The following is a 57,050-nucleotide window of genomic DNA, read 5'->3' as shown; positions in this document are numbered from 1 at the left end:
CCAGATTCCCGGGACAACGCCTCGCTCGGCACTGCCGCCAGATACGACGGCGCAGGGCAGTGTTCCAGATTCACGACACGACACACCGCATCGCGTAACCACGCGCGACGGATGGGGGGGCGTGTCGGCCCGAGCCGGAGTGCCCCCCCGACGTAGTAAGGGAAACCACCATGAGGAAGCTGATCAAGGGAGAGAAGCTGGCTGCGTTGCCATTGAGCATCTCTCAGATTCGCAATCTGGTTTATGTCTTTGTCACCTGCCTGCTGGTGCTGATTGGGCTGTCGTGGTTCGTGCTGCTCAAGTACCGCATGGAAGAAGCCGTGGACCGGCACAAGATCCTGTTCCAGGCCCGCGCGGGACAGGTGGAGGCGAATCTGAATGCGGTGGGGAGGATGACGCTGCGTGCGCAAGGCACGCTCGAACGGCTGATCGAGGTCGGCGTCGGTAAGCCTATGGCGCAGACCGTCAGCCGCGACTGGATCGACCATCTGCAGAAGCGCGGGGAGCGCCCGTATGTGGCGCTGCCCGTTGCCGCCGGACGGGAGGCGATTCCGGCCGATGCCAGTATTGCGCAGCTGGAGAACGTGTTGGCGTTCATGCTGCGCGTGAGTAGTGTCCAATATCAGGGCCTGCAGAACGTCTGGCTCGTCGACCTCAACGCCGATCGTTTTTATGTCACGCCACGCAATCTGCCGCAAGCCAGGGAGACGCTGCGGAACGACGCGACGTACCAGGCCTTCGTCGAAGGGAGTATTTCGCGATTGCGCAGCCGGAAGCTGCTGGAACAGTTGCGGGCAACCCCCGGCCGTGTCGTGATGCTGGAACCGGGCTACGACTGGGTGTCTCGCGCGCCGGTCGTTACGGTGGCTACCCTGATCCATGTGGATGGCGAACCGTGCGCCGTGTTTGCGATGGATTTTCCGTTGAGCGCGATCTTTCCCGAGGATGACGACCTCGAGGAGGGCTTCTTCGTGCAGACCGTGGAAGGGGCGGTCCTCCGGCCGGATTCCATGTCCCGGGATCCGCTGCCGCCGGTAGTAAGCCGGGCGCTTATGGAGCGAACCCATGCCGCGACGAACTTGCAGACGTTCGTGGGCAACGGACTGCTACCCAGTGCCATGGTGCTGGACGGTCCGGTGGGTCGCTCCGGATGGCGAGCCGTGGAGGTGGTGGAGACCGGCACGCTGTGGGAGCGCCTGCGGCGGAACACGCTTTGGCTGTTCGCGTTGACTGGGCTGACCTGCACTTTGATGCTGGCATGGGTCCGTCTGGTGGACAGGCGCATCATGCGGCCCACGCAAATGCAGTCGTTGCGCCTGCAGGAGAGCGAAGTCCTCGGTCGTACCATCATCGAGTCGACCGGCGTCGGGCTCGTGATCCTCGACAGTACGAACGCCGCGGTGCTGATGGAGAACGATGTCTCCGATCGGATCACGGCTCACGCAGAGCCCGGAGAACTGGCGCGCTTTCACCGCGCGGCCTGCAATGCGCTGGTGGGTTGCGAGCACGGTAATGCGGATGCCCGGCATGGGAAGTTCAACTTCGAGCTGGCGCATATCGATGACACGGTCAGCCATCTTAGCGTCCGCGTGGCCGAGTCGACATACCAGGGCAATCCGGCGACGCTCTGCGCCATCGACGACGTGACCGCAGCCCGGCAGAGCGAAGCGACGCTGCTACAGGCTATCCACGACGCGGATGCGGCGAATCGGGCAAAGTCCGCCTTTCTCGCGACGATGAGCCACGAGATTCGCACGCCGTTAAACGGCATGCTCGGCAGCATCGAACTGCTGGAGGTGAGCGCGCTCGACGCGGCCCAGCGCGACCAGTTGGAGGTCATGCAGCAATCGGCGCAGTCGCTCATCCAGATCATCAACGACGTGCTCGACTTCAGCAAGATCGAGGCCGGGCAGATGGCATTGCAGGCGCGCCCTTGCCAGATCGATAGCCTTGTCGAGGACGTTTGCCGTCGGTTTGCCCCGGATGCGGAGCGCAGGTCGTTGCAGCTACCTTGCGTGATCGATCCTGCGTTGCACAGCCCGATCCTGCTTGACCCACTCAAGACGGAACAGGTGCTGGGCAATCTCGTCAGCAACGCGATCAAGTTCACGGAGCAGGGAAAGGTTGTGGTCGAGGCTACCACCATGACGGAAGGTGGCAGGGACTGGCTCAAGCTGCGCGTGATCGACACCGGCATCGGTATCGCCATCGGGGATCAGCAACGCCTGTTCGCGCCGTTCGTGCAGGCCGAGCAGTCGGACTCCCGCCGTTTTGGCGGCACGGGGCTGGGGCTCTCCATCTGCAATCGGCTTGTCGAGCTCATGGAGGGTTCCATTCGCCTGGTGAGTGAGCCGGGGCTCGGCAGTTGTTTCGAGGTGCGCATTCCGATGGAGCCGGTGACGGCCGCGCAGCCGGCCGACGTCGTGCAGACCCGTCTATTGAAGGATCTGCACATCGCGGGCGGCCTGAGCGATCTGACCGTTGGACTGTGCAGTCCCTCGCGCGAGACATACCACGGGATCGAGCACCTGTTGCAGCACTATGGCGCGGTGGTGGTCAGGTTCGATCCCTCACAGCCGCCCGCCACGCCCGTGGACGTGGTGGTCTGCGAGCACGCGGATATCGATGACTGTCCCGATGCCGACGTCGTGATCGAGAGCAACGCGTCCCTGGTACCAGACACCAGTCAGACGCCGATTCGCGCCTCGCGGTACTCGTGGCGCGGCCTGGTTCAGGCGATTCTGATCGCCGCAGGGCTCGAACTCCCGATGCCCGCGCAGCGGCGTGCCGATTCTGCCCTCGGGCATCTCGCGCTCAAGTCGCTGCGCATCCTGCTGGTGGAAGATCATCGCGTCAACCAAGTTGTCATGCGTCGACTGCTCGAATGGCTTGGGCAGTGGGTGGATGTTGCCGGCGATGGACGGGAAGCATTGGCGCTGACTGCGAGCCAGTCCTACGACCTGATCCTCACCGACCTCCAGATGCCATCCATGGATGGATACGAACTTGCGCGGACGATGCGCGAACGTGGAATCACCGCTCCCATCATTGCTGTGACCGCCAGCGTTGGCCCCGACCTGCAGAGCGCGTGTCAGCAGGCCGGCATCAACCGCTGCCTGACCAAGCCGGTACGGCTCGCGGCGCTTCGGGAACTGATCGAGTCCATGGATGTTTCACCACCCTTGCCGGGTACGGAACCGTCGCTAATCCCGAAGGAAGCCATGCTGTCCCTGGGCGAGTACCTCGGCGAGGATCTGGCGGAACTGTCGGAGGCGGCGGCCGCAGGTGATGTCGTCCGCCTGATGCGCAAGCTTCATGCCCTGGCCGGCGCGCTGGCCACGCTTGGTCATGCGTCGGAGTCGCAGGCATGTCGGTGGCTCGAGCGAACCATCGAGGAGTCTGGTCTTGCGGGCATGGAGGAGCAATGGATCGCCCTGCGCACGGCCCTGGAAACGCTGATCGCGCAGTACGCGGCCGTGGAACCCGTGCAGCCCGACCGCCTTGCGTTCGCTCCCGGGCTGCTCTTGTCTGATCGTTAATATTTGATTGTGACAAATGGCATCCAGATTTGGGATTTTCAATAGCGGTAGGGAATTATCGAGATGAGTATTGGGGAAGGTACGGGAGGATTTTGCGAATCGATGGAATCTCCTCAATTCATGTGACGGCATTCATTCGGGCGAGATGCATCGGCCGTCGTGAATGCACTAGCAAGGGCAAACGTTCGTTCAAGAGGTAATAGCAGCATGTCATGGATGCGAGAGATGCACGCCAAATCCCGCGAGTCTGGTAAATCGGGCAATCCTCAAATGCAGGTCGACAAGGACACCATGGAATCCTGGTGGACGCCGGAATTGCGACAGGTGGAAGTGCTACGCAACGCGATCGATTGTGGCGAATTCGTGGCCTGCTATCAGCCGCAGTTCGATCTGGATGGGGGGCACCTGCGCGGGGTAGAAGCGCTCGCACGCTGGGCGCGTCCCGGCTTCGGCATGATTCCGCCCGCGGCATTCCTGGGGGCGTTGCGTGAGCACGATCTGTTGTCCGAACTGACCATTGTGATGATCTGGCACGCAGCCGCGGCGGTGCGCCGTTGGGAAGAGGGCGGACTCGCGCTTCCGATCTCGATCAATGCGGAGTGGCGCTGCCTGGAAACCGGCAGGCTGCACGTCGCGCTGCGATCCGCCTGCCAGCATTTCGGAATCTCCATGCGTAGCCTGCATATCGAAGTGTCCGAGCAAACGGCGGTCAATGACCTGGCGGTGGCGCGGGACGCCATTCGGGCGCTCAGGGCAGAAGGCGTGCGTATCGCGCTGGACGACTTTGGGACGGGCGCGACTTCACTGCGGTTGCTTCGCCATATCGAGTGTGATTCGATCAAGCTTGACCAGTCGCTGGTGGAGAACATCGGACGTGACCCGCGCGCCGCATCGCTGCTGGGCAGCGTTATCGGCATGGTGCGCGCAATGGGCCTCAAGGCCATCGCCGAAGGGGTGGAAAACTTTGATGACCTGGAGTGCCTGATCAGACTTGGCTGCCATCAGGCCCAGGGATTTCTGCTGGGAGCGCCGATGCCGGAGGCACGCCTGGTCCATCAGTTTTTTAAGCGCCGGGCGCAGGCGTGGTGGAAACCGGAAATGTGAGATTTCCATCGGGTCACGAATGTTTGATTCTCATTAATCGAATCTTTTCTATTTGAGTGGGAAATTTCAGAAAATTGAGTTGATGGATTGTCCGTATCGGGACTTGGTGATGTTGCGACGAAATTTAAGGCTTGTCCTATTTGGGCGCAATGTGAGCTAAACCAATAATGTAGTTGGAGGCCGGCGGAGGATGGGGGATTGAAATGCAGTGCATTCTCCGATCTGCGGCAGCATTTTAATTTTGTTGTCTGGCTGGACCCTCCGGTTATATTTTTGATTCCTGTATCTTGATAATTCTGATATGAAAACCAAGCTCATTTCCGCCACAATCGTAGCCATTGCCGCCATGGGTACCCAACTCGCCCATGCCGCGCCGGACGGCACCATCACGTTCACCGGCAACATCACCGCCACGACCTGCAAGATCAACGGTGGCACTGCACCCGCGAACTTCACGGTCACGATGCCGACCGTTTCGACGGCCACGCTGAACGCCCTGGACGCGACCGCCGGCCGCACGGGCTTCCGCATCGCCCTGACCGGGTGCACGCCGTCCACGGGCAACGTCCACACGTTCTTCGAGGGAGGCTCCACCGTCAATCTGGGCACTGGCCGACTGATCAACGCCGGCACGGCCACGGCAGTTGAAATCGAACTGCTGAACAAGGACACGTCAGTCATCACCGTGGGCGCCTCGGATGGCGTTGGGGCCGGTCTGCAGAACTCGAAATCGGTGGCGATCACGGCCGGCGCCGCCAATCTGGACTACTACGCCCAGTATCACTCGACCTCGGCCGCCGGCTCGGGTGCGGGCGCCGTCAGCTCGACGGTGACGTACGACATTTCCTACAACTAAGCAGTCTGCCGGGATGGCCCCAGACGTCCATCAGGGCGCCATCCGGCTTCAGCACACCGCATTTGCATTGGCTGTCATGAAAACCAGGTCAACGATTCAATCCGCGTTGGCCGCCGGGATGCTTGTATTAGGCCTTACGGGCTCTGCAGCGCATGCTTCGGTGGTCCTTGGCGGCACGCGCGTCATACTCGACGCGAAAGACAAGGAAGCCACGATCCGGGCATCCAATGAAGGCAAGACGCCGGCATTGGTCCAGACGTGGGTGGACAATGGCAATTCCAAGGCTTCGCCGACAGCCATTGAGGTGCCGTTCACGGTGATGCCTCCGGTGGCGCGTATCGATCCGAGCAAGGGGCAGACACTGCGCGTGCTCTACACCGGCGAGCCACTGCCAATGGACAAGGAGTCCGTGTTCTGGCTGAACGTGCTGGAGATCCCCCCGAAAGCCACGGGTGACCTCGCGGAATCCAATCGCCTGCAACTGGCGTTCCGCACCCGCGTCAAGCTCTTCTACCGGCCCGCCGGCCTGGTGGGCACGGCTTCGGAAGCGCCGTCACGCGTGACTTGGCGCATCAAGCCTGCGGGCAAGACACTGGCTCTCGAAGCGACCAATCCAACGTCTTATTACGTCTCGTACGCCGGCATCGATGTGTCCGCGGGAGGCAAGACGATTCGCAATCAGGAGGGCGGCATGGTCGGCCCTGGTGAAACGAAGACGTTTCCCCTCGACGGCGAAGCGAGCGTGGGTGCCGATGGCACCGTGCACTATCGCGCGATCAACGACTGGGGCGGCCCGATAGAGGGCGATGCTCCGGTAGTCCCGGGTAACTGATCCATCAGCGCCGGCGCAGGCAGCCGGTGTCCGGGATCTCCTTTCAAGGCAGTCCACCGATGCGGGCCTCGTGCTCTGCAGGGGCGGCCGTTTGTCCAAATTTTCCGAGTGGCCATGAAGCCGGTATCAAGAATCCCTCATTCGATCCCAAGTCGCCTCTGCCCAAGTCACCTCTGTCAGGTGAGCGCAGTCGCGCTCTCGATGTTCGCGGGGGTGGCGGTCACGCCTGCAATGGGCGCTTCCGTGGACGCGCCAGCGGGCGCGACGATCGCTGCCGTGGAATTCAACGATAGCTTTCTTTACAACCCGGACGGGAAGCGGCTGGATATCTCCCGATTCAATCAGGGCAACTTCGCGACGCCAGGCAACTACCGTGCCGATCTGTACGTCAACGATGTCTGGCTGGGCCGCGCCGAAGTCAACCTTCGCGCGATTGGGGATGACGCACGCAACGTGCAACCGTGCTTCGACCACGACATGCTCGATCGCATGGGCGTCGACCTCGCCAAGCTGGCGCCAGAGGCCAGCGCGCGGCTGCAGGAAGGTTCGGACTGCGAGCAGATCCCCGGGCTGATTCCCGCAGCCACCGCGACCTTCGATACCGGAGAGCAACGTCTTGACGTGAGCATCCCGCAGCTCTATATGAGGCGTTCCGCGCGCGGTTATGTCGACCCGAAATACTGGGATAACGGCATTCCCGCAGCGCGGTTGCAGTACAACGCCAATGCCTACCGCTCGGATAGCGCCGGGGTCTCGTACACGCAGGGCTTCGTGGGGCTCGACGCAGGTTTGAACCTGGGACCATGGCGGTTCCACCACAACGGCAACCTGTCGTATAGCAATGGCGGAGGGCAGCCGGGCGGCACGCACTATCAGGCGGTGCAGACCAACCTGCAACGGTCGATCAACGAGATCAAGAGCCAGCTTACGCTGGGCGATGCCTTCACCGATGGGCGGATGTTCGACAGTTTCGGCTTTCGTGGCGTCCAGCTGGCGACGGATGACCGCATGTATCCGGATTCGCAACGCGGATACGCGCCGACGATCCATGGCATCGCCAACAGCAACGCGCGGGTACAGATTCGCCAGAACGGCAACATCATTTACGAAACCACGGTTGCCCCGGGCGCGTTCGAGATCAACGATCTGTATCCGACCGGCTACGGCGGCGACATCGACGTGGTGGTGACCGAAGCAGATGGGTCGCAGCATGTCTCCCGCGTGCCGTTCGCGCCGATGGCCAATGCGCTGCGCCCGGGCGTAACGCGTTATGGCGTGACGGCTGGTCAGTTCCGCAATACCAGCATTTCAAGCAAGCCCGGCGTGTTCCAGGCCACGATCCAGCGCGGCCTGTCGAACATGTTCACCGCCTACGGTGGCGCGCTGGTGTCCGAGGGCTACTGGTCCGCGCTGGCGGGTCTGGCCATGAGCACGGACTTTGGCGCGATCGGCCTCGATGTCACGCAAGCGTCGACACACCTGACTTCGGAGCCGGATCGTAGCGGGCAAAGCATCCGGCTGTCGTACAGCAAGCTGGTTGCCCCGACCAATACCAACCTGACGCTGGCGGCCTATCGTTACTCGACGCACGGCTATCTGGGCTTTTCCGACGCGGTGATACTGCGCGATCTCGATTCTCGTGGGCTCGGCTTTTCCGCGGTGGGCACGGTGCGTGGCAGGCTGCAGGTGATGGTCAATCAGATGCTATCGATGGGATACGGCAGCTTCTATCTGTCGGGATCGACCCAGGATTATTGGAACCGGGATGGCCGGGACACGCAGTTCCAGGCCGGTTACAGCAATATCTACAGGGATGTCAGTTACGGGATTTCGGCGGCCAGGCAGCTCAGCCTCAATACCGGGAAATGGGACAACCGCGTGATGCTGACCCTGACGCTGCCGCTCGGCAAGACACCGTTCGCGCCGTACTCGACGACCAGCCTCCAGAAGGACTCGCAGGGCGCAACCACGTTGCAGGAGACCATTTCCGGGACGGCCGGCGTCGACAATGCGCTGTCGTACTCGGTCTCCGCGAATCATGCCAGCGGTGGTGACGCGCCTACCAACAACAGCGCCAGCCTGAACGCATCCTACATATCGAGGATGGCGACGCTATCGGGCAACGTGAGCAAGGGCACGAACTACACGCAGGCGGGCGTGGGTATCTCAGGCGGTGTCGTGGCTTACCAGGGTGGCGTCACGTTCGCCCCGCGCTTCGGCGATACCGTCGCGGTCATTGAGGCCAAGGATGCGGTGGGCGCGCAGGTGCTCAACGATACGGGGTTGCGTATCGATCGATGGGGGCACGCGGTGGTCTCGAATCTGACCCCGTTCTCGCGCAACGAGATCAACCTCGATCCGAAGGGATTACCGCTGAACGTCGAACTGAAGTCGACCATGCAGAACGTTGCCCCAACGGCCGGCGCTGTGGTGAAGGTTCTGTTCGAAACCGATAACCCGGGTCGTGCCGTGGCGCTGCGCATCAAGCTACCAGACGGCAGCCCGTTGCCGTTCGGCGCGGAAGTGCTGGACGACACGGGCCGGTCCTTCGGCACCGTGGCGCAGGGTGGCCTGGCGATCCTGCGTGGCGTGAAGGACGACAGCGGAACGTTGCTGGCCAAGTGGGGCGCAGGCCCGAAGGATTCGTGCTCGCTGTCCTATGCATTGCCCGGCGCCGACGCCACCCCTGCCGGGTTGGTACAGGCGGGCGCGGAGTGCCGGCCGAACCCGTGATCGTTACGGGTCAGGGGCATGGTGAATGAGGTGTGGAACGACGTTAGATCGTCTCCTGCTGCTACGGCGGTGGCACCGAGGTCATGCCGGGCGCTTATTCCACTGGCGTGGCAGGTATTGGCATTCGCCTGAGACATTCGGGCGGACAAGCGATGACGAATGCTGCGGTGAATACTAGGATTGAAAATGATTGGTGAAATCTTAAAGAATGTTCCCAGAAACCTGCCGGTTGGCGAGAGCGGTTCCTGTCGGGTGCCAGAGTATCGGCACAAGATAACCCGCACCACTTACTGCCTTCTTGTAAGGATGCTTGCCGTTCTGACTTTCGCAATGGGAATTCAATCCTCGGCATACGCCGCCGCCTGTACGAATATCAGCGGCTTACCGAACGCGATCAGCTATCCAGGCACTGTTGCTGTACCGTCCAGCTTGCTGCCCGGAGATACCATCCCAGGTACGGTGCGGGCATTCTCAATGTCGGGAACCTGTACCATTGGCTGGGGTGGACCCCAGACGATCCAGGTAGGCAGCAACATCGTTGCGTGCACCCCTTTTGGTGGCGCGACGGAAGTCATGCCAGGTGTGTATACGACTGGCGTTAGTGGAGTCGGAATGCGGCTACGAAATGGCTCTGGAACCCCTATCGTCAACGGTTCCGGACTGAACTGCTTCTCGGTCATTGCGCAGATTGGCGCGGGAGGCAGTTACAACTTCTCCGGTACGTTGGAGTTAGTCAGGATCGCGGGCACTATTGTCTCCGGATCGGTTATGAACAACGCAGCCTGGCTGTTTGGTGTTTTTAGCACCGGCGGTGTGCTCAAGAATGACGACTTCTACGCCAGCCGGATTTATCCGGCTGGCGCCATTACGCTGAAGAGCATTGCCTGCACACCCACTTTCCCGGCGGTGGTGCGGCTCCCGACGGTCAATCAGAGGGCGCTCTCTGCCGGAACCGCGGGGGCCACGTCATTCGCCATCGGGCTCAGATGCGACGCTAGCGCCCAGGTCGGTATTTCGCTTGATGCCGCTGCCGGATTGAGTGTGATTGATGCGAACAACGGCATATTGAGCGTGCAGACCGGCGGTGCAGGGGGCGTGGGCGTGCAGATCGTCGACCAACACCAGGCTCCTGTGCGGTTGCAGTCGCGCGTCAATATGGGCACGATCAGTGCCAATGTTCAGAACAGCTTTCCTTTTATGGCGCGCTACATGCGGGTCGGGACCGTAACGGCAGGTACCGTGACTTCTGCAATGACCTTCACGTTTGACTACCAGTAGGCCCTGGCGGGGTTGAGTCTTGTCATGACAGGGCTCCGCCCCTCAGCATTCCCACGTACACGCTGAAGCCTGTTCGAACTTGGCCTCATATCGCCAGTTAGCGTTGGCGGCCGGCGGGTGATCGACCAGTGTGGCCAGCTGCGGGGGCCGTCGCGTGAGCGACGCGCCCCCTTGGCATGACGAGGCGTTAGCCCTGGCTCGCCGTGGCAGCGGCCTCGTCAATGAACGCTGCGATTTCCGCGGGCCGGGAGGCCAGCGATGCATGACTGGCGTCCAGCGTGATGACCTTCCTGGCATTGAGCCGGGAGGACATCATGGTCTGGTTGGCCGGCGCAATCATTCTGTCTTCGCTGGAGATCTGGTACCACGATGGCTTGGTCTTCCAAGCCGGGACGGCGATGGTGTCGCCGAAGGTGCTGGCAACGGGCGCCTTCTGGGTGACGGCCATGACCAGGGCCTCGTCGGCGGACAGATCCTGGCAGAAGCTCTCATGAAACTTGTCGGCCTTCAGCCACAGATACCCGTCGCTGTCGGGCGCAAGGTTGGGCGCTGCGGCCGGCAGGCATTGCTGTGTGATACCGCCGGGACTTTCTCCGGCATCCGGGGCGAATGCCGCGATATAGACGAGCCCCACCACATTCGGCTGATTGCCCGCCTGTGTGATCACGGCGCCACCGTACGAGTGGCCCACGAGCAGCACGGGGCCCGCCTGCTGCGCAATCATCTTTCGGGTACGTTCGGCATCGTCGGCCAGCGAGGTCAGCGGCACTTCGACGGCGTGAAGGGACGTATGCCCTTTGCGCGCAAGCTCGACGATGACTTTGCCCCAGTGGGCGGCGCCTCCCCAGAACCCATGTACCAGAATGATGGTGGGCTTGTTGCTCATGATGCGACTCCTGTCTGTCTACGGTCTTGCTGGTCACCGAGGTCTTCGACGCGCGCGGCCCTTCGGCGGGGGCGAACCGCGCTCGCATCCGGTCCGCGAATTCGGATCCTGAATGCCGGAACAACTATAGAAGCCGGTTACCGATGCATGCCAGCCATCTGCATGAGCAGGCGGAGCACCAGGGCTGCCACGCCCAGCCCGGCCACGCTGCAGGTCCAGATGAGCAGAAGCCAGCCAGTCCGGCGCGCCCAGTCAGGTAAGTGCGACATGTCGGGTCTCCTAGTGGTAGCCATCGCCGACGCGGACCTTGCCGCGGAACACGTAGTAGGACCACACCGTGTACATCAGGATGAACGGAATCACGAACAGCGCGCCGACCAGCGCGAAGCCCTGGCTTTGCGGCGGCGCGGCGGCGGCCCAGATCGAGATCGATGGCGGCACGATGTTGGGCCACACGCTGATGGCCAGGCCGCTGTATCCCAGGAAAACCAGCCCGAGCGTGAAGAGGAACGGTTGCGCATGGGTGTCTCGGCGCAACGCACGCAGCAGGAGCACGGCGCACAGCAGCACAAGCAGGGGGACCGGCGCGAACCAGAAGAGGTTGGGCAGGCTGAACCAGCGTTCGGCGATGCGTGGCTGGGCAATCGGCGTCCAGATGCTGATGAGCGCGATGATCGCGAGCAGCGCCCACACCAGCCGGGACGTCAGGGCTTTCATCCGGTCGTGCAGCAGGCCCTCGGTCTTCAGGATCAGCCACGTGCCACCCAGCAGCGTGTAGGCGACGACCACGCCGACGCCGCAGAACAGCGGGAACGGGGCGAGCCAGCCCATGGAACTGCCCACGAAGGCGCCGTCCTTGACGGGCAGGCCATCGACGTAGGCCCCCAGCGCCACCCCCTGGAAGAACGCGGCCACCAGTGATCCGCCCATGAACGACAGATCCCATACCGGGCGTTCGCGGTCGTTGGCCTTGAAGCGGAATTCGAACGCCACACCACGAAAGATCAGCCCCAGCAGCATCAGGACGATCGGCAGGTAGAGCGCGGACAGGACCACGGAATAGGCCAGCGGGAACGCCGCCAGCAGGCCCGCGCCGCCCAGCACCAGCCAGGTCTCGTTGCCGTCCCAGACGGGCGCCACCGTGTTCATCATCACATCGCGGTCATGCCGGGCGGGCACGAACGGAAACAGGATGCCGATGCCGAGATCGAAGCCGTCCATCACGACGTACATCATCACGCCGAAGAAGATGATCAGAATCCAGAGCAGAGAGAGATCGATACCCATGATGTCAGCTCCTTGCTTCCGCGGGGTTCAGGCGCGTGTCGTCGTCGATGGCCGATAGCGGCCGCGCGGGTTTGTGGTCCGTTGGCGGTTCGGCATCGGATTCGAACACGTCGCCCTCGGACGGCTTCGGCCCCTTGCGTACCAGCCGCAACATGTAGGCAATGCCCACGCCGAAGACGAAGAAGTACGTAATGACGAACAGCGCCAGCGAGATCGTCAACTGCGTGACGCTGTGAGGTGTCGCGGCGTCGGCCGTTCGCATCAGGCCATACACCACCCAGGGCTGGCGGCCGATCTCCGTGGTGAACCACCCCGCGAGCAGGGCGACCAATCCTGTGGGGCCCATCCAGAGCGCCATGCGCAGGAAGCCGCGATGTTCATACAGCCGCCCGCGCCAGCGTAGCCATTGGCTCCAGAGGCCGAGCAGGATCATCAGCAGACCCAGGCCAACCATCACGCGGAAGCTCCAGAACAGGATCGCGGCATTGGGTCGGTCTTGCGGCGGGAAGGACTTCAGGCCCTTGATCTGCCCGTCCAGCGTGTGCGTCAGGATCAGGCTGCCCAGGCGAGGGATGCCGACTGCGAAGCGTGTTTCCTCGCGCTCCATATCTGGCCAGCCGAATATCAGCAACGGCAGCGGTTCGTCGCCGTGCGATTCCCAATGGCCTTCCAGCGCGGCGATCTTCGCGGGCTGATGTTCGAGCGTGTTCAGGCCGTGCATGTCACCCACCACGGCCTGGATGGGGGCGACGATCAGCAGCATTCCGACCGCCATCGACAGCATCTTGCGGATGGCTGGATTGTCGTTACCGCGCAGCAGATGCCATGCCGCCGATGCAGCGACGAACAGCGCGGTGGCAAGGAAGGCCGCGATGCTCATATGCACCAGGCGATAGGGGAACGACGGATTGAAGATCACGGCGAGCCAGTCGGTCGGCACCACGCGGCCATCGATGATCTCGAATCCCTGCGGGGTCTGCATCCAGCTATTGGACGCCAGAATCCACGTGGCCGAGATCAGCGTGCCCAGTGCCACCATCAGCGTGGCGAAGAAGTGCAGCCCCGGGCCGACCCGCTTCCAGCCGAACAGCATGACGCCGAGGAAGCCCGCTTCGAGGAAGAAGGCCGTCAGCACCTCGTACGCCAGCAGGGGCCCGGTAATGCTGCCCGCGAATTCGGAGAAGAAACTCCAGTTGGTACCGAACTGGTAGGCCATCACCAGTCCGGAGACCACGCCCATGCCGAAGTTCAGCGCGAAGATCTTGGACCAGAAATGGTAGAGGTCGCGATAGACGGTGTTCCCGGTGCGTAGCCAGCACCCTTCCAGCACGGCCAGGTAGGACGCCATCCCGATCGTGATGGCCGGAAAAATGATGTGGAACGAGACGGTGAAGGCAAACTGAAACCGCGCCAGATCAAGGGCTTCGAATGCAGACATGGACAAATTCTCCTGGGCTCATCCCGATCCGCGCCTCGCCTGTCTGGCGGCTTGCGACACCGTGAGCCCGTGGCAAATACTCCATACAGTGATAAACTGTATGTGTTTGTGTATGGACTGTATGCGTATACTATGCCTCAGGTTCCGGGTTTGCAATGGACGATTGAAGGATGTCGACGATGAGTGACACGAAAGCCGAACGCCATGTGGAATGGCTGCGCCCGCTGACGCCGGGCGCCGGGCCGCGCTACGTGCAGATCGCGGACCTGATTGCGCGGGCGGTGCAGACGGGCGAACTCGCCGTGGGCGACCAGATCCCGTCGCAGCGGTGGCTGGCGACGCAGCTCGGGGTGGATCTCACCACGGTGACGCGTGCCTATACGGAGGCACGCAATCGCGGCCTGATCTCGTCGTTCAGCGGGCGTGGCTCGTTCGTCGCGGGCGTTGGCGAGGCGGGCGATGAGATGCGTATCGACCTGTCGATGAACACCCCACCGCAGCCGGCTAGTGGAAACATGGGTGACGCGCTCAAGTTGGCCATTGACGAAGTGCTGGCACGGCAAGGCATCGAGGCGATGTCCGCCTACCAGGACACGTGGTCCGGCGCCTCGATCGTCCAGGCGGGCAGGGCGTGGCTGCGGCCCGCGGTTGGTGCGATGGCCGGGCAGCAGGAACTGATTGTCTGCGCGGGTACCCAGGCCGCGATCTTCAGCCTGTTGCAGTCGCGCACGCAGCGTGGGGATGCCGTCCTTGCCGAGCCGCTGACCTATCCCGGCTTTCTGCTTACCGCGCAGCAGCTCGGTTTGCGTGTCGTCGCGCTCGAAGTCGACCAGGATGGGGTGTTGCCGGACGCGATCGAACGAAGCCATCGCGAAACCGGCGCGCAGGTGATCTATCTGAATCCGACGCTCCAGAACCCGACGGCGAGCACCATGCCAGAGCCCCGGCGCAAGGCCATCGGGGCCATGCTGCGCAAGCTCGGCATGACGCTGATCGAGGACGATCCCTACCGCTACCTGCTCAACGACGCGCCGCCGCCGATCGTCACCTACGAAGGGGGCGAGCGTGCGTACTATCTGACCTCGCTGTCGAAATGCCTCTGGCCGAGCTTGCGCACGTCGTTCGTCCTGTTGCCGCGCCAGCACGATGCCTCAATGCTGCAGGATGCGTTGCGCGCCTCCAGCATGGGGTGTTCGCTATTGCTGACCGCGGTGGCCGAGCACTGGATGCGCAGTGGCCAGGCCAGGCACCTGATGCTCGACATCCAGCGCGAGGTACGCGCGCGGCAGACGCTGGCGCGCAGCCTGTTGCCGAAGGACGTCAACGCACATCCCACCGGCCTGCACTTGTGGATGACGCTGCCGCCCCACTGGAATCGCCAGTTGTTCGCGCTCGCGCTCGAGCAGCAGGGTGTGCTGGTGGCCTGCTCGGATGCGTTCAGCGTGGATGCGAATCCCGTGGATGCGGTGCGTCTGTCGGTCGGTGGCGCGCGTAGCCAGACGGATCTGGCTCAAGCGCTGCAGCGGATCGCCACATTGCTGCGGGAGGATCGCCGTCGCGGCGTGCGGGCCATTGTCTAGTTGTCATCCATACGGATCCTGGGTGTATGGATGGAACCGGCGGTCGCTGATCGGGCGCGTGGCAGGGCTCGTGGCCCACGTGATCGAGGAGCGCGAGCATCCGATCGCGCAGGACATCTGGGATATGGCCACGGCGCAAAGCCATCGGTGAGGCCAGGTGGGATGCCTTCGCGGGCCGCCGCCGACGCCGGGGCCGACATTTTTGTCAGCGCTATGGCAACATGGGGCGTCCTGTGTCAGCGTGCGGCAGCTCTCGATTGCACTGCAACATGACTTGAAAGACGTCCGCGCGCGCGCCTACGATCAAGTCAGGACAGTTCGGCGTTGGTAGGTTTCAGCTCGCATGTGGCGCCGGAGATACGTCTCGCTTGTCAGTCCAACCCTTTGGTCAGGAGGAGTTGCCCATGAGTCCCATGGACCAGCAGACACCGCCCGCGGGCGCATCCGAACGCAGGGCCGCCATCATCGGCAATGTGAACCAGAAGCCCGGCAAGTGCGGGCCGTTCGTGATGGCCGCCGACACCCTGGAAGGCAACAAGGTCGTGGACCCTGCCGGCGACGAGCTCGGCACGATCGACCACATCATGCTGGACATCGTTGGCGGACGGATTGCCTATGCGGTGCTGGCGATGGGCGGGTTCCTTGGCATCGGGGAAAAGCTGCACGCGCTGCCTTGGTCAGCGCTGACCCTCGATACGCGCCGCAAGTGCTTCGTGCTGGGCGTCGAAAAGGAACGTCTCAAGGCGTCGCCGGGTTTCGACAAGGAACACTGGCCCACCATGGCCAACTCCGAGTGGGCCACCAGCATTCACGAGTACTACGGGATCTCTCCGTACTGGGAGAAGGACGGCTACGATCCCTGGGCCTGAGATGGCACCCGCGTGACGAGCAGGTTGGTGACGCCGAGAATGCCCGGCGGCGTTGCCGCAGCCTGCGCGATGCGGCGGGACAGGTCCGAGTCTTCCACGCGCCCGGTGATGGTCACCTGGCGGTCTACCACGTGCACGGCAACGCCATCAGGCATATCGCCGCCGCACGCCTCGGCAATACACGTGCCGATACGCTCACGTAGCAGTTCATCTTCCTCGTCGGGGCTGGTCCAGGTGGATGCCTGGATTTCGGTCTGCATCATGGCAGTTCCTTGCAGGTGGTGAGGTACGCGTTGCTGGTATTAACGACGTGTCACGGGCCGGCGGCATCCTTGTAGGACACCGCCAGCGGGTAGCGCCCTGTTAGCGCTTTAGAGGCGCTATCAAAATGATTCTGGCGTCGTTGCGCGGCCTTGCCGTACTACTTGTACTGTCTGCGGCCGCGCGTCTAGCCAGAACCGCTTCGCTTCATTTTGATAGCGCCTCTTACACTGTAGTCCTAATGCGGTTCCACGGCGGTTTCATGGTGGTCGCATCGTGGGCCCGTTGCCGGGGCGCGTCAGAATGCCGCGCTGTAGATCGCGAATGCGTCGGCCTCGGTGACCTCGCGCGGATTGTTGACCAGCAGGCGTGTCTGCAGCATGGCATCGCGGGCCAGACGGCCTAGATCATTTTCCTTGACGCCAACCTCGCGCAAGGTGCGCGGGATGCCCGTGGCCAGCACCAGTCCCTCGATATGGGCGATCAGCGCGGCTGTCTTGGTTTCGCAGCTACCGGTGGTGCCCGGCAGTATCACGTCGGCCAGTTCCGCATACAGCTTGCTGGCCGCCGGTGCGTTGAACTTCATGACGTGCGGCAGCACGAGCGCGTTGGAGAGCCCGTGCGCGACATGGAAGATGCCACCGATCGGATAGGCCAGCGCGTGCACGGCCGCCACCGGCGAGTTGGCAAAGGCCTGGCCGGCGAACATCGCGCCGAGCAGCATGGCTTCGCGCGCGCCGTGGTCGTGGCCATTGTCACAGGCAAGCATCAGGTTCTGCGATAGCAGTTCCAGCGCGCGCACGGCCAGCATGTCCGAGATCGGGTTCTTCAGATGCGCGCTCGTATAGGCCTCGATCGCGTGCACCATCGCGTCGATACCGGTGGCTGCGGTAGCGGCGCGTGGCAGGCCCAGCGTGAGTTCGGCGTCGAGAATGGCCAGGTCGGCCAGAAGCTGCGGCGCCACCACTCCCATCTTGGTGGTCTCTCCCGTGGTGACGATCGACACTGCAGTCACTTCGGAGCCGGTGCCGGCGGTGGTCGGCATTTGCACGAGTGGCAGCCGCGTGCCCGTGACCTTCTTCACGCCGTACATGTCCTTGAGCGACTGCGCGGCAGGAAGCAGCACGGCAATCAGCTTGGCGACGTCCATCGACGATCCGCCGCCGAGCCCGAGTACGACTTCCGCATCGGCTTGCCGCGCGCGCTCGGTGGCTTCGAGCACGATGTGCTCGGGCGGGTCGGCGATCACGTCGTCGATCAGGGTCACCTGCCAGCCGTGCTTGCCCAGGTCATCGAGGGCCGGGGTCAGCAGGCCGCTCTTCGAGAGAAAGCCGTCGGTCACCACGCAGAGGCGTTGCGCTTGCGGAAAGGCCTCGCGCAGCAACGCTCCCAGCCGGCGCGCGGCGCCAAGCTCGACGATGACCGTCGGCACGGTCTGGAAACGGAACGGGTTCATGGGGTCTCCGGTGTGTGGTTTTCTGGGTTGTCTTCCCTCTCCCCTGTGAGCGAGCGGGAGAGGGAGACGCAATCACATCTGCAGGCAAAGATACTTGATCTCGAGGTATTCCTCGATGCCGTGGCGCGAGCCTTCGCGGCCGACGCCGGATTGCTTGATGCCGCCGAACGGTGCCACCTCGTTGGAGATCAGGCCCGTGTTCAGGCCGACCATGCCGTACTCCAGTGCCTCGGCGGTGCGCCATGCGCGCGAGATATCGCGGGTGTAGAGATAGGCGGCCAGGCCATACTCGGTGGCGTTCGCGGCGGCAACGGCTTCGTCGTCCAGCCTGAAGCGGAACAGCGGTGCCACCGGCCCGAAGATTTCCTCGCGCGCCATGCGCATGTCAGCGGTGGCATTGCCGATCACGGTCGGCGTGTAATACGTGCCGCCGAGCGGGTGCTTGCCGCCACCGACCAGTACCTTGCCGCCCTTGGACGTGGCATCCTCGACCAGCGAATTCACCTTCTCGATCGCGGCGTCCTCGATCAGCGGGCCGATCACCACGCCTGCCTCGAGCCCGTTGCCGACACGCAGTTGAGCGGTGCGCTCGGCAAACTTGGCGGCGAACGCATCGTAAATACCGTCCTGGATGTAGAAGCGGTTCGCGCATACGCAGGTCTGGCCGCCGTTGCGGTACTTGGCGACGATCGCGCCTTCCACGGCCGCATCGACGTCGGCATCGTCGAAGACGATGAACGGCGCATTGCCGCCGAGTTCGAGCGACAGGCGCTTGATGGTCGGCGCCGACTGAGCCATCAGGATGCGGCCCACTTCCGTCGAGCCCGTGAACGACAGCTTGCGCACGATCGGGCTGGCCGTCAGCACGCCGCCAATGTTCCGGGCGTCGCCGGTGACAACTTGCAGCACGCCTGCCGGCACGCCGGCGCGATGCGCGAGTTCGGCCAGCGCGAATGCGGACAGCGGCGTCAGTTCGGCCGGCTTGATCACGATCGCGCAGCCCGCGGCCAGCGCTGGCGCCACCTTGCGCGTGATCATCGCAGCCGGAAAGTTCCACGGGGTGATGGCGGCGCACACGCCCACCGGCTGGCGCAGCGTGACCAGCCGTTTGTCGGCGGCAGGCGTGGCCAGCACTTCACCGTCCACGCGCTTGGCTTCCTCGGCGAACCATTCGATGAAACTGGCGGCGTAGGCGATTTCGCCCTTGGCTTCGGCCAGCGGCTTGCCCTGCTCGCGCGTCATCAGGTAGGCCAGGTCGTCGGTATTGGCCAGCATCAGGTCGAACCAGCGGCGCAGGATATTGGCGCGCTCCTTGCCGGTCTTTGCCGCCCAGGCTTTCTGGGCGACTTCCGCGGCAGCAACGGCGCGCGTGGTCTCGGCGGCACCCAGGTCGGCCACCCGGGCGATGACCTCGCCAGTGGCCGGGTCCGTGACGTCAAACGTGGCGCCCGAATCGGCGCCGATCCATTGACCGTCGACATAGGCCAGTTGCTTGAACAGCGAAGGGTCCTTGAGTTGCATGGCGAAATCCTCGGGTTGCATTCGTCGGGTTTGCGGTGTTTAATATCGTTCAATAGATTGAACGATATTCGATATGCGGAACGATGGAATATCTTACGCCCTCGTCGGAAAGACCGCCAGAGGGCAAGAACCGTTCCGATAGCAGCCAGCCGATGCCAAAGACAGCCTATGCCATTCCCGCCGCAGATGCGGCGGACGCCGCGCCAGCGCTCAAGTCCACTTCGCCTGCCGTGGTGCGCGCGGTCCAGGTGATGGATGCCGTGGCGGCAGCGCCGGAGCCGCTGACGCTGGCCGACCTGACCCGGCTGACCGGCGCGCCCAAGAGTTCGCTGCACGGCATGTGCGACACGCTCGTCCAGCTTCAATTGCTCAAGCGCCTGCCGGGCGGAGCGATGGCGCTGGGGCCACATGTGATGAGCTGGGCCAATGCCTTCCTGTCGCAGACGCAGATCACGGAAGAATTCCGGGCGCTGTGGGACGAGACCGATGCCTTTCACGACGCCACGGTCACGCTGTCGATGCTCGATGGCGCCGAGGTTGTGTACCTGGCCTGCCAGAATGGCGACCGCCCGTTGGGCGTGACCTTCCGCATCGGCATGCGGCTGCCCGCGCCATACACGGCCACGGGCAAGGCCATGCTCAGCACCGTACCGGCGGCGGAAGTCAGGCATCTGTTCGATGGGGGGATGCCCGTGCCGCTGACGCGCGCGAGCGTGGCCACGGTCGCGGCGCTGGTGGATGAACTCGAACAGGTTCGTGCACTCGGGTACTCGATCGACAACGGCCAGATGCGCGATGGCATGACCTGCTTTGGCGCACCCGTGTTCGACGCCACGCGCTCGCGTGCGGTGGGTGCCATCGCTGTCAGCTACCTGACCAGCGAGATCGATGCGCCGACCGGCGAGCAAATCGGCGGACAGGTCCGTGCGTTGGCCGATCAGCTTTCCGCGCGGCTCGGCGCGGTTCGCATGTCGCGCGCAGTGGGCTGATACAGCGGCCAACGCAGCAGCCAACACTACGACCAACGCCGGCAAACGACGGCAAACGCCGGCAAACGCGGCGCGACGCTTTCGTTTCGTTTGCGCCGAGTCAAAGGCCCACTATCAGCGTATCGCTAGCATCCGGGAACTCCCTTTCCGGACCCGATGCGATGAATCCACCCTTGGCGGCGCCCGTGCGCCGCCCTCAACTTGTCGCACCCGCAGGCTCGCTAGCAGCGCTGCGCATGGCGCTGCAGCACGGCGCAGACGCGGTGTATCTGGGCCTGCGAGATGCCACCAACGCCCGTAACTTCGGCGGTCTGAATTTCAGCGAGGACGATATCCGCACCGGTGTGGCCGAGGCCCATGCACGCGGTGCCGAAGTGCTGTTCGCGATCAACACGTTCGCGCAGATGGGCCACGTCGAGCAATGGCACCACGCCGTCGACGCGGCGGCCGCGCTCGGCGCGGATGCGGTCATCATGGCCGACCCCGGTCTGATTGCCTATGCCGCGAAACGCCATCCGTCCCTGCGCATCCACCTTTCCGTCCAGGGCTCCGCCACGCACGCCGACGCCATCGAGCTGATGCGCGAGCAGTTCGGCATCCGGCGGGTCGTGCTGCCGCGAGTGCTCACGGTCACGCAGATTGCGAAGCTTGCCTGCCAGACCGATATCGAACTCGAAGTCTTTGGATTCGGCAGTCTCTGCGTGATGGCGGAGGGCCGGTGCCTGCTGTCGTCCTACGCTACCGGCGACTCGCCCAATAACAAGGGCGTCTGCTCTCCGGCTCATGCGGTGCGCTGGGATGAGCAGGACGGCACGATGCAGGCGCGACTGTCCGGCATCCTGATCGACAGCTACGCCCCTGGCGAGCCGGCAGGCTATCCGACCCTGTGCAAGGGACGTTTCACCGTCGAAGGCGAACGCGGCTACGTGCTGGAGGAACCGACCAGTCTCAATGCGGTATCGCTGCTGCCCACGCTGATCGATATTGGCATTGCCGCGATCAAGATCGAAGGCCGGCAGCGCAGCCCGCGCTACGTGGCTGACGTGGTGGGTGTGCTGCGCGCGGCCATCGACGATGCATGCCGCGACCCGAAGCGGTTCGCGCCGCGGCAGGAATGGCAGGCCACGCTGGGACGCCACGCCGAAGGCGACCAGGTCACGCAAGGTGCGTACGAGCGGCCCTGGCGCTGAGCGGCGTCCAACCATCACAAGCCAGGATTCCATATGGCAATGCCCACACAGCAATCTCCCTTGTTTCGAATTTCCCTCGGCCCCTTGCTTTACTACTGGCCGCGCGCGACGGTGCTGCAGTTCTACGCGTCGGTCGCGGACAGCCCCGTCGACCGTGTCCATCTCGGCGAAGCCGTCTGCACGCGGCGGCACGAACTACGTCATGCGGACTGGCTCGAAATCGCGCAGATGTTGCGCGAGGCAGGCAAGCAGGTGGTGCTGTCGACGCCGGTGCTGGTCGAATCCGACAGCGATATCGCAGTCATGCGCCGGGTTTGCGGGCAGGACGACTACCTGGTCGAAGCCAACGACCTTGGCGCGGTGCGCTGCATGGGCGGGCGTCCGTTCGTGGGCGGCCCACACCTGAACGTCTATCAGGGCGACACGCTGGCATGGCTGGCATCGCTTGGCGCGGTAGGTTGCACGGTGCCGGTCGAAATGGATGGCCGCACCATGGCCGCGCTGGCCGCGGCGCGCCCGGCTGGTCTCGATCTGGAAGCGCTGGTCTGGGGGCGTATGCCGTTGGCGTTTTCCGCGCGCTGCTTTACCGCACGCCATCACCGTCTGCGCAAGGACGCCTGCGAATTCCGCTGCCTGGACTATCCGGACGGGCTGGTGGCGGACACGGGCGAGGGGCAGGCGTTCTTCACGCTCAACGGCATCCAGACGCAGTCTGCTACTTGCCTCGACCTCTGCGCTGAAGTGTCGCGGATGGCGGAGGCCGGTGTTGGTCTGATGCGTGTCAGCCCCCATTCCACAGGCACTTTCGAAGCGATTGCCCATCTCGATGGCATTCGCCACGGAATGCCGGCGGCGCCGAGTCCGGTCATGCCTGCGGACGCGGCACCCAGTAACGGGTATTGGACAGGCAAGCCGGGCATTCGATGGATTGAGAGCGAGGAGGCTACGGCATGACGATGCTGACCGGATTGATGTCGCGGGTGCACCGGCACATGCCGGCGCCCGCGCGCGCGTTGCCCTTCGTGTTGGCCGTGGAGGCCATGCGCCGCTCGGGATGGCTGGAGCCGCCGGCCGCGCTGAATGGCCATACGTTTCGGCTGACGGTCGAGGATATCGGCTTGGAAGTGCGCTTTCGATGTGTCGATGGCCGGTTTGCGCCGGGGCCGTTCGATGGTTCCGCATCGGACCTGACCTTGCGTGCCAAGGTGGCGGACTACCTGCGCCTGATCAGCGGCGATGCCGACACGGACACGCTGTTTTTCCAGCGCCGCCTGTCGATCAGCGGCGACACCGAACTGGGGCTGGAAGTCAAATACTGGCTGGATGCCGCGCCACGCCCGACGTGGGTGGGGCCATTCGCCGCGCGGTTGTCCGTGCTGTTTCCCGCGCCGGCCTCGGCGTCCTGAATGGAAACCTGAATGGAAGATTAAGGCCCGCGCAAGCGGGCGGGCGAGGGCTCAGACCCTCGCCGGAATATTGCCGTAGCGCGTGCCGCGCTGCTTGAAGCAATGGCTGGCACGTAGTACAGCGTGCGGCATGGCGGTTAACCCGCCAATCGCATCGAAGCGCGACAGCGTCGTCTCGAGTTCGTGCATCCCGCGTGCGTGCACCATGGCAAAGAGGTTGTATTGCCAGTTTGGCAGGCGTCGGGGGCGTCGGTAGCACAGCGTGACATGCGGTAGGCTGGCGATGCGCATCCCGATGGCATCGACGCGCGCATCGGGCACATTCCACACGCACATCGCATTGTGCGAATACCCAAATGGCCGATGGTGCAGGATGACACCAAAGCGGCGGATCACACCGTTCTTGCGCCACTGCTGCAGGCGCTGCAGCGTCTCGGTCAGTGGCAGGCCACAACGTTCGGCCAGCGCGTGATAGGGCTCCGGCGTCAGAGACAGGCCAGGTTCCAGCGCGGCCACCAGACGCCAGTCGCACTCGTCCATGTCTGGCTTGGGCACGGATGCTGGCGGTGCTCGCCGGGTTGGTTTGCTGGCTTCCCGACCCTTGCCAAGGGGAAAACCGAGGTCGATGTGATATTCGCGTTCGAGTGGCAGATCAATCGGCTGGTACCCCACGTCGTCGGCGATGTGCTGCAGGACGGCATCGAGCATCATGCGATCGCGCGCGCCGGCGACGAACCAGAGGTTGTAGCGGTGACCGGTACGGGCATAGTTGTGACTGATCGCCGGGTCCGCGTTCAGACGTTCCGCTACCTGCTTCATTTCATTCGGCGGCACCGCCAGCGCGGCCAGCGTGCTTGTCCCGATCGAGTTGGGGGCGAACACCGCGCCGATGCGGCTGATGCGTCCGTTGCCAAGGTCTCGTGCGAGCAGGCTCAGTACCGTTCGCTCGGAGAGGCCGAGTAGCGATGCTGCGCGTTGATAGGGACGGGTGTCGAGCGGGAAATCGTGCTGAATGTGGTCGTAGAGTTGGGTTTCATCAATCATGGCGACGATCGGGCTATCCACTTGGATTGGCCCGGGCGCCAGGTGTCAAAGCCGAAGCATCAAGGTCGATGCGGTGGCCGCGGGTCCGAGGAGGGACCGATGTCGCCCGAGACATGGGGGCATCATCGTGAAGTTCCGCGTAGTCACGGTTGACCAGTGTCAACGGAGGCGGAGATGCCCTGTCCCACGGCCGCGGAAGCAAGCGCGCAGCGTGCTGGCAGGCGGGAGTCCGAACTTGGGGCGGAGGCGTTCCTGATCTACATTGACCAGTTCCGGCGTCGTGCTATCGGCAGGGCTGCCTAAATCTTGTGCAGTCCAGTGCGGTGCCGCACATAAAGGGCTAGCGCGAACCGCTCGGTGAGGATATCCACAGAACCTGTGGATATCCTCACCGACCACAGGGTCATCCCCTGGGCTGGACGGCGCCACCCGGCTTTCGCATCATCGTCGGTCAACTGTCATCTTCGTACGCCCTATGCGTCTGAACCGGTCCGCTGCAGTGCTCTGTATCCCCTGCGCTCTCGTGCTGGGCGGTTGCGTGAGCCATTATCGGGTACCGCCCGACGCGCCCTACGCGATGGTACGGGTGACAACCAGCACCGATGACCGCACGACTTTCAGCGTGCTGGACCCCGCGAGCTGTCCCAAGGCCCCGTGGCCGCTCGTGCTGGCGGGAACCGGCAAGCAATTGGCTGCGATGGGGCGCGACGGAGAGCTGGATATGGTCGGAAGCTCTCCGGAACCGCCGTCGCGAACGCGTGAGCGGAAGGTAGCGGTGGACAAGCGGATTTACGTGGCCGTGACGTCGACGGCCGCGCCACCGGCCGAGGAGGTTCGTTGCGCGGCGGGGGTGTCTTTCATCCCGCGAACGGGCGCGCAGTACGAGATCCGGTACACGAGGGATGAGACCGCCCAGCATTGCTCGGCGCGGGTGCTCCGACTGGAGCCAAGGAGGGATGGGGGCGCGAATGTCGCGCCCGAGCCAACGCAACTCGGATTCCGGGCGTTGCGTAGCGAATATCTTTGCGAGGCGCGCTGAGCAGCGCGCCTCATGCGGCAGCCCGGCGTTTGCCGGACTGCCCGCTGAACTTTCTTACGCCTGTTCGATCAGGAAGCGCTCGGGGCGCTTGCCGAGCCATGCCGGCGCGCGGCCACGGCCCGACCAGGTCTTGCCTGTTTTCGGGTCAAGGTACTTCGGCGGCAGGGACGACGTCTTGCGTGCCACGGTGGCGCCGCTGGCCGGACGACCGCGACGGCGCTTGGGGGCGATGTCTTCGACGGTCAGATCATAATCGGCCATCAATTGGCGAATTTGCTCGATCACGCCAGCCACTTCATTGGCGCGAACTTCATTGAGCTTGGCTTCGAGTGCTTCTTTTTCCGCTAGCAACTGCTTGTAGGTCGGCATTTTTGGATCCCCGATAGATTTGTGGCGGAATGTTACAGGACATCGCAACGCACCCGCACAACAAAAATATTACAAAAAATATCTGAAAAAGCACGGATCAAACGCTAATTTGCGAACAAAAAATTCGCTTTGCATCGCGTCTATTAGACATATGGCGCAGGCAAGCCCGCCCATTATTGTGATTGGGTTGTGCGCGGCGGCGGAGGCGGATAGCCATCGGTACCGAACGGCATCCTAACCAAAACGCGGCAAGATAGCCACCCGGGATTTTATGGCGCTGTTTCCGGGCAATCTGGATAAGCGGCTGAGGGAGGTTGAGCCACCCGGATTTCAATCCACGTTTGAGGAGTCATCGTGGTCAGCGAATGGCGCGATGATATTTCTGTCGGGTTTTCGAATGACTCTGTATCGATTCTTCGGAGCTTTCCGATACGGTGCCGACAATAACTAACAGGAGAACGAGAGGAAGAAAAAAGCCTCCGGGGGGAAAGTCCCCGGAGGCCGGCAAATCCACCGGTCATCCCAGGTGGAGGAGACAAGATTCTCGGTGTTGGGTGCGATCAGATCGCCCAGCCACCTGCATAGAACGCGGCCAGCGCGACAGCAATCGCGACCGTGCCGATATTGAGCTTGCGCCATTCGCCCGAGACGATCCGGCCGATCACCAGCGTGCAGAAGCCGAGCATGATGCCGGTGACGATATTGCAGGTCAGCACGATGAACACGGCGCAGACCAGGCCCGAGAGCGCGTCGACCAGGTCGTCCATGTGCAGGCGCGACACGCTCGACAGCATCAGCAGACCCACGTACATCAGCGCGGGAGCGGTGGCGTACGACGGCACCAGGCCAGCCAGCGGCGAGAAGAACATCACGGCCAGGAACAGCGCGCCGACGGTCACGGCAGCCAGGCCGGTGCGGGCGCCAGCGGCCACGCCGACGGTCGATTCGATATAGGCTGCAGCCGGGGCGCCGCCGAAGAAGGCCGAGAAGATCGAGCTCACGGAGTCGGCGGTCAGGGCGCGGCCACCGTTGTGGATGCGGCCCGTGGCGTCGAGCTGGTTGGCCTGACCGGCCACCGCGCGGATCGTGCCAGTGGCGTCGAAGACGGCGGTCATCACCAGTGCCAGCACACTCGGCAGCACCGCGGCGGACAGCGCGCCGCGAATATCCATGGCGCCAATCAGCGAGGTGTGACCCGGCGCGGAGAGCGTCGGCAGCGCGAAGATGCCGGTGAACTTGACCGATGGATCGAAAACAAGCCCGAGCGTCGAGATCGCCACGATCACCAGCAGGATGCCACCCGGCACGCGGCGACGCTCAAGGCCGAAGATCGCGGCCAGTCCGAGGATCGACATCATCACCGGGAAGGCGGTGATATTGCCGAGCGAGACGGGCAGTCCGGGTCCGGGGTTCTTGATGACGAGGCCGACTTCGTTCGAGGCGATCAGCAGCAGGAACAGGCCGATACCGATGCCGGCGCCGTGTGCCACGCCAGCGGGCAGGTTGCGCAGGATCCAGGTGCGCACGCCGGTCACCGAGATCGCGGTGAAGACCACGCCCATCAGGAACACGGCGCCCAGCGCCACTGCGGGGGACAGATGCTGGCCCAGCACCAGGCCAAAGGCCATGAACGCGGTCAGCGAGATCGCGCAACCGATGGCAATCGGCAGCTTGGCCCAGAGGCCCATCAATAGCGACCCGAATGCGGTGGTGAGGCAGACGGCGACAAAGACCGCGCTGGTATCGAAGCCGGCCTTGCCGAGCATCCCAGGCACGACGAAAACGGCATACACCATCGCCATGAAGGTGGTGATGCCGGCGACGACCTCTCGGCGCTGCGTGCTGCCGCGCGCGCTGATCTGGAAGTACTGGTCGATTTTGCCTTGGGCAGTGGGGGGCGCGGCATCCGTGTCCGCGACGGACGGATAGGGCTGTTCGATCATGATGTTGTGTCTCCTTGCAGGGGGCGCTGCGCGCGTCCGCGTACGGATCAGGCGTCAGCCTCGTCTCACATGGTTCCGGGTGTGAGGGCGGAGGTCCCGTGGGCATCGGGCAAGGGGTGCGGTCGCTCTTTCCTCGGTGTCCGGCCCTTGGGCCGGGGCCGGTCGGCCACCTCTGACGGGCGGGATCCGGCGAGGCTCAAAGGTAGGCGAGCGTGACGTTGTCTTCATCATCGAGCGAACATGCGGAACATGCCCGGGGCTGAATAACCCCGGGTTTGCAGTGCATTGCGAGGCTCAGGGATTTCCCTTGGTGCATGTGCGGCGGCGGTTGGAGAGCGGTATGCGTCACAAGTGCGTCATGGACGCGTCACTGGTACGTCATTCGAGCGCGGGCGCTGCGCCACGGGTCGTGCCGGAGGCTAAAGGTTGATGCCTCCCGGCCGTTAGTTCTTCGGCATTACACGTATTCACCCCATCCAGCGGAGCTAGAGCATGACCAGCGCGATGAGAGACATCGACGAGCGCACCAACCTGACCAACAACAACCAGTTCGAGTTGCTGTTGTTCCGACTGGGTGATGCGGCACACACCGGGCAGTCCGAACTGTTCGGCATCAATGTGTTCAAGGTCCGTGAAATCCTGGTGATGCCGCCGGTGACCAGCGTGGTCGGCGCGGAGCCGTCGATCCTGGGCATGTCCGATATCCGGGGTCAGGTGATTCCGGTTATCGACCTGCCGCGCCTGCTGGAGTGCAATCCGAAGTCGGGCCTGAACATCATGCTCGTGACCGAGTACGCGCGGTCCACGCAGGGCTTCGCGGTGGAAGCGGTCGAGGAAATCGTCCGCCTGGACTGGAACCAGGTGATCTCCGCCGAGACCAGCGTGAAGGGCGGGCTGGTGACCAGCATCGCCAAGCTCGATGCGGGTGGCGAGAACCCGCGGCTGGTGCAGGTGCTGGATGTCGAGCAGATCCTGCGCGACGTGTTGCCCTCGCGCCAGCCAGACGTAGATCCGTCGACCGTCGGCCCGGCGTTGTCGATCCGCCCCGGCAGCAAGATTCTCTGCGCGGACGATTCCGCGCTGGCGCGCGGCCTGATCGAAAACGGTCTCAAGGCAATGGGCGTGCAAGTCGTGATGACCAAGTCCGGTCAGGAAGCCTGGGATATGCTCGGCGAGATCGCAGACCTGACCGCCAGCAAGGGCGCCACGGTCCGCGACGAGATCGCGCTGGTGCTGACCGATCTGGAAATGCCGGAGATGGATGGCTTCACCCTGACGCGCAAGATCAAGGCCGACGCCCGGCTGAAGTCGCTGCCGGTGGTGATCCACTCATCGCTCTCGGGCGAGGCCAGTGAGGAGCACGTGCGCAAGGTTGGCGCCGATGCCTATGTGTCGAAGTTCCTGGCGAAAGATCTGGCCGATACGATTCGCGGTGTGCTCGCGCGGCATCCGTGACGCCGTACTGAATGGCGTTGTTGCCGGTTGATGCTGGTTGATGCTGGTTGATGCGCCACGGGCTGGCGCATCACCCCCCCCGCCTGCTTACAGCCCCAGCACGATCTTTCCGCCCTTCGCCGCTCGCGAGCAGCAGGCCATCATCCGGTTGTTCGCTTCACGCTCGCCGCGCGTTAGCACGACGTCGCGGTGGTCGATCTCGCCGGCCAGCACGCGCACTTCGCACGATCCACACAGGCCTTCCTCGCAATCGCTTTGCACGTCGATGTTTGCGGCGCGCAGGGTGGCGAGCAGGGTCTGGTCCGGAGGGACTTCAAGCGTCAGACCCGAGTCTTTCAGTTCGACCGTGAACGGCTGTTCCCGCGAAGGATCGAGCGTTCCAAGTTTCGAACTGAAGTGTTCCACGCGCAGCGAATCCTCGGGCCATGTCGCGCACAAGGCTTCCAGCGCCTCGACCATCCGGGCCGGTCCACAAGCGTAGATCTGCGTGTTCGCATCGGGCGCGCCGAGCACTTGCGCGAGATCGGCGCGCTGGCCTTCATCCGCGGCATGAATCCGCACGCGATCACCATGCAAGGCGCGCAGCTCATCGATCATCGCCATGGAGGCACGGCTGCGGCCGCAATAGTGGAAGGTGTAGTCGACGCCCAGTTCTTTCGCACGCCTTGCCATGGCGCTGACCGGGGTCACGCCAATGCCACCGGCGATGAAGATCGCGCGACGGCAGGTCTCGTCGAGCCGGAAGTGATTGCGCGGGCCGCGCACCTTGAGCTTGTCGCCTGCGTGCAGGCTGGCATGAATCCACGCCGATCCGCCACGGCTTTCGGGCTCGCGCAGCACCGCGATCTCGAAGGCGCCGGTATCGGCAGGGTCGCCGCACAGCGAATACTGGCGCGAGATGCCGGTGTGGCCGCATTCGACGTCGATATGCGAGCCTGGCGACCAGCGCGGTAGCGCGCGGCCATCGGGCGAAACCAGACGGATGCTCACCACCCCCTGCGCGGCCGTTTCGACACGCTCGACAAGGAGCGTGCGGCCGGTGGTGCCGCCAGTCGGTTCGCCGATGCGGACTGCATCACGTGGCGCCAGCACGGTCGGATCGGTCCGTTCCGGGTTGCGTGTCGGGTCCCACTCGACCCAGAGATGCTCCGGGCCACGGAACGAGGTGTTCGGCACGTAGGTGAAGCGCTGCGCGGCCAGACGCATATGGGGCAGCCGGCTGGTCAGTTCCTCCAGGAAGATCTGCATCTCCATGCGCGCGAGGTTCTTGCCCATGCACTGGTGCGAGCCGTAGCCGAACGTAAGCTGGTCGCTGGCATTGTCACGATGGATGTCGAACAGGTCGGCATCGGCGAAATGATGTTCGTCGTGGTTGGCCGACGACGTGACGATCAGCAATTTGCTGCCAGCCGCGAGCGACATGCCGCCCACTTCGGTATCGCGCGTGACGAGGCGCCGCCAGGCGGCCACCGAGCCGTTGTGCCGGAGGCATTCTTCCACCGCGTTTGGAATCAACGCCGGGTCTTCGCAGATCTCCCGCCAGACATCGGGATGTTGCAGCAGCAGCTTGATCGCGTTGGCAGATGCATTGGCCGTGGTCTCGTGCGCGGCCACGATGCCGGCCATCATCATCGAGTGCAGGTACGAATCGGTAACCACCTCGGGCAGTTCGCGCTGCTTGCGCAGGCCGTACTGCATCCAGCCCGGGCCGGATGGATCTTCGCGCATCTTGTCGAGAATGCGGCCGGCCAGTTGCCAGAAGTTGCCCACGGCGTGGGCCACGGCCACCTGCTCCTCGGGCTTCGGGCGGCCCCATGTATTGACCGTATGGGCGATCGAGTACTGGCGCAGCAGGTCCATGTCTTCCTCGGGCACGCCGAGGAAATGCAGCGCCACCGTCAGCGGCACCTCCCAGAGCATCTCGTCCACCAGATCCGCGCGCCCGTTGTCGATGAAACGGTCGACGTACTCGCGTGTGAGCTTGCGCACCATCGGTTCGTGGTGGGCCAGTTCTGCGGGAGTGAACGGCTCCATCAACGCGCGGCGGCGCGGCATATGCGCGGGTTCGTCTTCGTTGACGAGCGTGCGATTCATCGCGTAGCCGTACGAGGCCAGCACCGCATTGGCCGCCTCACCCGTGGGTGTGATCTTCTCGAGCGCAATCGACGGGCTGAAGGTGATGTTGTCGCGGAAGATCGCCTTGATGTCGTCGTAGCGCGTCACCACCCAGTAGCCGAGCTGCGGGCTGTAGAACACCGGCTCCTGCGCGCGCGACCAGCGCACGTACTCGGGCGGGTCCTGCTGGTAGCCGTCCTCGAAGGGATCGAACGCCGCCGCCTGGTGGCTGACCGGGCAACCGTTGGGCGCGCGCAGGGCGCTGTGGTCGATCGGGCAGCTTCCACTGCTGGCGGGTGCGTTCGTCTGCGGCATGGTTCAGTCCAGCGAGATTAGTCCAACGTGATCTTCAGATCGTGAATCAGCTTGGTCCAGCGCGTGCTCTCGGCACGCAGTAGGTCGCTGTATTGCGTGGGGGAATTGCCTACCGGCTCCACACCGAAATCCACCAGCTTCTTGTTGATGGCGGGGTCCTTGATCGACGCCACCACTTGCTTGTTCAGCGTGGCAATCACATCGGGTGGCGTGCCGGCCGGCACCACCATCCCGACCAGCGCGGCGGCCTCGACATTCTTGTAGCCAAGTTCCGCGAACGTCGGCACGTCGGGCAGTTGCGCCAGACGGGTGGGATTCGCCACGGCCAGCGGGCGCACCTTGCCCCCCTTGATGAAGCCCGCGCCGGCGGCGTAGTCGACCATCATCGCGGGAATCTGGCCCGCGGCTACGTCGGAAAGAGCGGGGCCGGCGCCGCGATAGGGCGCGTGTGTCATGGTCAGGTGCGCTTCCACCTTGAGCAGTTCCATCGCCAGATGGTGAGGGCTGCCCGCGCCGGCGGAGCCATAGTTGATGCCACCGGGCGCGGCCTTGACCTGTGCGATGAACTCCTGCGCTGTCTTCGCGGTGCTACCCGGTCCCACCACCAGGATCATCGGGAAGCGGCCAATCAGCGTCACCGGCGCGAGGTCGCGGGTAGGGTTATAGGACAGCGTCTTGTACAGCACGGGGTTGAATACCAGCGTGCCGTTGTCGGCGGAGAGCACCGTGTAGCCATCTGCGGGCGAGCGCGCGGTTTCCGATGCGCCGATCGCCGTGTTGCCGCCGGGCTTGTTGTCCACCACCACCGGCTGGCCGATCTTTGCCGACAACCCCTGTCCGATTGTGCGTGCCAGGAAATCCGAACCGCCACCGGCTGCATACGGCACGATCCAGCGGATCGGCTTGGTCGGATAGCTATCGGCGGCATGTGCCGCGCTGGCGGCAAATGCCATGGACGTCACAGACACAATGGATGCAGCGAACAGCGCTGCAGGCTGAGAGGGGCGCATCAGGTTGTCTCCTTGGTATTTGGCCGGATGGTATTTGGCCTGTTTTGCGTAAATCATATACGCATTGCGTAATCATTGAATGAGGGTTAACCGCAGACGCTATGCCCAGGACACCCGCCATGCCAGCCATACCTGCCGAATCCACCCCCGCGCCGCGCCCGCGAGCGCGGCGCCAGCGCGTGCAGGCTGCCGAGACCGGCATGGCCGTGCTCAAGGGGCTCGCCCGCCTGGGTGGCCGCGCCAGCCTGACGGCCATCGCCGCGCAGCTCGACGAAAGTCCGGCCAAGGTGCACCGATATCTGGTGAGCCTGATGGAGGAAGGGTTTGTGGCGCAGGAGGCAGGCACGCAGCAGTACCACCTCGGGATCGAGGCGCTGCAGATCGGGCTGGCAGCGATGCGGCAGGCCGATCCGCTGCGGCTGTCGGAAGCGGCCCTGATCCGCCTGCGCGAGCGGCTGGAAGTGACGTGCTTCGTCGCGGTGATGGGAACCCGGGGGGCGACCATCGTACGCATCGAGGAACCGGGTTTGCCGGTCACGGTGAATGCGCGCGTCGGCTCGGTGATGCCGTTGCTGTCTTCGGCCACCGGACGCGTGTTTCTGGGGCTGCTCGATGAATCCAGGGTGGAGGCGCTGGCGCAGGAGGAGCTGCAGATGCTGCCGCCTGACCGAAGGGCGCTGCTCGATGCTGTCGATCCGCTCGGCAAGTTGCGCGAGCCAGTTCGCGCGCAGGATTGCGCATCGGTGCGTGACACGAACCTGAAGGGCATCAGCGCCGTGGCGGCGCCGGTGCGTGACTATACGGGCCGTGTATGCGCGGTGCTGACGGCATTGGGCGCGACCGGTGGGTTCGATCCTTCGATCGACGGACCCGTCGGCCGCGCCGTGCGCGAGGAAGCCGCGGCGATCAGCGCGTTGCTGGGCTACGCCACGTAATACGCCTTATCCGGCATTAATCCGGATCATTCAGGGCGCTTCGGGATATTGATCGCGCGTTGCACGGCCGGGCGGGCCACGAACGCATCGAGCACGCGCGTGACTTCGGGGAAGTCCTGAATGCCGACCAGATCGCCAGCTTCGTAGAAGCCCAGCAGGTTGCGGATCCACGGAAAGGTGACCATGTCGGCGATCGTGTAGTCGTCGCCCATGATCCATTGGCGTCCCTTCAGGCGTTCGTTCAGCACGTTCAACAGGCGGCGCGACTCGCCGACATAGCGGTCACGCGGGCGCTTGTCCTCGAAGTCCTTGCCGGCGAACCGGTTGAAGAAGCCAACCTGTCCGAACATCGGGCCAATGCCGCCCATCTGAAACATGACCCACTGGATCGTCTCGTAGCGCAGGGCCGGATCGGCGGACATGAACTTGCCGGTCTTCTCGGCCAGGTAGAGCAGGATCGCGCCTGATTCCCACAGTGCCAGCGGCTTGCCGCCAGGGCCATTCGGGTCGAGGATGGCCGGGATCTTGTTGTTCGGATTCAGCGACAGGAATTCCGGCGTCATCTGGTCGTTCTTGTCGAAGCGGACCAGATGCGGTTCGTAGGGGAGGCCGGTTTCCTCGAGCATCAGCGATACCTTGATGCCGTTGGGGGTATTCAGCGAGTACAACTGCAGGCGATCCGGATGTTGCGCCGGCCATCGCTTGGTAATGGGGAAGGCGGACAGGTCTGCCATGAGATCCTCGTAACGTTGAAGGCTAGACGAGGATGGTAAACGCTTCGGCGGAAGGTTGCCGAAGCCCCCGGTCATCCGGGTGCTTCGGTATGCCTTGCTATTCGGCCGATGCCGGGGCCAGAGGCCGCGTCGCCGGTGAATCGTCCTTTTCGATCTCCGGCAGGGCCGGGAATTTCATTTCGGCATACGGCACGAAGTGCGTCTTGCGCACGAGCCGGTAGCCGAGCCAGATCAGCAGGAAGATCGGAATGCCCACATAGGTAGCCGTCACGGCCACCCAGTCGATCTTGCCTTCGCTGAATGCCTGGTAGTTCTGGCCGAGGGTGACGATCATGCACAGCGCGAACGCGAAGATCGGCCCATAAGGAAAGAACGGCGAGCGATAAGGCAGGCGGTTCAGGTCGAGACCCTGCGCCACGAAGCCCCGGCGAAACCGATAGTGGCTCACTGCGATGCCCAGCCACGCGATGAAGCCGGTCATGCCCGACAGGTTCAGCAGCCACAGGTAGACCGACTTGCTTTCGAACAGCGACGTCAGGAAGCACAGGCCACCGACGGCCGTGGTGGCCAGCAGCGCGACCAGGGGCACGCCATTGCGGGTAAGTTGCGCGAAGATACGCGGCGCGCGGCCCTCGGTGGCCAGGTTGTAGAGCATCCGCGTCGACGCGTACATGCCGGAGTTGCCGGCCGAGAGCACGGCAGTCAGGATCACGGCGTTCATTACGCCCGCGGCAAACGCAAGACCCGCGTGGCGGAACACCAGCGTGAACGGGCTTACGCCCACGGTTTCCACGTCGGTCTTGAGCAGACTGGGGTCGGTGTACGGAATCAGGATGCCGATGATCAGGATCGCCAGGACGTAGAACAGCAGGATGCGCCAGAACACCTGACGCACCGCGCGCGGGATGTTCTTGGCCGGCTCGTCGGATTCCCCTGCAGCCACGCCGATCAGCTCGGTGCCCTGGAACGAGAATCCCGCGATCATCGCCACCCCGATCATGGCGGGCAGGCCGCCGACGAACGGCGCATCGCCGGTGGTGAGGTTGGCCAGTCCGCCTGCGTGGGAGAAATCGCCGCGCATGATGCCGAAGATCATCAAGGTGCCGATGACGATGAAGGCGATCACCGTGAGGACCTTGATCAGCGCGCACCAGTATTCCGCTTCGCCGAAACCACGCACGGAGATCGCGTTGAGCGCGAACATGAGGCCAAGGAACAGGGCGCTCCAGAGCACGCCCGGCGTGTCGGGGAACCAGTACTGCATCACGAGCTGCGCCGCGGCCAGTTCCACGGCGATCGTGACGGCCCAGTTGTACCAGTAGTTCCAGCCGAGCGCGAAACCGAAGCCCTCGTCGACGTACAGCGCGCCATAGGTGGCAAAGGACCCGGATACCGGCATGTACGCGGCCAGTTCGCCCAGGCTGGTCATCAGGAAGTAGACCATCGCGCCGATCAGGATGTAGGCGGCCAGCGCGCCGCCGGGGCCGGCCTGGGCGATGGTGGCGCCCGAGGCGACGAAGAGTCCGGTGCCGATCGACCCGCCAATGGCGATCATGGTCAGATGGCGCGCGCGCAGTTCGCGGCGCAGGCCGGGAACGGGGACGGGGACGGCTGGAGTTGTATTGGTATTGGACATAGGCTGCCGGCCATGGAGGTGGGCGGCATCATAAGACAAAAACGCCGGACGGGAAAAGAACAAGGCCACCCGAGGGTGCAATGCCGTTCAGTTAAGTCTGAACGGCATTTTTCCTTGCAGGGGTTGTAAACAAAATATCGAGCTGTTAACTAGCTGTCCCGATGCTATCGGAACAGATCCACGCCACCCTTGAGCTCGCTGAGCCGGCCAGTTTTGCCCGGCTCAGCGAGCATCTGCCGGCGGCCTGGATTGGGCAGGCGCTGGCAGCCACGGGAACAGCATCCGTTCGCCGGCATCGACTGCCAGCAGAGAAGGTAGCCTGGCTTTTGAAACGGTCTCTTAGAAGTCGTATGTTAACTTGTTGACCCGGCAGGCAAAGGAGTTCAGATCCGTGTACTGTCGCTGGTGTTGCCTCATCGCAGCGAACACATCAACCATATGTGCCTTACCGTGCGGTGCCACTGTGATGAGATCATATTGTGCATTCGGCATCAGCGCTGTCGCCATCTCGTTGTAAGTTAGTGAGTAGTTGACGATCCCTCTTCCTCCAAGAACGGTTTCCATCGGCCGAATGTTTGCGCCGGCAAGCAGATGCACCCCATGAGTAAAGACCGCGACGAAATCTGGGAGGGCATGGAAATGCAAAGCAGTGTATGAAGGCACCTGACAGCATCCAGAACCAAGAAAAATGCGATTCCTCGGCGGTGTATAGCCGCCGTGGGCCATTAGAATGGCCCGACTGGCGTTGCCTGCGATTGTTCGAATAATCACATTCCTATACCGAAGTATCTGCACAACTTCTCTCCATCAATGGGATTGTGTTAAGGATGGTGTTCAAAACTGAGCGTGCCCTCGAATTTCGTATCCGATAGCCAAGGCTAACATCATGCCGCACCGCTGGTGCTGAGCGGCGGACCAGGACCACTCGAATTGCATCGGGCTGAGATAGCCCAATGTCGAATGCAGACGCCGATGATTGTAAAAGCGCAACCAGTCGATCACCTCGTCCATCGCCTCGCCTCGCCTCGCTTCGCCTCGCTCCGCGTGGCGAAGCGCTTGCCGCGCAGGCGTGCAACCTTGAGCGATTCCCACAGGTTTTCAGTCGTCGCATTGACGCTCCTATGTCAAGCGGCGCGCGTCGAATCGGCCAGACCGGCCAGGATGAGTGGATACAATTCCCTGACGATATAGCGCTTGAGGCAGCGATGGGTTTCCTTTTTCGACATGCCTTCCTTCGTCCGGCGTTCAACGTATTCCCGCGTCCTGGGATCGCTGCGCATTCGCACCATGGCGATGGTCCACAAGGCGTTATTTGCCGAACGATCTCCGCCCCTGTTCAAGCGACGCCGGACCGTTTTGCCAGACGAAGCCTGCAAAGGACTTGTGCCACAAAGGGCTGCCAGTGCAGCTTCGCTTTTCAGGCGTTCCGGGTTGTCACCTGCAACGACAACCAGAACCGCAGCGGTCTGAGGCCCGACACCGAATCGTTCCCGCAGCCACTTGGTATGCTGACTGGCAGGCCATCAAGCATGCCGTCGAGGGTGCTCAGTTCCTCTTCCAGTGCCAATCAGCGCGTGGCCAGCAGGCGTAGGGTGGCGGTCAAAGTTTGCAGCATTGGGGCATCGCGCTAACGAGCGCAAGCGGGCGCAGCTCGCTACGCATTCCGCCGTCTTCCCAACTTCATGAACCGGCTGGTACGGGACGCCAGGCGCAAGGTCTACCTGATACTGGACAATCTGCGCGTGCATCACGGCAAGCCGGTCTGGGGGCGCTGCTTGCGTACAACCTTGTGCGTCTGGAGATGGCCAAGGCTGCGCTTGAGGCCCGCGTCGAGCCTACCGACCTGAGCTTTTTGCGGGCCTTGCGCCTGATACAGGGTGAGCAGATCTGGGCGGCCGACATGGCCCCAGGCAAGCTGCCAGCACACCCGCGGCGCATGCGCGCCAAACTTCAGTTGGCGATCGTACAAAAACGACGGGGGCGTACTTGCCCCCGTGTTGTCAAGGCCCTGCCTAAGCGCTATACCGTTCGACACCTCAGAAAGGACCCTAACTGAACGGCATTACACCCGAGGGTGGCCTTGTGACTGCAAAGGCGTGCTTCAGGCGTTTCAGCCCTTCAGCACCTTCCCGATGGCGTTGGCGACGACGCCGACGTTGCGCTCGTTCAGACCGGCCACGCACATGCGGCCCGAGCGCAGCACGTACACGCCGTGCTCGTTCTTCAGGCGGTCGACCTGGTCGGCCGACAGACCGGTGTACGTGAACATGCCGCGCTGGGTGATGTAGCGCGAGAGCTTTTCGCCGCTCACATGCTCACGCAGATGGTCGTGGATGGCCTGGCGCATGCGGGTGATGCGCTGGCACATCGCAGCCAGTTCCTGCTCCCAGTTCGCGCGCAGCGCCGGCGTGGTCAGCACACGGGCCACCACGCGGGCGCCGTGGGTCGGCGGGTTGCTGTAGTTGGCGCGCACGGCGCCGGTAAGCTGGCCCAGCACACGGCTGGCTTCGTCGGCGCTCTGGCAGACCACCGAAAGGCCACCGCAACGCTCGCCGTACAGCGAGAAGTTCTTCGAGAACGAATTGGCCACCAGGCAGGGCACATTCTGGCGGGCCAGTTCGCGCACGGCGAAGGCGTCATCGTCCAGGCCCGAGCCGAAACCCTGGTAGGCCATGTCGACGAACGGCAGCAGCTTGCGCGCCTTGAGCACGCCGATCACCTGGCGCCACTGGTCCTGATTCAGGTCGACGCCGGTCGGGTTGTGGCAGCACGCGTGCAGCAGCACGATGTCGCCTTGCGGGATCGCTTCGATCGCGGCAAGCATCGCGTCGAATTTCAGGCCGCCGGTGGCCGGATCGTAGTACGGGTAGGTGTTGACCTTGAAGCCGGCACGCTCGAAGACCACGCGGTGATTCTCCCAGCTCGGATCGCTGATCCACATCTCCGCCTTCGGGAAGTAGCGCTTCAGGAAATCGGCGCCGACGCGCAGCGCGCCCGAGCCGCCCAGCGTCTGCAACGTGGCGACGCGGCCTTCGGCACGGGCGGCGCAATCCTCGCCGAACACCAGCGCCTGCACGGCCTGACGATACGCGGCCATGCCGGACATCGGCAGGTACGGGCGCGGACCCATGTCCGACAGCAGCGCGGCCTCGGCTTCCGCCACGGCCTTCATCACCGGCAGGCGGCCTTCGTCGTCGAAGTAGATGCCGATGCTCAGATTGACCTTGTTGGTACGCGGGTCCTGCTGAAAGTCCTCGTTGAGCGAGAGGATCGGATCACCCGGAAAGGCTTCTATATGTTCGAACATGGGATGCGTCTGGCTGTTTGGTTCAGAAGGGCGGCGGCCCGGAGGCCGCACCGGCAATTACTGGATCTGGGCGCTGGCGGCGGGCATGGCCGAACCGGCGTTTTTCTGCCGGAGGCGATAGCTTACGCCAAGTACGCCCAGCCATACCGGAATCAGGTAGACCGAGATGCGCAGGCCAGGCGTCAGGAACATCACCACGAGGATGCCTGCCAGGAAGGCCAGCGTCACGTAGTTGGTCAGCGGGTAGCCCAGGCTCTGGAAGCGCGTGGTCTTGCCGGCGGCCGCCTTGGCGCGACGGAACATCAGGTGGATGATGCTGATCATCGCCCAGTTGATGATCAGGGCCGAGACCACCAGGCCCATCAGCAGTTCGAAGGCCTCGCCAGGCATGAAGTAGTTGATCACCACGCAGATGCCGGTGGCGATGGCCGAGACGGCCAGCGCGGTCAGCGGAATGCCGCGGCGGTTCACGCGCATCAGCGAGCGCGGGGCGTTACCTTGCTGCGCCAGGCCCAGCAGCATGCGGCTGTTGCAATAGACGCCGCTGTTGTAGACCGACAGGGCGGCGGTAAGTACCACGATATTGAGCACGGTGGCGACCACGTTGCTGTTCATCGCGTGGAAGATCAGCACGAACGGGCTGCCGCCGGTCACGACCTTTTCCCACGGATACAGCGACAGCAGCACGGCCAGCGCGCCGACGTAGAAGATCAGGATGCGGTAGATGACCTGATTGGTCGCCTTCGGGATGCTCTTCTCGGGGCTGTCCGCTTCCGCAGCGGTGATGCCCACGAGTTCGAGGCCGCCAAACGAGAACATGATCACGGCCATAGCCATCACCAGGCCGCTGAAGCCGTTCGGGAAGAAGCCGCCGTGTTGCCACAGGTTGGCGATGCTGGCGTCGGGGCCCGCGGTGCCGGTGGCCAGCAGGTAGCCGCCGAAACCGATCATGCCGACGATGGCTGCCACCTTGATGATCGAGAACCAGAATTCCATCTCGCCGAACGACTTCACGCTGGCAAGGTTGATCGCGTTGATGATCAGGAAGAAGGCCAGCGCGGAAATCCAGGTCGGAATGCCGGGCCACCAGTACTGGACGTAGATGCCGACGGCCGATAGCTCGGCCATGCTGACGAGGATGTAGAGCACCCAGTAGTTCCAGCCGGACATGAAGCCGGCGAAGTGTCCGCAGTACTTGTTGGCGAAGTAGCTGAACGAGCCGGCGACGGGCTCGTCCACGACCATTTCGCCGAGCTGGCGCATGATGAAGAAGGCGACCACGCCGGCCAGCGCGTAGCCCAGCAGCACCGAGGGGCCGGCCAGCTTGATAGTCTGGGCGATGCCCAGGAACAGGCCGGTGCCGATGGCGCCGCCCAGCGCGATGAGCTGGATATGACGATTCTTCAGGCCACGCTGGAGCGTGCCTTGATTGTCGGGAGCGTGCATGAGTTGTTTCCTCTACCCATTCTTGTGGAATGTCGGGCGCGTCTCTCTTGAGGCGGACGCTTGTCAATAAAGCGCGCCGGCGTGGGTGACGCCGGGCGCAGGGTGCGCGCCGCCATCCGGGGGATGCCGGCGCAAATCTGTATCAAGCGGGGAGGCGGGGGCGAAAGCCCCCGGAAGATCAGACCTTCAGCGTGCCGCGTTCGATCTGGTCGCGTTCGAGCGATTCGAACAGCGCCTTGAAATTGCCTTCGCCGAAACCATCGTCGCCGGAGCGCTGGATGTATTCGAAGAACACCGGGCCGAGCACGGTCTTCGAGAAGATCTGCAGCAGCAGGCGCGGCTTGCCGCCTTCTGTCGTGCCGTCCAGCAGGATGCCGCGGGCCTTGAGCTGGTCCACCGGCTGGCCATGGCCTGGCAGACGGGTGTCCAGGGCCTGGTAGTAGTAGTCGTTCGGTGCCGTCATCAGCTCGACGCCGGCCATCTGCAGGCTGTCGATGACTTCGAGCAGGTTGTCGACGGAGAAGGCGATGTGCTGGATGCCTTCGCCATTGAACGCCATCAGGAATTCCTCGATCTGGCCGGCGCCCTTCGACGACTCTTCGTTCAGCGGGATGCGGATCTTGCCGTCCGGCGCGGTCATCGCCTTCGAGGTCAGGCCCGTGTATTCGCCCTGGATGTCGAAGTAACGGATTTCGCGGAAGTTGAACAGGCGTTCGTAGAAACTCGCCCAGTACGCCATGCGGCCACGGTAGACGTTGTGCGTCAGGTGGTCGATCAGCTTCAGGCCGTGGCCCTTCGGGTGGCGGTCCACGCCCTCGATGAATTCGAAGTCGATGTCATAGATCGACTTGCCGTCTTCGAAACGGTCGATCAGGTAGAGCGGCGCGCCGCCGATGCCCTTGATCGCGGGCAGGCGCAGTTCCATCGGGCCGGTAGCGATTTCCACCGGCTGGGCGCCCAGCATCAGCGCGCGGTTGTAGGCCTGGTGGGAATCCTTGACGCGGAATGCCATGCCACAGGCGCTCGGGCCGTGCTCGGCGGCGAAATACGCGGCGGGGCTATGCGGCTCGTTGTTGACGATGAAATTGATGTCGCCCTGGCGGTACAGCACGACATCCTTCGAACGGTGACGGGCCACCAGGGTGAAGCCCATTTTCTCGAACAGCGGTTCCAGGACGTTGGGCGTGGGCGAGGCGAATTCAACGAACTCGAAGCCCATCAGCTTCATCGGGTTTTCAAAGAGGTCGGCCATGGTCAGTGCTCGGGGGCGGATGCGGGGGTGGAAATAATATTGCGGCGGGGAAACGGATTGGGGGCACCCGGAGGCGCTTCCCACGCTGCTCGACATGCGAAAAGTTTATATGCCGGCCAGCTAAATAGGATTTCCTTAGAGGCGCAGGAAAACCCTCGGATATGAGATAAGATTTCGTCAAACCGCTAGTTTGGGAAACGAAAATGCAACATCCGGAACTTGATCGCACGGATCGCCGCTTGCTGGGCGTGCTGCAGGAAAACGGCCGCGCGTCCAACCTGGAACTGGCGGAGGCCATCAGCCTTTCCCCCGCGCAGACTTTGCGGCGTCACCGCCGCCTGGAGGAGGGCGGGATCATCAAGCGCTACGAGGCGCGGCTGGATAGTTCTGCACTTGGCTTCGGCGTCACGGCATTCATCCATGTGACGATGGAGCGTGGGCATATCCGCGACCTGTCCAAGTTCAAGGGACTGGTGGCGGAACTGGCGCAAATCCAGGAGTGCTTCTCCGTCACCGGAGATATCGACTACGTGCTGAAGGTGGTGGCCAAGGACCTGAAGTCCTTGTCTGACTTCCTGCTCGACACCCTGATGCGCATCCCGGGTGTGAGCGGGGTGAAGTCGAGCGTGTGCCTTGACGAGATCAAGTGCACGAGTGCGATGCCGCTGGAGATCTAGGCGGGTTCCAGTCCTCAGTCCCCAGTCTTCAGCGGTGGGCGTATCTGGGCCCTGCTGCCTTATGGGAGGATGCGCCGCATCGCCGCGGCGATGTCCTTGGCACTTTCCGGCCTTACCAGCCGTGCTACTTCCTTGCCATCCCGCAGGAAAACCAGGGTCGGCCAGAGCTTGACGCGGAACGAGCGACCCAGCGGCCGACCGCTCCCATCCTCGACCTTCACGTGATCGATGGCCGGGTAGCCGCCGAACGCTTCCTCGATCAACGGCTGGGCACGCATGCAGTAGCCGCACCACGGGGCGCCGAACTCCAGCAGCGTGGCGCCCGACAGGGCATCGATCTCGTCGCGGGTCGGTTCGGTGGCTGCAAAGCTCCTGGTCATGCTCATCGCGGTCTGGCTCCTCGTGTGCGTGCAGATGTACGCCCGGACGCGCGCCCCGATGGGCGCGACCGGCGTGGCCATCATTCTGCCAGCACCGGGGCGTCGGTGTGCGGCATCGTTTTCGTGGCGGTTCAGGCATGTCAACGGCTTTGATGAGGTGGTCGGGGTGCTGGTCTGATCTGCATCAAACGGCTCCGGATTGCGCTCACTACTATTGATGCAATTTAAATGCATCTTTATGGATGCCATACCCAGCCGAAAGGAATTCCATGTCTCAGACCACTGCCAACCCGCAACTCGACCTCCGCACGATTCCGCCGCGTGACCGCCATCCGCTGATTTTCTCGACGTTTACCGGGCTTGAGGTCGGCCAGGCGCTGGAGCTGGTCAATGACCATGATCCGCGTCCGCTTCAGATGCAATTCCAGATCGAGCGTCCTGGCCAGTTTGCCTGGGACTACCTGGAACAAGGCCCCGCCACTTGGCGCGTGGCCATCAAGAAGGTTGCATCGGCCGCCAAGGCTGGTCAGTGCTGCGGCGGTTGCGGCGGCGCCTGATCACGACGGCCAAACCGTTCCCACTCTCCATGTCAGGCGCCCGATCCGGCGCCTGTTTTCCTTTGTTCCGCCGAGTTCATGATGTCTACGTCCGATCGCTCCAGACTCCCTTTGGTCTACGCCTGCTCAGGGTGTTCAAGTGTCGCCCAACTGGCCAATGCCTTTGCCGTCCGGCTGGATCGCAGCGGCCAAGCCGAGATGTCCTGTATCAGTGGGGTGGGTGGCCGCGTGCCCGCACTGACGCGGATCGCGCAGTCGGGGCGCCCGATTCTGGCGATCGACGGCTGTCAGCTTGCGTGCGTGAAGGCTTGTCTTGAGGGGGTCGGGGTGGTTGCCTCGCGTCACCTGGTGCTGAACAGGATCGGGGCGACCAAGCGCCAGCACGGAGAATGTACCGAGGCCGAAGAGGCGGCAACCTGGCAGAGCATCAGGCTCGCGCTCTCGGAGATCTTGCTGGTCCCCGAGAGCATGGCGGGCAATTAAAGCTGTTTCAGATTGAAGCGAAGCGGTTCTGGCAAGGCCCCGCAACGACGCCAGAATCGTCTTGAAACGGCTTTCTAGGGCCGAGCGGCCTGGGCGAGCATGGTGGCAATCTGCTCGTCCTTCTCTTCCCAGACCTGTCCCAGCCAGCGGTGAAACTCGCCGCGGAAGGTTGCATCGCTGGTGTAGTCGCTGGTGCAGAAGTCCGGCGGGATCGGCAGTTCCCGGACATGCACCATCACCCTGCCAGCCTGACCGCTGGCAAGTTGCCAGAAAGTGGGTGTGCCATCCGGGTAGGCAATGCTGACATCCAGCAGCGCGTGGAACTGTTCTCCCATCGCGTTGAGCGCCATGGCGAGAGAGCCAGCCTTGGGTTTGAGCAGATGGCGATACGGGGACGATTGCGCTCGATGCTTGACCGGGGTGTAGCGCGTGCCTTCCGCAAAGGTCATCACGCTGGTCGGAATCCGGGCGAACTTGGCGCACGCGCGTCGCGCGGTCTCGCGATCCTGGTTACGCAGTTCAGGATTCTTGCGCAGCGCGGCTTTCGAATGCCGCCGCATGAACGGGAAATCCAGTGCCCACCAGGCCAGGCCAATCACCGGCACGTAGATGAGCTGCTGCTTCAGGAAGAACTTCAGCAACGGAATCCGCCGGTTCAATACGCGCTGAAGCACGAAGATGTCGACCCAGGAGCGGTGGTTGCAGTTAACCAGATACCAGCTGTCCGGGCGCAACGAACCGAGACCTTCCACGGCCCAGGGCTCACGCTGGAGCAGGCCGATCCAGACGCTGTTGCAGGTAACCCAGCTTGTCGCGATGCGGTTGAGAATGGGGTCGATCAGCCGTCGCACGCCGGCGAACGGCAACAGCAATTTGATCACGGCGAGCACGAACAGTGGCGTGCACCAGAAAATCGTATTCAGGGCGAGCAACGTCAGACTGAGCGTACCCAGGAGGAAAGCAAGCAAGCGTTTCAACAGCAACTCCGGTGAGTCTCTGCACCTGTTTAGGGCGGAGGGGGCGTTTAGAGACAGGTAGAGACACCATCAAAATGATCCCGGCGTCGTTGCGCGGCCTTGACCGGTCCTGGCGGACTGTCTTCGGCCGCACCCCGAACCGGGGCCGCTCTGCTTCATTCTGCTAGCGTCTCTGCGTCAGGAGTGGGAGGGTAGCGCGGCTCCCCGCGTGAAGCCATGCGCTAAATCATAGTTTCACGACCGCATACGGGTCGCCATGCCTTCGGACATCCATGGATGAGACCCGGGCCCGACAATCAGAGCATCCACGTTAGCCATGGGCCCCAGCAGGCTCCGTCCTGCCGCTGTACCAGCCACCATGATAGCGGCCCCGAGGCCGTTGACGTCACTTGTTTTGCGCGCGACCAGCGTGACCCCGTGCGGCCCCCGGGTTGGCAGGCCGGTTCGAGGATCAAGAATGTGGTGATAGCGCTGGCCATCACGGGCAAAGCAGCGTTCATAGTCACCCGACGACGCCACGACGCCATCGGTGAGCGTCACCACCCCCAGCAATCGCTCCGGCGCAAGCGGGTCGCGCAGGCCGATGCGCCAGTCGCGGCCTTGAAGCCCGCCGCTGACCAGCACGTCGCCGCCCCCGTTGAGCATCGCGTTCGAGATGCCGCGCTGCCGCAGCACGTCCATGCCGGCCTGCAGGATCGGGAGCTTGGCAATGCCGCCCAGATCCAGCTTCATGCCGGGACGCCGCAGATAGGCGCTACCGCGCGTTGAGTCCAGAACGACATCACGGTAGTTCACGAGTGGTCGCTCTTGCGTCAGTTCGGCTTGCCCGGGCACTTGCTCATGGCCCGGATCGAAGTTCCAGCCTTCAAACGCGCCGACCGTAATGTCGAAGGCGCCATGGCTGCGCGCGGAGACCTCGTTAGCCAACCTGAGCGCCGACATCAACTCGGGCGCGATGGGTACCGGGTGCTTGCCGGCAGCACGTGCCAGAGCACTGACCTGACTGTCCGGACGATAGCGGCTCATGATCCGTTCGAGCCTGCCCATCTCGGCGAACGCTGCGTCGATGGCCTGCGCGGCCGCATTCGCTGGCACGCCGTCGGTCACGATGTCCACCCGCGTGCCGAGCAGCCGGCGTGAGGCCTGCCGAACCGATGCATCGGCCAATGCCGGCAGGACGAACATGCCGACGGCAAGCAGCGGTGCCGCCGTCAGGTAGCGCCGCCGGGCAAGGCCGGAAGGAGATAGCGCGTGCATGGCATCAGTGGGATTGTGCTGTCATGTAATCCACCGCTGCCTTGACAGCTTCATCCGGCAACGCCGTTGAGCCACCGCGCGCGGGCATCGATCCCTTGCTGCCGGTGAAGCCTTCCATTGCGTGCTTGTAAAGCGTGTCGTTGCCTTGGGCGATGCGCGGCCCCCAATCGGCCTTGTCACCTGGCTTGGGTGCGCCGGCCACGCCTGCCGCGTGGCACATCGAGCAAACCGAGCCATACGTGCGCTTGCCCAGCGCGTTCTCGGGTTCGCTGGTGGTGGCCGCAGTAGCGGCAGGTGCGGCAGCCGGTGCCGCGGCGGCCTCGGCCGGCGCAGGTGCGGCGCTTTCCTTTTGTCCGCAGGCCGCCAGAACGGCGCCGCAAATCAGTGTCAGCAACAGGGTCTTGATACGCATCGTTTTCTCCTTTTAGCGGGGCATCAAAGCTTCGTGAATCAACACGCTCCGCATTGTGGATGTTTTGCTCCTGCAAACATGCATTACAAATGCCTATTTTGTGATGCACATGACTTATGTCAAGCGCCTACCCCAAACGCAAGCGGAAGATCGCTCTGCCAAGAGAAGTTGAAGAACCGCAGAGGGGTCGAGATGTTGAAGAGAGACCGAGAAGGAAAAGACGGCTGGCGCGCTCGCGTCCGGCCATGTGAGATTCGATTCAAGGACCGATGATGACCAAGCAAGATTCGCTAACGACATCGCAGGACAATGCGCCCAGCGTGCTGGGGCGACGTCGCTTCATGAACACGGCGGCATTGGCCGGGCTGGCGACGGTGGTGGCCTGCACGGACAAGGGAACGCCATCCGCGGGAGCCAGTGCCCAGGCTGCGGGCGCTGCGGCGCCGGCTGCAGCCGGACACGAAATCGCGGGCCTGCACCCGAAGCCAGGTGAACTGGATACGTACTACGGTCTTTGGAGCGGCGGCCATACCGGCGATATGCGCGTGTTCGGCATGCCATCAGGCCGCGAGATTCATCGTATCCCGTGCTTCGTGCCGGATGCGCTGGTGGGCTGGGGCATTACCAATGAGTCCAGGAAGGTAATGGGCACCAAGCCGGACGGCACGCTGAGATACACGGTGGGCGATACCCACCACGTCCACGCTTCCTACAAGGACGGCAACTACGACGGCCGCTACGCGTGGATCAACGACAAGATCAATGCGCGTCTGGCTCGCGTGCGGCTGGACTACTTCATCTGCGACAAGATTACGGAACTGCCCAACGTCCAGGGCTTCCACGGCATCTTTCCGGACAAGCGAGATCCGGTCGATCCGAAGATCAACTACACGACACGCGTGTTTTGCGGCGGCGAATTCTCGATCCCGTTGCCCAATGTGCCGACGGAAGACGGCAGCAAGTACCACTCGCTTTTCACCTGTGTCGATGCCGAGACCATGGAGGTGCGCTGGCAGGTGCTGATCGACGGCAACTGCGATCTGGTGGCGACGTCGTATGACGGCAAGCTCGCCGCCACCAACCAGTACAACACCGAGATGGGTGTGCACTACGAGGACATGATGTCCGCCGAGCGCGATGCCTGCCTGTTCTTCAACGTCGCCCGCATCGAGGAGGCCGTCAAGGCCGGCAAGTTCAAGACCATCGGTGATTCCAAGGTGCCGGTGGTGGACGGCACGCGTGCATCCAATGCAGACCCGATAACTGCGCTGACAGGCTATGTGTCGGTGCCCAAGAATCCACACGGTGTCAATGCCAGCCCGGACGGGAAGTATTTCATCTGTTCCGGCAAGCTTTCGCCGACCGGCACTGTGATCGAGCTGGCAAAGATCCTCGATTGGTTCGATGGCAAGCTTACAAAGATCGACGATGCCATCGTGGCCGAAGTCGAACTGGGTCTTGGGCCTCTCCACACCGCATTCGACGGGCGCGGCAATGCCTATACGACGCTGTTCCTTGACAGCCAGATCGTCAAGTGGAACGTCGACTCCGCAATCAAGTTCCACAAAGGTGACAAGTCCGCCAAGTACGTGGTCGACCGGCTGGACGTGCAATATCAGCCAGGCCACCTGAGTGCCTCGCAGTCCGAGACCATGGCGGCTGACGGCAAATTCCTGGCCGTGGGCTGCAAGTTTTCCAAGGACCGATTCCTGCCAGTTGGGCCGCTACACCCGGAGAACGAGCAGTTCATCGACATCTCCGGCGAGAAGATGATGCTGTTGCAGGATCATCCGGTTCGTTCGGAGCCGCACGACTTCATCATCTTCAAGCGCGAGCTGCTGCACCCGAAGCAGGTCTACGCGCTGGACGACTTCCCGCTGGCCATCAAGGATCCGAAAGAGTCTGGCGTGTTCCGCAATGGCAAGAAGGTGACGGTGAAGATCACGTCTCAGGCGCCTGCGTTCAGTCTGCGCGAGTTCAAGCTCAAGAAGGGCGACGAGGTGACGCTGATCCTTACCAATCTCGACAAGATCGAGGATCTGACGCACGGCTTCGCCATACCGAAGTACAACGTCAACTTCATCGTCAATCCGCAGGAAACCGCGTCGGTGACGTTCGTTGCCGACAAGCCAGGCGTGTTCTGGTGCTACTGCACACATTTCTGCCATGCACTGCATCTCGAAATGCGCAGTCGCATGATTGTTGAAGCCTGACTCTGACAGGAGGCGCGCGTGTGCCGGATTTCGGCACACGCGACGATGAAGCACGATGCAGTCCGGTAATCAGGAGTTCGCGGCCAAATTGGCCGCATTTTTTCTGCTGTTGTTCCTGTGCGTGCAGACCGCGTTGGCGGATCACGCCGCCTATGAGGCCGCGTTGCCGCCTAATCTGGGCGAGGCCAGGGATATGTGCGCCCTTGTGCCATGCGCCGACGTGTTTCCCGGCGCCGTGCGCTTTTCGGAGCGCAAGGGGCAGCCGCCGTATGTGGAAGCCTACGGTCTCGAGCAGGATGGCAAGGCGCCGTTGCTGGGGTATGTGATGCTGTCCACCGATATCACCGACATCCCGGCGTACTCGGGCAAGCCGGTGGTGACGCTGATCGGCATGGATACGCAGGGGCACTATGTCGGCATCAAGGTACTGAAGCACTCGGAGCCGATCCTGCTGCTGGGGATTCCGGAATCCGCGTTGCTGAATTTCAACAAGCAGTACATCGGGAAGTCGGTCAAGGACAAGATCGAAGTGGGGCAGTCGCGGCCCGACGAGGGCGTGCTTGGGGTCGATGCGATTTCCGGGGCGACCGTGACCGTGATCGCCCAGAACCAGGTGCTGACCACCGCCACGGCAGCCGTGGCGCGCGAGGTCGGCATCCTTGAGCAGACACGACGCGAACCGGCGCGGTACGCCGTGACCGGCAAGCCCATGAGCTGGGCCGATGCCGTCAAGCAAGGCGGCGTGCAGCGGTTGCTGATCCGGCCTGAGCAGCTTGGACTGGAACGCGCCTCGGAGCCGTTCATCGAACTCTGGTTTGGCGATCTCAACCATCCTGACCTAGGCGCGAGCCTGCTCGGCCAGTTGGCATGGAACAACCTGCATTCGCAACTCAAGCCTGACGAGCACGCGATCTTCGTGATCCGGACGGCGGGCGCGGCGTCGTTCAAGGGATCCGGGTTCGTGCGCGGCGGCATCTACGATCGCATCCAGATCAAGCAGGGGGCCGACTCGTTCACGTTCCGCGATTCGGACTACCTGAACCTGTATGGACTGGAGGCCCAAGGCGCGCCTGCCTATACCGAATCAGCAATCTTCATCATCCGTTCGCCGGCATTCTCTTCGGCGTATCCGTGGAAGCTGTCGTTCCTGGGCAACAGGGTCGATCGCGCGTCAGGCGTGCGCAGCTTCGTCACGTTCGATGCGCCGTACTGGATGCCCGACAAGCTGCTTCAGGATGGTCGTCCGCGCATCGAGGAACCGGAGGCGCCCTGGCGTCGCATCTGGCGCGCGCGTGCAATCGAGATCGCACTGTTCGTGGCCCTGCTGCTGGTGGTCGGGGTGGTGTATGCCATGCGTGAGCGGTTGACACGGCGTTCGACCCACAAGAACAAATGGCCGGTTAACCTCTTCAAGTACAGCGCGTGGGCCTTGAGCATCGGGTTTGTTGGCTTCGGTGCGATGGCGCAGCCCTCGATCACGCAGGTGCTGACGTGGTTCCACGCGTTGTTGTTCCAGTGGACCTGGTCGTTGTTCCTGACCGACCCGTTCATCTTCTGCTTCTGGATCTTCATCATCCTGACCGTGTTCCTGTTCGGACGGGGCCTGTTCTGCGGCTGGCTGTGCCCATTCGGATCGTTGTCAGAGGCCATCCACAAGATTGGCGGCCGGATCGGCTTCAAACGCTGGCAGCGGCCGTTGCCGCGGGCCTGGCACGACCGGCTGAAGTGGTTGAAGTATGTCATCTTCTTCGGTTTGCTGACGGTGTCGGTGTTCTCAATGGGGCTGGCAGAGAAGCTCGCGGAGGTGGAGCCGTTCAAGACGACGTTCCTTGTGGGCATCAGCAACCGGGCCTGGCCGTACGGGCTGTTCGTCTGCGCGTTGCTCGGGCTGTCACTGTTCATCGAGCGGCCGTACTGCAAGTACATCTGCCCGCTCGGCGCGGCGCTGGCCATGCCGAGTACCTTCCGCTGGTTCGGCCTGCGTCGCAAGCAGGACTGCAATAGCTGCAAGGCATGCGCGGTTGGCTGCGGCTCGCAGGCGATCGACGCGGATGGCCGTATCGATCACCGTGAATGCCTGCATTGCCTGGATTGCATGGTGCTGTACACCGACGTCAAGGGCTGCCCGCCGCTGGCCAAGGAGCGCAAGCGGCGCGAGCGGGACGGCCTGGAAATCACGCCGATCGGCCTGGATGGCTATTACATTCCGATCCAGCCAGTGCCCATGAACCCGCGCGTTGCGCAAGGGCCGGACCCGCGCATGCAGACCGACCGCGTTTCCCCGCAGGGGCGCGATGGGGCTCGCGGTGCGTATTGGCTCCTGCTGGAGCTGCGCGACCACCTCTGGCCATGGAGCAGCGACGGCTGGGCATCGGCCCGTGCCTTGCAGATTGCCGGGATCTCGCTCGCGCTGGCGGCCAGCGTGGCGTGGGTGCTGGCTGCCATGGGGCAGATGTCGTCGGGCGCCATCATCGCGTGGTGGTTCGGCTGGAGCGTCTACGAGGTGCTGATTCGCTTGTCCGGCAAGCGGTACGTCAAGGATGGCCCGTGGTGGCGTTCCAACTACCGGCGCGCGACCGTGATGGACATGCTCAGTTACGTCGGATTCAAGAACCTGCTGATTGGCGCCGCGTTGTTCCTGATGCTGAAGGCGCTTGGGTTGCTCCAGGTATGAAGTGGGTCCCGATTCTGATTCTTCTTGCAGGATGCCTGACGGGCGCGCAGGGCGCGACCGTGCGGGTTGCGCCCGGGCGGCCGCTCCAGGCGGCGATCGATGCGGCCCGGCCCGGCGACGTGCTGGAGATCGAACGCGCCACGTACACGGGCAACTTCGTGATCGGCAAGGCCCTGACGCTGCGCGGGGTGGATCGTCCGACGATCAGCGGCGGCCAGCACGGGGACACCTTGCGCGTCACCGCGCCGGACGTCGTCGTCGAGGGATTGATCGTGCGCGATTCCGGAGACAGCCTGAAGGACCAGAACGCCGGCATCAATATCCTGCCGGGGGCGCACCGCGCCGTGGTGCGGCATTGCGACCTGACCTACAACCTGTTCGGCCTGTGGATCGAAAAGGCGGATGACGTGCGCGTCGAAGGCAATACCATCACCGGCAAGCGCGACTACAACTCCGCGCAGCGCGGCAATGGCGTACAGCTCTACAACACCCAAGGCGCCCGCATTATCGACAACAACATCAGCTTTGTGCGCGATGCGCTCTACGTCGATGTGTCGCACCACGCGATCTTCAAGGGAAACCGGCTGCACCATAGCCGCTACGGCACGCACTACATGAACTCCTACTACAACCTGTGGGAGGACAATGACAGCTACAACAATCGCGGCGGGCTGGCGTTGATGGAGGTGCGCGACCAGGTCGTGCGCAATAACCGGACCTGGGGCAATGCCGACCACGGCATCATGCTGCGCACGCTGCAGGACTCGCGCGTGGAGAACAACGTCGTTGCCGACAATGACCGTGGGTTCTTCATCTACGACGTCGAATACACGGAGTTGCGCGGCAACCTGGTCATCGGCAATCAGGTTGGCGTCCACCTTTCGGCCGGATCAACGCGCAACGTGGTGCAGGGCAACGACTTCATCGGCAACCGGGAACAGGTGCGCTATCTGGGCGCGCGCGATGAACCCTGGGGCGGGCGCAAGCCGTCGGAACGCGATCAGGGCAACTTCTGGAGCGACTACCTCGGCTGGGACCGCGATGGCGATGGCATTGGCGATCTGCCCTATGAGGCCAGCGATGTCGTCGACCGCCTGATCTGGCGTCATCCGGGTGTCCAGTTGCTACTGGCCAGCCCTGCCGTGCAGGCACTGCGCTTCGTGAGCCGGCAGTTCCCCGTTCTGCGCGTGCCGACCGTCGTCGACGCCTATCCGCGGGCGCAGCCCGTCAACAAGAATTGGAGTACCTGGCGTGACAGAGCACACTCACGTTGAAGGGCAGGCCGCCATCGCGCTGCGTGGCGTTTGCAAGGACTATGGCGCTGTCCGGGCCGTCGACGACGTCGATCTGGAAATCGGTTACGGCGAACTGTTCGGGTTGATCGGCCACAACGGCGCGGGCAAGAGCACCTTGTTCAGGATGATGCTGGGCCTGATCGCTGCCAGCGAAGGTGATATTCGCGTCGCCGGGGCATCCGTGGGTGGGGCCGCGTTCAGGGCCGCGCGCCGCCAGATCGGCTATCTGCCGGAGAATCTGGTGCTCTACGACAACCTGAGCGGACTCGAGACGCTGCGTTTCTTCGGCCGGATGAAAGGGGCGCCATTGGCGGATTGCGAGCCGCTGCTCGCGCGCGTAGGGCTGGCTGGCGCGGCGGAGAAACCGGTGCGGGCCTATTCGAAGGGCATGCGACAGCGGCTCGGCTTCGCGCAGGCGCTGCTGGGGTCGCCGCGCGTTGTTTTTCTCGACGAGCCCACCAATGGGCTGGATCCGGCGGCCATTCACGACTTCTACGCCATGCTCCAGGCGCTGCGCGAGCAGGGCGTCACCATCGTGATCACTTCCCACATTCTGGCGGAGTTGCAGCAACGGATCGATCGCCTTGCCATCATGGGTAACGGCCGCATCCTGGCCGTGGGCAGCGTGGCCGAGTTGCGCCGGCAGCTTGATCTGCCGGTGACGCTGGCATTGCGCGTCGAGCGCGGCGCGCGTGCCGCGTTGTGGCAGCACTTTGCGCCACTGCGCGCGCAGGGCGTCGAACTCGAGGACGGGCGCGCCGAGTATGAACTGATCCTGCGGTGCAGGCGGTCTCTCAAGATGCAGGTCCTGGCGGCGCTGCATCCCATGGGTGGGCGCCTGCTCGATCTGCAGATTCAGGAGCCGACGCTGGAAGACGTGTTCTTCGGATTGAAGGAGGCAGCGTGATGGCTATCGAGTGCAGACAGGTGGCCACCCTCGCGGCTAAGGAGTTGCGCGATCGTCTGCGTAATCGCTGGGTACTGGCGGTGGCCACGGTGTTCGCGGTGTTCTCGCTGGTGATCTGCTATTTCGGCGGCGCCGAGCAAGGGACGCTCGGGCCGCGCTCGCTGGAGTTCGTCATCACCAGCCTGGTCAGCCTGGTCATCTACCTGATCCCGATGATCGCGCTACTACTCGGGTTCGATGCTGTGGTGGGCGAGCGCGAGCGCGGCTCGCTGGACCTGTTGCTGGCGCTGCCGGTGACGCGGTTCGAAGTGTTGCTGGGCAAATACCTTGGGCTGGCGGTGGCGCTTACGCTTTCCACGCTGGCCGGATTCGCGCTGATGGTCGTGTTGCTCTGGCAACAGTTTGGCTGGGTCGGGCTGTACCACGCATTTGGCTTCGTGGTCAGTTCGATACTGCTGGGTCTGGTGTTTCTCAGCCTGTCACTACTGATCTCGGTCGCCAGCCGAGACCGTACGCGCGCGTCCGGAGCTGCCATCGGCCTGTGGTTCGGCTTTGTACTGGTGTTCGACCTGCTGATGCTCGGCTTGCTGGTAGCCAGCGGTGGCAGCTTCGGCGGCGAGGCGCTGGCTTACGTGCTGCTCCTGAACCCGACCGATATTTTCCGCATTCTCAACGTGTTCTCGCTGGAGCAATTGCGTGGCCTGCAGGGTCTGGTCAGCATCGTTCCGCCCGCCTTGGGCAACCCCTGGGCCATGGGCGGCGCGATGCTGGGCTGGATCGGGGCCCCGCTGGCGCTGGCTGCCTGGAGATTTCGACTATGAACCACGAACGTCGCCGCCTTCTGGTGGTTGCCCTGGCCGGGTCGGCTGGCCTGCTCGCCATGGCTGCGTGCAGCCGGCAAACCGACACCACCATCGTCCCGGCGGAGATCGACGCCGCCACATCCTGTGACCTCGATGGCATGCTGCTGGGCGACTACCCAGGTCCGAAGGCCCAGCTTTACTACACCGGAGACGCGCGGCCGCACTGGTGTTGCGACACGGTTGAGATGTTCAACACCTTGCTGCGGCCGGAGCAGGCAAGGCCGATTCGCGCCGTGTTCGTGCAGGATATGGCGAAGGCCGACTGGGAGCGCCCCCGCGGCAACTGGTTCGATGCCCGGACGGGCTTCTATGTCCAGGGCAGCAAGCGTCATGGCTCGATGGGCCCGACGCTCGCCAGTTTCCAGCAGGAGGCCGATGCCCGCACCTTCGTGGAGCAATATGGCGGCAAGATGCTGCGGTTCGCGGAAGTCACGCCCGAGATGGTTGACCTTAGCGGCGGGGCACTGCACGACAAGCGGATGTAGCCGTGCGCGTTCTCCGTCTTGCGCTATTGCTGACGCTGGTGCTGGGAGCCATGGGATGGTACGTCTTCCACGCCAGGGTTCGCGCCAATCCGCAGGTACCCACGGATATCTGCTTTGTCGCTCCGGCCACACCCTACGACCCAGCGTCCGGCATCGCTCCTGACGCCCCGCGCGCCGTTCCAGTCAATGCGCGGTGCCCGGTGTGCGGCGCGTTCCCGTCGCGGGTGCCGGAATGGGCCGCGCAGGTGATCTTCGCCGACGGCGATGCCTATTTCTTCGATTCGCCGCTGAGTCTTTTCATCTACCTGCGCAACCTGCCACGATATGCGCCCAGCCGAACCGCTAGTGAGATTGCCGCGAGCTATGTGCGCGCGACCGAGGGCGGTCAATGGATCGCCACCAATGAGGCCGTCTACGTGCGGGGCTCGTCGGTTCCGGGGCCGATGCGTCAGGGCAACTTGCCGGCGTTCGAGGACGTAATGGCAGCCCGGCACTTCATTTCACGCCACGGCGGCACCGTCCTGCATTCGCCTGATATCACCGTGCAACTGTTGCAGGACCTGGCGCCGACCATGCATCGGGCCGAGCATGCTTAGCTGGCATGGCTGGAGCGCGAGCAGCCCGACGTGGTCTGCCTGCAGGAACTCAAGGCCGTGGACGAATCATTCCCGGCGGCAGAACTCCACGCGGCTGGCTATGGCGCGGTCTGGCAGGTGCAGAAGTCATGGAATGGCGAGACGAGCCGCACGCGAGCGATCATGCGCCGGCCTGGGTGGAAATAGAAATGGGGGCGGAAGCGAAAACGAAAACAACGCCCGCCGCGAGAGCAAGACGGCGGGCGTCGGGCGCGTGATGCGCCGAAAACGGTAATGCCAGGCCTAGGCGGCTACGGCTTCGTGTTCCTCGATGGCGCACATCGAGCCGCCAACGGCGCCAATCAGCATATTCGCTGCGGCGTCGATTCGATCATTCGAACCGGACATCCGCGCGGTGATCAGTCCGTTCTGGATCGCGCCATAAAGCACCTTGGCCAGTAGCTTGGGCGGCACCGGGTACTGCTGGCCGCGTTCTGCCTCGGCGCGGCGCAACATGTCGGCGATGAAGTTCTCGTTCGCCTGGAAATGCTCCTGCAGCAACGCTCGAACCGCTTGCGGCAGAACCATCACCTCCGCGGCCAACATGCCGATCAGACAGATCTGCCCAAGGTCGATGCCATTGCTCAGCGGCAGCACATACTTCCGCGCCTGTTCGATCAATGGAAGCGAGGTGTCGATCGCCGCGAGGCGGGCCACCGACGTTTGGCGGTACTGACGTACCACTTCCAGCACCAGATCGTCCTTGGACGGGAAGTAGTAGTGAATGCTCGAGGTCTTCACGCCCACCAGCTCCGCGAGGTCGCGATAGCTGAAGCCGTTATAGCCACGCCGTCGCATCAGCACCGAAGCGTGTTCAAGCAGTTGTTCGCGTACGGACGACGTTTTCATGGCGACTGTCCCCAACTTTCGCTTTCGCAGGGGACCCTCCGATTTTCGCTATCTCAGATCGACAGCGACTTTGCAACGAGCGAGACAAGGGCGCCGCTGCCAAGGGCCAGCATCACCCATCCACCCAGAATCAGGGCACTGTCACGCAGACTCATGATGACACTCCAGATGTTGGTGTCGGCCACCGGCGCGGCACGTGTACCGCGTCGGTGGCCTGATCTGTATTAGGCGTTTGCGCCGTCGGTGTACGGGTCGAACTTGCCGGTACGGGCACCGTCGTAGTACGGATCAACCTTGCGGGCCGGTTCGCTCGATACACCGGTGCGATCCAGGCCGGCGACCATGCGTGCGCCGTCGGTGTACGGGTCGAACTTGCCGACCTTGGCGCCGTCGAGGTACGGGTCAACCTTGCGGGCGGGTTCGCTCGAGACACCGGTGCGGTCCAGACCGGCGACGATGCGGGCACCGTCGGTGTACGGATCGAACTTGCCTACCTTGGCGCCGTCGGTGAACGGGTCAGCCTTGCCGACCTTTGCACCATCGGTGTACGAGTCGGTCTTG

The 57,050-nt window shown here is 63.3% G+C and carries 52 protein-coding genes and 2 pseudogenes; 28 read left to right on the top strand and 26 right to left on the bottom strand.

Annotated features, from left to right (window positions below; genetic code table 11):
- The first annotated feature begins 170 nt into the window (after positions 1-170).
- The 6 genes from B2246_RS14915 (at position 171) to B2246_RS14885 (ending at position 10,342) form a co-directional block, all read left to right on the top strand.
- The gene (locus B2246_RS14915) at positions 171-3,539 is read left to right on the top strand and encodes an ATP-binding protein (protein ID WP_286882001.1); all 3,369 of its coding nucleotides are present in this window, start codon (positions 171-173) and stop codon (positions 3,537-3,539) included.
- A 225-nt stretch (positions 3,540-3,764) separates the two neighbouring features.
- Positions 3,765-4,643 carry an EAL domain-containing protein gene (locus tag B2246_RS14910; RefSeq protein ID WP_286962691.1) on the top strand — a complete coding sequence of 293 codons (879 nt, stop codon included), beginning with the start codon at positions 3,765-3,767 and terminating at the stop codon, positions 4,641-4,643.
- Between the two features lie 301 nt (positions 4,644-4,944).
- Complete coding sequence (locus B2246_RS14905) at positions 4,945-5,499, top strand: fimbrial protein (RefSeq protein ID WP_286882004.1); 555 nt, start codon at positions 4,945-4,947, stop codon at positions 5,497-5,499.
- A 76-nt stretch (positions 5,500-5,575) separates the two neighbouring features.
- Positions 5,576-6,331, top strand: coding sequence for a fimbria/pilus periplasmic chaperone (locus B2246_RS14900; protein WP_286882005.1), 756 nt, complete (start codon positions 5,576-5,578; stop codon positions 6,329-6,331).
- A 114-nt stretch (positions 6,332-6,445) separates the two neighbouring features.
- Positions 6,446-9,064 carry a fimbria/pilus outer membrane usher protein gene (locus B2246_RS14895; protein WP_286882007.1) on the top strand — a complete coding sequence of 873 codons (2,619 nt, stop codon included), beginning with the start codon at positions 6,446-6,448 and terminating at the stop codon, positions 9,062-9,064.
- Positions 9,065-9,250: 186 nt separating this feature from the next.
- A complete protein-coding gene (locus B2246_RS14885) occupies positions 9,251-10,342 on the top strand; it encodes a fimbrial protein (protein ID WP_286882008.1) in 1,092 nt (363 codons plus the stop codon).
- Positions 10,343-10,529: 187 nt separating this feature from the next.
- Here the strand turns inward: B2246_RS14885 and B2246_RS14880 are convergent, their stop codons facing one another.
- From B2246_RS14880 to B2246_RS14865, 4 genes are all read right to left on the bottom strand, one after another.
- Positions 10,530-11,228 (bottom strand): alpha/beta hydrolase, encoded by a 699-nt coding sequence (locus tag B2246_RS14880; protein ID WP_286882009.1) that lies wholly within the window; start codon positions 11,226-11,228, stop codon positions 10,530-10,532.
- Between the two features lie 137 nt (positions 11,229-11,365).
- Positions 11,366-11,497, bottom strand: a complete 132-nt coding sequence (locus B2246_RS14875; RefSeq protein ID WP_008651019.1) for a DUF2474 domain-containing protein — start codon at positions 11,495-11,497, stop codon at positions 11,366-11,368.
- 10 nt (positions 11,498-11,507) lie between these two features.
- On the bottom strand, positions 11,508-12,515 hold the full coding sequence (cydB, locus tag B2246_RS14870) for a cytochrome d ubiquinol oxidase subunit II (protein ID WP_286962690.1): 1,008 nt from the start codon (positions 12,513-12,515) through the stop codon (positions 11,508-11,510).
- A gap of 4 nt (positions 12,516-12,519) precedes the next feature.
- Positions 12,520-13,953 (bottom strand): cytochrome ubiquinol oxidase subunit I, encoded by a 1,434-nt coding sequence (locus B2246_RS14865; protein WP_286882012.1) that lies wholly within the window; start codon positions 13,951-13,953, stop codon positions 12,520-12,522.
- Positions 13,954-14,132: 179 nt separating this feature from the next.
- Between B2246_RS14865 and B2246_RS14860 the strand changes: the two genes are divergently transcribed.
- The 3 genes from B2246_RS14860 (at position 14,133) to B2246_RS14850 (ending at position 16,402) form a co-directional block, all read left to right on the top strand.
- Entirely contained in the window at positions 14,133-15,533 is a 1,401-nt protein-coding gene (locus B2246_RS14860) for a PLP-dependent aminotransferase family protein (protein ID WP_008651023.1), read from the top strand.
- Between the two features lie 22 nt (positions 15,534-15,555).
- The gene (locus B2246_RS14855) at positions 15,556-15,684 is read left to right on the top strand and encodes a hypothetical protein (protein WP_272938069.1); all 129 of its coding nucleotides are present in this window, start codon (positions 15,556-15,558) and stop codon (positions 15,682-15,684) included.
- A gap of 253 nt (positions 15,685-15,937) precedes the next feature.
- Positions 15,938-16,402, top strand: a complete 465-nt coding sequence (locus B2246_RS14850) for a PRC-barrel domain-containing protein (RefSeq protein ID WP_011519366.1) — start codon at positions 15,938-15,940, stop codon at positions 16,400-16,402.
- Here B2246_RS14850 and B2246_RS14845 read toward each other — a convergent pair.
- The 3 genes from B2246_RS14845 to B2246_RS14835 all read right to left on the bottom strand — a co-directional run bounded on the left by B2246_RS14845 (position 16,384) and on the right by B2246_RS14835 (position 19,640).
- Complete coding sequence (locus B2246_RS14845) at positions 16,384-16,665, bottom strand: BON domain-containing protein (RefSeq protein ID WP_008651028.1); 282 nt, start codon at positions 16,663-16,665, stop codon at positions 16,384-16,386. The genes B2246_RS14850 and B2246_RS14845 overlap by 19 nt on opposite strands.
- 296 nt (positions 16,666-16,961) lie before the next feature.
- The gene (locus B2246_RS14840) at positions 16,962-18,119 is read right to left on the bottom strand and encodes an iron-containing alcohol dehydrogenase (protein WP_008651029.1); all 1,158 of its coding nucleotides are present in this window, start codon (positions 18,117-18,119) and stop codon (positions 16,962-16,964) included.
- A 72-nt stretch (positions 18,120-18,191) separates the two neighbouring features.
- Entirely contained in the window at positions 18,192-19,640 is a 1,449-nt protein-coding gene (locus B2246_RS14835; RefSeq protein ID WP_080709860.1) for an NAD-dependent succinate-semialdehyde dehydrogenase, read from the bottom strand.
- Positions 19,641-19,792: 152 nt separating this feature from the next.
- Between B2246_RS14835 and B2246_RS14830 the strand changes: the two genes are divergently transcribed.
- The 4 genes from B2246_RS14830 to ubiT all read left to right on the top strand — a co-directional run bounded on the left by B2246_RS14830 (position 19,793) and on the right by ubiT (position 23,225).
- A complete protein-coding gene (locus B2246_RS14830) occupies positions 19,793-20,629 on the top strand; it encodes an IclR family transcriptional regulator (protein ID WP_008651031.1) in 837 nt (278 codons plus the stop codon).
- A 161-nt stretch (positions 20,630-20,790) separates the two neighbouring features.
- Positions 20,791-21,819 carry a ubiquinone anaerobic biosynthesis protein UbiU gene (gene ubiU, locus B2246_RS14825; protein ID WP_286882013.1) on the top strand — a complete coding sequence of 343 codons (1,029 nt, stop codon included), beginning with the start codon at positions 20,791-20,793 and terminating at the stop codon, positions 21,817-21,819.
- A gap of 33 nt (positions 21,820-21,852) precedes the next feature.
- Complete coding sequence (locus B2246_RS14820; protein WP_024570514.1) at positions 21,853-22,773, top strand: U32 family peptidase; 921 nt, start codon at positions 21,853-21,855, stop codon at positions 22,771-22,773.
- The gene (gene ubiT, locus B2246_RS14815; RefSeq protein WP_024570515.1) at positions 22,770-23,225 is read left to right on the top strand and encodes a ubiquinone anaerobic biosynthesis accessory factor UbiT; all 456 of its coding nucleotides are present in this window, start codon (positions 22,770-22,772) and stop codon (positions 23,223-23,225) included. Before B2246_RS14820 ends, ubiT begins: the two co-directional genes overlap by 4 nt.
- Positions 23,226-23,276: 51 nt before the next feature.
- Here the strand turns inward: ubiT and B2246_RS14810 are convergent, their stop codons facing one another.
- Complete coding sequence (locus tag B2246_RS14810) at positions 23,277-24,269, bottom strand: Lrp/AsnC family transcriptional regulator (protein WP_035883820.1); 993 nt, start codon at positions 24,267-24,269, stop codon at positions 23,277-23,279.
- Between the two features lie 577 nt (positions 24,270-24,846).
- On the opposite strand from B2246_RS14810, the gene B2246_RS14805 reads away from it, so the two are divergent.
- Positions 24,847-25,308, top strand: coding sequence for a hypothetical protein (locus tag B2246_RS14805; RefSeq protein WP_008651041.1), 462 nt, complete (start codon positions 24,847-24,849; stop codon positions 25,306-25,308).
- 54 nt (positions 25,309-25,362) lie between these two features.
- Here B2246_RS14805 and B2246_RS14800 read toward each other — a convergent pair whose 3' ends face one another.
- Together B2246_RS14800 and B2246_RS14795 are read right to left on the bottom strand one after the other, a co-directional pair.
- Positions 25,363-25,677, bottom strand: coding sequence for an H-NS histone family protein (locus B2246_RS14800; RefSeq protein WP_008651043.1), 315 nt, complete (start codon positions 25,675-25,677; stop codon positions 25,363-25,365).
- A 560-nt stretch (positions 25,678-26,237) separates the two neighbouring features.
- Positions 26,238-27,620 (bottom strand): NCS2 family permease, encoded by a 1,383-nt coding sequence (locus B2246_RS14795; protein ID WP_008651044.1) that lies wholly within the window; start codon positions 27,618-27,620, stop codon positions 26,238-26,240.
- Positions 27,621-28,112: 492 nt separating this feature from the next.
- Here B2246_RS14795 and B2246_RS14790 point away from each other — a divergent pair, with 492 nt between their 5' ends.
- The gene (locus tag B2246_RS14790; protein WP_008651045.1) at positions 28,113-29,075 is read left to right on the top strand and encodes a chemotaxis protein; all 963 of its coding nucleotides are present in this window, start codon (positions 28,113-28,115) and stop codon (positions 29,073-29,075) included.
- A gap of 87 nt (positions 29,076-29,162) precedes the next feature.
- Here the strand turns inward: B2246_RS14790 and B2246_RS14785 are convergent, their stop codons facing one another.
- Together B2246_RS14785 and B2246_RS14780 are read right to left on the bottom strand one after the other, a co-directional pair.
- The gene (locus B2246_RS14785) at positions 29,163-31,505 is read right to left on the bottom strand and encodes a cytochrome P450/oxidoreductase (RefSeq protein WP_286882016.1); all 2,343 of its coding nucleotides are present in this window, start codon (positions 31,503-31,505) and stop codon (positions 29,163-29,165) included.
- A 17-nt stretch (positions 31,506-31,522) separates the two neighbouring features.
- Positions 31,523-32,458: a Bug family tripartite tricarboxylate transporter substrate binding protein gene (locus B2246_RS14780; RefSeq protein WP_411431805.1), complete on the bottom strand. Its 936-nt coding sequence runs from the start codon at positions 32,456-32,458 to the stop codon at positions 31,523-31,525.
- Positions 32,459-32,634: 176 nt separating this feature from the next.
- Between B2246_RS14780 and B2246_RS14775 the strand changes: the two genes are divergently transcribed.
- Positions 32,635-33,450 (top strand): IclR family transcriptional regulator, encoded by an 816-nt coding sequence (locus B2246_RS14775; RefSeq protein WP_286882017.1) that lies wholly within the window; start codon positions 32,635-32,637, stop codon positions 33,448-33,450.
- 26 nt (positions 33,451-33,476) lie between these two features.
- Here B2246_RS14775 and B2246_RS14770 read toward each other — a convergent pair whose 3' ends face one another.
- Entirely contained in the window at positions 33,477-34,184 is a 708-nt protein-coding gene (locus B2246_RS14770; protein ID WP_286882018.1) for a glutathione S-transferase N-terminal domain-containing protein, read from the bottom strand.
- A gap of 97 nt (positions 34,185-34,281) precedes the next feature.
- A complete protein-coding gene (locus B2246_RS14765; RefSeq protein WP_286882019.1) occupies positions 34,282-35,820 on the bottom strand; it encodes an amino acid permease in 1,539 nt (512 codons plus the stop codon).
- Between the two features lie 161 nt (positions 35,821-35,981).
- On the opposite strand from B2246_RS14765, the gene B2246_RS14760 reads away from it, so the two are divergent.
- Positions 35,982-36,185 carry a transposase domain-containing protein gene (locus B2246_RS14760; protein ID WP_286882020.1) on the top strand — a complete coding sequence of 68 codons (204 nt, stop codon included), beginning with the start codon at positions 35,982-35,984 and terminating at the stop codon, positions 36,183-36,185.
- Here the strand turns inward: B2246_RS14760 and B2246_RS14755 are convergent.
- The 6 genes and pseudogenes from B2246_RS14755 to hppD all read right to left on the bottom strand — a co-directional run bounded on the left by B2246_RS14755 (position 36,160) and on the right by hppD (position 41,825).
- Positions 36,160-36,591: a putative adhesin gene (locus B2246_RS14755; protein WP_186425892.1), complete on the bottom strand. Its 432-nt coding sequence runs from the start codon at positions 36,589-36,591 to the stop codon at positions 36,160-36,162. The genes B2246_RS14760 and B2246_RS14755 overlap by 26 nt on opposite strands.
- Before the next feature lie 63 nt (positions 36,592-36,654).
- A pseudogene (locus B2246_RS14750) lies at positions 36,655-36,932 on the bottom strand (IS3 family transposase); the annotation flags it as partial.
- 12 nt (positions 36,933-36,944) lie between these two features.
- Positions 36,945-37,316 (bottom strand): transposase, encoded by a 372-nt coding sequence (locus B2246_RS29175; protein WP_411431804.1) that lies wholly within the window; start codon positions 37,314-37,316, stop codon positions 36,945-36,947.
- 614 nt (positions 37,317-37,930) lie between these two features.
- On the bottom strand, positions 37,931-39,127 hold the full coding sequence (locus B2246_RS14735) for an amino acid aminotransferase (protein ID WP_008651059.1): 1,197 nt from the start codon (positions 39,125-39,127) through the stop codon (positions 37,931-37,933).
- Positions 39,128-39,184: 57 nt separating this feature from the next.
- Positions 39,185-40,573 carry an amino acid permease gene (locus B2246_RS14730; protein ID WP_008651060.1) on the bottom strand — a complete coding sequence of 463 codons (1,389 nt, stop codon included), beginning with the start codon at positions 40,571-40,573 and terminating at the stop codon, positions 39,185-39,187.
- A 178-nt stretch (positions 40,574-40,751) separates the two neighbouring features.
- Complete coding sequence (gene hppD, locus B2246_RS14725) at positions 40,752-41,825, bottom strand: 4-hydroxyphenylpyruvate dioxygenase (RefSeq protein ID WP_008651062.1); 1,074 nt, start codon at positions 41,823-41,825, stop codon at positions 40,752-40,754.
- Positions 41,826-42,028: 203 nt separating this feature from the next.
- Between hppD and B2246_RS14720 the strand changes: the two genes are divergently transcribed.
- The gene (locus B2246_RS14720) at positions 42,029-42,502 is read left to right on the top strand and encodes an Lrp/AsnC family transcriptional regulator (RefSeq protein WP_008651063.1); all 474 of its coding nucleotides are present in this window, start codon (positions 42,029-42,031) and stop codon (positions 42,500-42,502) included.
- A 59-nt stretch (positions 42,503-42,561) separates the two neighbouring features.
- On the opposite strand, the gene B2246_RS14715 is transcribed toward B2246_RS14720, so the two are convergent.
- Positions 42,562-42,888: a thioredoxin family protein gene (locus tag B2246_RS14715; RefSeq protein WP_008651065.1), complete on the bottom strand. Its 327-nt coding sequence runs from the start codon at positions 42,886-42,888 to the stop codon at positions 42,562-42,564.
- Positions 42,889-43,151: 263 nt separating this feature from the next.
- On the opposite strand from B2246_RS14715, the gene B2246_RS14710 reads away from it, so the two are divergent.
- Positions 43,152-43,439 (top strand): DUF2249 domain-containing protein, encoded by a 288-nt coding sequence (locus B2246_RS14710; protein WP_286882021.1) that lies wholly within the window; start codon positions 43,152-43,154, stop codon positions 43,437-43,439.
- An 81-nt stretch (positions 43,440-43,520) separates the two neighbouring features.
- Complete coding sequence (locus tag B2246_RS14705) at positions 43,521-43,922, top strand: putative zinc-binding protein (protein WP_411860111.1); 402 nt, start codon at positions 43,521-43,523, stop codon at positions 43,920-43,922.
- 74 nt (positions 43,923-43,996) lie between these two features.
- Here B2246_RS14705 and B2246_RS14700 read toward each other — a convergent pair whose 3' ends face one another.
- The 3 genes from B2246_RS14700 to B2246_RS14690 all read right to left on the bottom strand — a co-directional run bounded on the left by B2246_RS14700 (position 43,997) and on the right by B2246_RS14690 (position 46,568).
- Positions 43,997-44,899 (bottom strand): acyltransferase, encoded by a 903-nt coding sequence (locus B2246_RS14700; RefSeq protein ID WP_186425893.1) that lies wholly within the window; start codon positions 44,897-44,899, stop codon positions 43,997-43,999.
- A 234-nt stretch (positions 44,900-45,133) separates the two neighbouring features.
- Complete coding sequence (locus B2246_RS14695) at positions 45,134-46,156, bottom strand: FAD:protein FMN transferase (RefSeq protein ID WP_286882023.1); 1,023 nt, start codon at positions 46,154-46,156, stop codon at positions 45,134-45,136.
- A gap of 4 nt (positions 46,157-46,160) precedes the next feature.
- On the bottom strand, positions 46,161-46,568 hold the full coding sequence (locus B2246_RS14690) for a c-type cytochrome (RefSeq protein WP_008651078.1): 408 nt from the start codon (positions 46,566-46,568) through the stop codon (positions 46,161-46,163).
- Between the two features lie 269 nt (positions 46,569-46,837).
- On the opposite strand from B2246_RS14690, the gene nosZ reads away from it, so the two are divergent.
- From nosZ to B2246_RS14650, 8 genes and pseudogenes are all read left to right on the top strand, one after another.
- On the top strand, positions 46,838-48,781 hold the full coding sequence (gene nosZ, locus B2246_RS14685; protein ID WP_286882024.1) for a TAT-dependent nitrous-oxide reductase: 1,944 nt from the start codon (positions 46,838-46,840) through the stop codon (positions 48,779-48,781).
- A gap of 55 nt (positions 48,782-48,836) precedes the next feature.
- The gene (locus B2246_RS14680; RefSeq protein WP_286882025.1) at positions 48,837-51,455 is read left to right on the top strand and encodes a NosR/NirI family protein; all 2,619 of its coding nucleotides are present in this window, start codon (positions 48,837-48,839) and stop codon (positions 51,453-51,455) included.
- On the top strand, positions 51,452-52,729 hold the full coding sequence (locus B2246_RS14675) for a nitrous oxide reductase family maturation protein NosD (RefSeq protein ID WP_286882026.1): 1,278 nt from the start codon (positions 51,452-51,454) through the stop codon (positions 52,727-52,729). Before B2246_RS14680 ends, B2246_RS14675 begins: the two co-directional genes overlap by 4 nt.
- Entirely contained in the window at positions 52,707-53,657 is a 951-nt protein-coding gene (locus B2246_RS14670; RefSeq protein WP_286882027.1) for an ABC transporter ATP-binding protein, read from the top strand. The genes B2246_RS14675 and B2246_RS14670 overlap by 23 nt, the downstream gene beginning before the upstream one ends.
- Positions 53,657-54,478 (top strand): ABC transporter permease, encoded by an 822-nt coding sequence (locus tag B2246_RS14665; protein ID WP_286882038.1) that lies wholly within the window; start codon positions 53,657-53,659, stop codon positions 54,476-54,478. Before B2246_RS14670 ends, B2246_RS14665 begins: the two co-directional genes overlap by 1 nt.
- Positions 54,475-55,005 carry a nitrous oxide reductase accessory protein NosL gene (locus B2246_RS14660; protein ID WP_286882028.1) on the top strand — a complete coding sequence of 177 codons (531 nt, stop codon included), beginning with the start codon at positions 54,475-54,477 and terminating at the stop codon, positions 55,003-55,005. The genes B2246_RS14665 and B2246_RS14660 overlap by 4 nt, the downstream gene beginning before the upstream one ends.
- Before the next feature lie 50 nt (positions 55,006-55,055).
- Positions 55,056-55,601: a nitrous oxide reductase accessory protein NosL gene (locus B2246_RS14655; protein WP_286882039.1), complete on the top strand. Its 546-nt coding sequence runs from the start codon at positions 55,056-55,058 to the stop codon at positions 55,599-55,601.
- Positions 55,602-55,739 (top strand): annotated as a pseudogene (locus tag B2246_RS14650) (endonuclease/exonuclease/phosphatase family protein); the annotation flags it as partial.
- 144 nt (positions 55,740-55,883) lie between these two features.
- Here B2246_RS14650 and B2246_RS14645 read toward each other — a convergent pair.
- Both B2246_RS14645 and B2246_RS14640 read right to left on the bottom strand, forming a co-directional pair.
- A complete protein-coding gene (locus B2246_RS14645; RefSeq protein WP_286882029.1) occupies positions 55,884-56,489 on the bottom strand; it encodes a TetR/AcrR family transcriptional regulator in 606 nt (201 codons plus the stop codon).
- A 224-nt stretch (positions 56,490-56,713) separates the two neighbouring features.
- Positions 56,714-57,050 (bottom strand): copper resistance protein CopQ (locus B2246_RS14640; protein WP_286882030.1); only part of this gene is annotated, 337 nt, incomplete at its 5' end.

This window comes from Cupriavidus sp. UBA2010, assembly GCF_002335265.1.
GTDB classification, from domain to species: Bacteria; Pseudomonadota; Gammaproteobacteria; order Burkholderiales; family Burkholderiaceae; genus Cupriavidus; species Cupriavidus metallidurans.
Note: the sequence above shows the minus strand (reverse complement) of the source record. Positions and strands in the feature narration are given on the sequence as shown.

Bases quoted from the DNA above. Each gene is read 5' to 3' on its own strand.
- hppD (WP_008651062.1), bottom strand. From the start codon at position 41,825: ATGGCCGACCTCTTTGAAAACCCGATGAAGCTGATGGGCTTCGAGTTC.
- B2246_RS14880 (WP_286882009.1), bottom strand. From the start codon at position 11,228: ATGAGCAACAAGCCCACCATCATTCTGGTACATGGGTTCTGGGGAGGC.
- B2246_RS14720 (WP_008651063.1), top strand. From the start codon at position 42,029: ATGCAACATCCGGAACTTGATCGCACGGATCGCCGCTTGCTGGGCGTG.
- B2246_RS14765 (WP_286882019.1), bottom strand. From the start codon at position 35,820: ATGTCCAATACCAATACAACTCCAGCCGTCCCCGTCCCCGTTCCCGGC.
- B2246_RS14900 (WP_286882005.1), top strand. From the start codon at position 5,576: ATGAAAACCAGGTCAACGATTCAATCCGCGTTGGCCGCCGGGATGCTT.
- nosZ (WP_286882024.1), top strand. From the start codon at position 46,838: ATGATGACCAAGCAAGATTCGCTAACGACATCGCAGGACAATGCGCCC.
- B2246_RS14800 (WP_008651043.1), bottom strand. From the start codon at position 25,677: ATGCCGACCTACAAGCAGTTGCTAGCGGAAAAAGAAGCACTCGAAGCC.
- B2246_RS14810 (WP_035883820.1), bottom strand. From the start codon at position 24,269: ATGATTGATGAAACCCAACTCTACGACCACATTCAGCACGATTTCCCG.
- B2246_RS14845 (WP_008651028.1), bottom strand. From the start codon at position 16,665: ATGATGCAGACCGAAATCCAGGCATCCACCTGGACCAGCCCCGACGAG.
- B2246_RS14655 (WP_286882039.1), top strand. From the start codon at position 55,056: ATGGGATGGTACGTCTTCCACGCCAGGGTTCGCGCCAATCCGCAGGTA.
- B2246_RS14690 (WP_008651078.1), bottom strand. From the start codon at position 46,568: ATGCGTATCAAGACCCTGTTGCTGACACTGATTTGCGGCGCCGTTCTG.
- B2246_RS14715 (WP_008651065.1), bottom strand. From the start codon at position 42,888: ATGAGCATGACCAGGAGCTTTGCAGCCACCGAACCGACCCGCGACGAG.
- B2246_RS14885 (WP_286882008.1), top strand. From the start codon at position 9,251: ATGATTGGTGAAATCTTAAAGAATGTTCCCAGAAACCTGCCGGTTGGC.
- B2246_RS14705 (WP_411860111.1), top strand. From the start codon at position 43,521: ATGTCTACGTCCGATCGCTCCAGACTCCCTTTGGTCTACGCCTGCTCA.
- B2246_RS14840 (WP_008651029.1), bottom strand. From the start codon at position 18,119: ATGAACCCGTTCCGTTTCCAGACCGTGCCGACGGTCATCGTCGAGCTT.
- B2246_RS14820 (WP_024570514.1), top strand. From the start codon at position 21,853: ATGGCAATGCCCACACAGCAATCTCCCTTGTTTCGAATTTCCCTCGGC.
- B2246_RS14915 (WP_286882001.1), top strand. From the start codon at position 171: ATGAGGAAGCTGATCAAGGGAGAGAAGCTGGCTGCGTTGCCATTGAGC.
- B2246_RS14695 (WP_286882023.1), bottom strand. From the start codon at position 46,156: ATGCACGCGCTATCTCCTTCCGGCCTTGCCCGGCGGCGCTACCTGACG.
- B2246_RS14710 (WP_286882021.1), top strand. From the start codon at position 43,152: ATGTCTCAGACCACTGCCAACCCGCAACTCGACCTCCGCACGATTCCG.
- B2246_RS14775 (WP_286882017.1), top strand. From the start codon at position 32,635: ATGCCAGCCATACCTGCCGAATCCACCCCCGCGCCGCGCCCGCGAGCG.
- B2246_RS14665 (WP_286882038.1), top strand. From the start codon at position 53,657: ATGGCTATCGAGTGCAGACAGGTGGCCACCCTCGCGGCTAAGGAGTTG.
- B2246_RS14835 (WP_080709860.1), bottom strand. From the start codon at position 19,640: ATGCAACTCAAGGACCCTTCGCTGTTCAAGCAACTGGCCTATGTCGAC.
- ubiU (WP_286882013.1), top strand. From the start codon at position 20,791: ATGAATCCACCCTTGGCGGCGCCCGTGCGCCGCCCTCAACTTGTCGCA.
- B2246_RS14805 (WP_008651041.1), top strand. From the start codon at position 24,847: ATGGTACGGGTGACAACCAGCACCGATGACCGCACGACTTTCAGCGTG.
- B2246_RS14905 (WP_286882004.1), top strand. From the start codon at position 4,945: ATGAAAACCAAGCTCATTTCCGCCACAATCGTAGCCATTGCCGCCATG.
- B2246_RS14660 (WP_286882028.1), top strand. From the start codon at position 54,475: ATGAACCACGAACGTCGCCGCCTTCTGGTGGTTGCCCTGGCCGGGTCG.
- B2246_RS14910 (WP_286962691.1), top strand. From the start codon at position 3,765: ATGCACGCCAAATCCCGCGAGTCTGGTAAATCGGGCAATCCTCAAATG.
- B2246_RS14850 (WP_011519366.1), top strand. From the start codon at position 15,938: ATGAGTCCCATGGACCAGCAGACACCGCCCGCGGGCGCATCCGAACGC.
- B2246_RS14895 (WP_286882007.1), top strand. From the start codon at position 6,446: ATGAAGCCGGTATCAAGAATCCCTCATTCGATCCCAAGTCGCCTCTGC.
- B2246_RS14830 (WP_008651031.1), top strand. From the start codon at position 19,793: ATGCCAAAGACAGCCTATGCCATTCCCGCCGCAGATGCGGCGGACGCC.
- B2246_RS14760 (WP_286882020.1), top strand. From the start codon at position 35,982: ATGCTATCGGAACAGATCCACGCCACCCTTGAGCTCGCTGAGCCGGCC.
- B2246_RS14735 (WP_008651059.1), bottom strand. From the start codon at position 39,127: ATGTTCGAACATATAGAAGCCTTTCCGGGTGATCCGATCCTCTCGCTC.
- B2246_RS14865 (WP_286882012.1), bottom strand. From the start codon at position 13,953: ATGTCTGCATTCGAAGCCCTTGATCTGGCGCGGTTTCAGTTTGCCTTC.
- B2246_RS14795 (WP_008651044.1), bottom strand. From the start codon at position 27,620: ATGATCGAACAGCCCTATCCGTCCGTCGCGGACACGGATGCCGCGCCC.
- B2246_RS14645 (WP_286882029.1), bottom strand. From the start codon at position 56,489: ATGAAAACGTCGTCCGTACGCGAACAACTGCTTGAACACGCTTCGGTG.
- B2246_RS14780 (WP_411431805.1), bottom strand. From the start codon at position 32,458: ATGGCATTTGCCGCCAGCGCGGCACATGCCGCCGATAGCTATCCGACC.
- B2246_RS14675 (WP_286882026.1), top strand. From the start codon at position 51,452: ATGAAGTGGGTCCCGATTCTGATTCTTCTTGCAGGATGCCTGACGGGC.
- B2246_RS14770 (WP_286882018.1), bottom strand. From the start codon at position 34,184: ATGGCAGACCTGTCCGCCTTCCCCATTACCAAGCGATGGCCGGCGCAA.
- B2246_RS14730 (WP_008651060.1), bottom strand. From the start codon at position 40,573: ATGCACGCTCCCGACAATCAAGGCACGCTCCAGCGTGGCCTGAAGAAT.
- ubiT (WP_024570515.1), top strand. From the start codon at position 22,770: ATGACGATGCTGACCGGATTGATGTCGCGGGTGCACCGGCACATGCCG.
- B2246_RS14875 (WP_008651019.1), bottom strand. From the start codon at position 11,497: ATGTCGCACTTACCTGACTGGGCGCGCCGGACTGGCTGGCTTCTGCTC.
- B2246_RS14790 (WP_008651045.1), top strand. From the start codon at position 28,113: ATGACCAGCGCGATGAGAGACATCGACGAGCGCACCAACCTGACCAAC.
- B2246_RS14785 (WP_286882016.1), bottom strand. From the start codon at position 31,505: ATGCCGCAGACGAACGCACCCGCCAGCAGTGGAAGCTGCCCGATCGAC.
- cydB (WP_286962690.1), bottom strand. From the start codon at position 12,515: ATGGGTATCGATCTCTCTCTGCTCTGGATTCTGATCATCTTCTTCGGC.
- B2246_RS14860 (WP_008651023.1), top strand. From the start codon at position 14,133: ATGAGTGACACGAAAGCCGAACGCCATGTGGAATGGCTGCGCCCGCTG.
- B2246_RS14680 (WP_286882025.1), top strand. From the start codon at position 48,837: ATGCAGTCCGGTAATCAGGAGTTCGCGGCCAAATTGGCCGCATTTTTT.